The sequence below is a fragment of the Mycobacterium haemophilum DSM 44634 genome (assembly GCF_000340435.2).
GTDB classification, from domain to species: Bacteria; Actinomycetota; Actinomycetes; order Mycobacteriales; family Mycobacteriaceae; genus Mycobacterium; species Mycobacterium haemophilum.
Genome location: NZ_CP011883.2, coordinates 1785863 through 1843533, shown reverse-complemented (window position 1 = coordinate 1843533; position 57671 = coordinate 1785863). Strand labels below are relative to the sequence as shown.

Annotated in this window: 54 protein-coding genes and 6 pseudogenes (2 of these 60 running past the window's edge); 20 read left to right on the top strand and 40 right to left on the bottom strand. The window is 65.2% G+C overall.

Going from position 1 to position 57671, the window contains the following annotated elements:
* The 4 genes in view from ribD to fmt are tightly spaced (at most 43 nt apart) and all read right to left on the bottom strand, a layout consistent with a single transcriptional unit that may run on beyond the window.
* On the bottom strand, nt 1–730 hold the 5' portion of the coding sequence (gene ribD / locus B586_RS08850; RefSeq protein WP_276012167.1) for a bifunctional diaminohydroxyphosphoribosylaminopyrimidine deaminase/5-amino-6-(5-phosphoribosylamino)uracil reductase RibD. The gene continues 254 nt to the left of window position 1, outside the view; the window shows 730 of its 984 coding nt (coding positions 1–730); its start codon is at nt 728–730; its stop codon lies off the left edge, out of view.
* A gap of 32 nt (nt 731–762) precedes the next feature.
* Nucleotides 763–1452, bottom strand: a complete 690-nt coding sequence (gene rpe, locus B586_RS08845) for a ribulose-phosphate 3-epimerase (protein WP_054880160.1) — start codon at nt 1450–1452, stop codon at nt 763–765.
* Nucleotides 1453–1495: 43 nt separating this feature from the next.
* Nucleotides 1496–2926, bottom strand: coding sequence for an RsmB/NOP family class I SAM-dependent RNA methyltransferase (locus tag B586_RS08840; RefSeq protein WP_054880161.1), 1431 nt, complete (start codon nt 2924–2926; stop codon nt 1496–1498).
* Nucleotides 2923–3873, bottom strand: a complete 951-nt coding sequence (gene fmt, locus B586_RS08835; protein ID WP_054880162.1) for a methionyl-tRNA formyltransferase — start codon at nt 3871–3873, stop codon at nt 2923–2925. The genes B586_RS08840 and fmt overlap by 4 nt, the downstream gene beginning before the upstream one ends.
* A gap of 226 nt (nt 3874–4099) precedes the next feature.
* Between fmt and B586_RS08830 the strand changes: the two genes are divergently transcribed.
* Entirely contained in the window at nt 4100–4867 is a 768-nt protein-coding gene (locus B586_RS08830) for a class I SAM-dependent methyltransferase (RefSeq protein WP_276012166.1), read from the top strand.
* A gap of 104 nt (nt 4868–4971) precedes the next feature.
* Here the strand turns inward: B586_RS08830 and B586_RS08825 are convergent, their stop codons facing one another.
* Complete coding sequence (locus B586_RS08825) at nt 4972–5457, bottom strand: MarR family winged helix-turn-helix transcriptional regulator (protein ID WP_168162524.1); 486 nt, start codon at nt 5455–5457, stop codon at nt 4972–4974.
* A gap of 174 nt (nt 5458–5631) precedes the next feature.
* On the opposite strand from B586_RS08825, the pseudogene B586_RS20880 reads away from it, so the two are divergent.
* Nucleotides 5632–5721: pseudogene (locus tag B586_RS20880) on the top strand (SAM-dependent methyltransferase); the annotation flags it as partial.
* A gap of 144 nt (nt 5722–5865) precedes the next feature.
* Here B586_RS20880 and B586_RS08820 read toward each other — a convergent pair.
* Both B586_RS08820 and B586_RS08815 read right to left on the bottom strand, forming a co-directional pair.
* On the bottom strand, nt 5866–7833 hold the full coding sequence (locus B586_RS08820; protein ID WP_054880998.1) for a primosomal protein N': 1968 nt from the start codon (nt 7831–7833) through the stop codon (nt 5866–5868).
* A gap of 228 nt (nt 7834–8061) precedes the next feature.
* On the bottom strand, nt 8062–8784 hold the full coding sequence (locus tag B586_RS08815; protein WP_054880999.1) for a lysoplasmalogenase: 723 nt from the start codon (nt 8782–8784) through the stop codon (nt 8062–8064).
* Between B586_RS08815 and B586_RS08810 the strand changes: the two genes are divergently transcribed.
* The 3 genes from B586_RS08810 to B586_RS08800 all read left to right on the top strand — a co-directional run bounded on the left by B586_RS08810 (nt 8783) and on the right by B586_RS08800 (nt 11450).
* Nucleotides 8783–9775, top strand: coding sequence for an alpha/beta hydrolase (locus tag B586_RS08810; RefSeq protein WP_054880164.1), 993 nt, complete (start codon nt 8783–8785; stop codon nt 9773–9775). The two genes, B586_RS08815 and B586_RS08810, sit on opposite strands and share 2 nt — an antisense overlap.
* An 81-nt stretch (nt 9776–9856) precedes the next feature.
* Nucleotides 9857–10840 (top strand): alpha/beta hydrolase, encoded by a 984-nt coding sequence (locus tag B586_RS08805; protein ID WP_047316277.1) that lies wholly within the window; start codon nt 9857–9859, stop codon nt 10838–10840.
* A gap of 46 nt (nt 10841–10886) precedes the next feature.
* Complete coding sequence (locus B586_RS08800; protein WP_054880165.1) at nt 10887–11450, top strand: pyridoxamine 5'-phosphate oxidase family protein; 564 nt, start codon at nt 10887–10889, stop codon at nt 11448–11450.
* Here B586_RS08800 and metK read toward each other — a convergent pair.
* The 5 genes from metK to mihF all read right to left on the bottom strand — a co-directional run bounded on the left by metK (nt 11447) and on the right by mihF (nt 15581).
* Nucleotides 11447–12658 (bottom strand): methionine adenosyltransferase, encoded by a 1212-nt coding sequence (gene metK / locus B586_RS08795; protein ID WP_047316279.1) that lies wholly within the window; start codon nt 12656–12658, stop codon nt 11447–11449. The genes B586_RS08800 and metK overlap by 4 nt on opposite strands.
* Nucleotides 12659–12778: 120 nt before the next feature.
* Nucleotides 12779–14038 (bottom strand): bifunctional phosphopantothenoylcysteine decarboxylase/phosphopantothenate--cysteine ligase CoaBC, encoded by a 1260-nt coding sequence (gene coaBC, locus B586_RS08790; protein WP_047316280.1) that lies wholly within the window; start codon nt 14036–14038, stop codon nt 12779–12781.
* Nucleotides 14039–14057: 19 nt separating this feature from the next.
* On the bottom strand, nt 14058–14390 hold the full coding sequence (rpoZ, locus tag B586_RS08785; protein WP_047316281.1) for a DNA-directed RNA polymerase subunit omega: 333 nt from the start codon (nt 14388–14390) through the stop codon (nt 14058–14060).
* An 80-nt stretch (nt 14391–14470) separates the two neighbouring features.
* Nucleotides 14471–15097: a guanylate kinase gene (gmk, locus tag B586_RS08780; RefSeq protein WP_082129614.1), complete on the bottom strand. Its 627-nt coding sequence runs from the start codon at nt 15095–15097 to the stop codon at nt 14471–14473.
* Nucleotides 15098–15263: 166 nt separating this feature from the next.
* Complete coding sequence (gene mihF, locus B586_RS08775) at nt 15264–15581, bottom strand: integration host factor, actinobacterial type (RefSeq protein ID WP_047316283.1); 318 nt, start codon at nt 15579–15581, stop codon at nt 15264–15266.
* A gap of 1821 nt (nt 15582–17402) precedes the next feature.
* Here mihF and B586_RS20875 point away from each other — a divergent pair.
* The gene (locus B586_RS20875) at nt 17403–17555 is read left to right on the top strand and encodes a hypothetical protein (protein ID WP_156406740.1); all 153 of its coding nucleotides are present in this window, start codon (nt 17403–17405) and stop codon (nt 17553–17555) included.
* A 59-nt stretch (nt 17556–17614) separates the two neighbouring features.
* Here B586_RS20875 and B586_RS22745 read toward each other — a convergent pair.
* From B586_RS22745 to B586_RS08760, 3 genes and pseudogenes are all read right to left on the bottom strand, one after another.
* Nucleotides 17615–18020, bottom strand: a pseudogene (locus tag B586_RS22745) (transposase); the annotation flags it as partial.
* 566 nt (nt 18021–18586) lie between these two features.
* Complete coding sequence (locus tag B586_RS08765; RefSeq protein WP_054880166.1) at nt 18587–19525, bottom strand: PPE family protein; 939 nt, start codon at nt 19523–19525, stop codon at nt 18587–18589.
* Nucleotides 19522–19830: a PE family protein gene (locus B586_RS08760; protein ID WP_054880167.1), complete on the bottom strand. Its 309-nt coding sequence runs from the start codon at nt 19828–19830 to the stop codon at nt 19522–19524. The genes B586_RS08765 and B586_RS08760 overlap by 4 nt, the downstream gene beginning before the upstream one ends.
* 120 nt (nt 19831–19950) lie before the next feature.
* On the opposite strand from B586_RS08760, the pseudogene B586_RS20030 reads away from it, so the two are divergent.
* A pseudogene (locus B586_RS20030) lies at nt 19951–20140 on the top strand (transposase); the annotation flags it as partial.
* 223 nt (nt 20141–20363) lie between these two features.
* Here B586_RS20030 and B586_RS08755 read toward each other — a convergent pair.
* The 11 genes and pseudogenes from B586_RS08755 to pyrR form a co-directional block, all read right to left on the bottom strand.
* Nucleotides 20364–21284: a PPE family protein gene (locus tag B586_RS08755; protein ID WP_054880168.1), complete on the bottom strand. Its 921-nt coding sequence runs from the start codon at nt 21282–21284 to the stop codon at nt 20364–20366.
* Complete coding sequence (locus B586_RS08750; RefSeq protein WP_054880169.1) at nt 21281–21523, bottom strand: hypothetical protein; 243 nt, start codon at nt 21521–21523, stop codon at nt 21281–21283. The genes B586_RS08755 and B586_RS08750 overlap by 4 nt, the downstream gene beginning before the upstream one ends.
* Before the next feature lie 302 nt (nt 21524–21825).
* A pseudogene (locus B586_RS08740) lies at nt 21826–23452 on the bottom strand (PPE domain-containing protein).
* Nucleotides 23449–23757 (bottom strand): PE family protein, encoded by a 309-nt coding sequence (locus B586_RS08735; RefSeq protein WP_047316303.1) that lies wholly within the window; start codon nt 23755–23757, stop codon nt 23449–23451. The pseudogene B586_RS08740 and the gene B586_RS08735 overlap by 4 nt, the downstream one beginning before the upstream one ends.
* A 187-nt stretch (nt 23758–23944) precedes the next feature.
* Nucleotides 23945–24793, bottom strand: coding sequence for an orotidine-5'-phosphate decarboxylase (pyrF, locus tag B586_RS08730; RefSeq protein WP_054880172.1), 849 nt, complete (start codon nt 24791–24793; stop codon nt 23945–23947).
* 52 nt (nt 24794–24845) lie between these two features.
* Complete coding sequence (gene carB / locus B586_RS08725; protein ID WP_054880173.1) at nt 24846–28217, bottom strand: carbamoyl-phosphate synthase large subunit; 3372 nt, start codon at nt 28215–28217, stop codon at nt 24846–24848.
* A 100-nt stretch (nt 28218–28317) separates the two neighbouring features.
* Nucleotides 28318–29445 (bottom strand): glutamine-hydrolyzing carbamoyl-phosphate synthase small subunit, encoded by a 1128-nt coding sequence (gene carA, locus B586_RS08720; protein WP_054880174.1) that lies wholly within the window; start codon nt 29443–29445, stop codon nt 28318–28320.
* 129 nt (nt 29446–29574) lie between these two features.
* Nucleotides 29575–30072 (bottom strand): PH-like domain-containing protein, encoded by a 498-nt coding sequence (locus tag B586_RS08715; RefSeq protein ID WP_054880175.1) that lies wholly within the window; start codon nt 30070–30072, stop codon nt 29575–29577.
* Nucleotides 30069–31361: a dihydroorotase gene (locus B586_RS08710; RefSeq protein ID WP_047316292.1), complete on the bottom strand. Its 1293-nt coding sequence runs from the start codon at nt 31359–31361 to the stop codon at nt 30069–30071. The genes B586_RS08715 and B586_RS08710 overlap by 4 nt, the downstream gene beginning before the upstream one ends.
* Nucleotides 31358–32323: an aspartate carbamoyltransferase catalytic subunit gene (locus tag B586_RS08705; protein ID WP_156166558.1), complete on the bottom strand. Its 966-nt coding sequence runs from the start codon at nt 32321–32323 to the stop codon at nt 31358–31360. Before B586_RS08705 ends, B586_RS08710 begins: the two co-directional genes overlap by 4 nt.
* Nucleotides 32320–32910 carry a bifunctional pyr operon transcriptional regulator/uracil phosphoribosyltransferase PyrR gene (gene pyrR, locus B586_RS08700; RefSeq protein WP_054880176.1) on the bottom strand — a complete coding sequence of 197 codons (591 nt, stop codon included), beginning with the start codon at nt 32908–32910 and terminating at the stop codon, nt 32320–32322. The genes B586_RS08705 and pyrR overlap by 4 nt, the downstream gene beginning before the upstream one ends.
* A gap of 224 nt (nt 32911–33134) precedes the next feature.
* Between pyrR and B586_RS08695 the strand changes: the two genes are divergently transcribed.
* From B586_RS08695 to B586_RS08645, 12 genes and pseudogenes are all read left to right on the top strand, one after another.
* Nucleotides 33135–34799: a PE family protein gene (locus B586_RS08695; protein WP_054880177.1), complete on the top strand. Its 1665-nt coding sequence runs from the start codon at nt 33135–33137 to the stop codon at nt 34797–34799.
* Nucleotides 34800–34986: 187 nt separating this feature from the next.
* Nucleotides 34987–35646, top strand: a complete 660-nt coding sequence (locus B586_RS08690; RefSeq protein ID WP_054880178.1) for a class I SAM-dependent methyltransferase — start codon at nt 34987–34989, stop codon at nt 35644–35646.
* Between the two features lie 10 nt (nt 35647–35656).
* Entirely contained in the window at nt 35657–36871 is a 1215-nt protein-coding gene (locus tag B586_RS08685; RefSeq protein ID WP_054880179.1) for a serine hydrolase domain-containing protein, read from the top strand.
* 5 nt (nt 36872–36876) lie between these two features.
* Nucleotides 36877–37416: a GNAT family N-acetyltransferase gene (locus tag B586_RS08680; protein ID WP_054880180.1), complete on the top strand. Its 540-nt coding sequence runs from the start codon at nt 36877–36879 to the stop codon at nt 37414–37416.
* 153 nt (nt 37417–37569) lie between these two features.
* Nucleotides 37570–37766: pseudogene (locus B586_RS22740) on the top strand (acyl-CoA synthetase); the annotation flags it as partial.
* A 62-nt stretch (nt 37767–37828) separates the two neighbouring features.
* Nucleotides 37829–38027: pseudogene (locus tag B586_RS21595) on the top strand (hypothetical protein); the annotation flags it as partial.
* Nucleotides 38028–38172: 145 nt separating this feature from the next.
* Nucleotides 38173–38757: a PPE family protein gene (locus tag B586_RS08670; protein WP_054880182.1), complete on the top strand. Its 585-nt coding sequence runs from the start codon at nt 38173–38175 to the stop codon at nt 38755–38757.
* A 187-nt stretch (nt 38758–38944) separates the two neighbouring features.
* Nucleotides 38945–39547 (top strand): PPE family protein, encoded by a 603-nt coding sequence (locus tag B586_RS08665; RefSeq protein WP_168162522.1) that lies wholly within the window; start codon nt 38945–38947, stop codon nt 39545–39547.
* Between the two features lie 209 nt (nt 39548–39756).
* Nucleotides 39757–40056, top strand: a complete 300-nt coding sequence (locus B586_RS08660; RefSeq protein WP_054880184.1) for a WXG100 family type VII secretion target — start codon at nt 39757–39759, stop codon at nt 40054–40056.
* A 67-nt stretch (nt 40057–40123) separates the two neighbouring features.
* Entirely contained in the window at nt 40124–40411 is a 288-nt protein-coding gene (locus tag B586_RS08655; RefSeq protein ID WP_047314358.1) for a WXG100 family type VII secretion target, read from the top strand.
* A 290-nt stretch (nt 40412–40701) separates the two neighbouring features.
* Nucleotides 40702–40911, top strand: coding sequence for a hypothetical protein (locus B586_RS08650; protein WP_231584693.1), 210 nt, complete (start codon nt 40702–40704; stop codon nt 40909–40911).
* A 63-nt stretch (nt 40912–40974) separates the two neighbouring features.
* Complete coding sequence (locus B586_RS08645) at nt 40975–42225, top strand: FAD-dependent monooxygenase (RefSeq protein ID WP_054880185.1); 1251 nt, start codon at nt 40975–40977, stop codon at nt 42223–42225.
* On the opposite strand, the gene B586_RS22405 is transcribed toward B586_RS08645, so the two are convergent.
* The 5 genes from B586_RS22405 to B586_RS08625 form a co-directional block, all read right to left on the bottom strand.
* Nucleotides 42206–42340, bottom strand: a complete 135-nt coding sequence (locus B586_RS22405) for a hypothetical protein (protein WP_257720475.1) — start codon at nt 42338–42340, stop codon at nt 42206–42208. The genes B586_RS08645 and B586_RS22405 overlap by 20 nt on opposite strands.
* 54 nt (nt 42341–42394) lie before the next feature.
* Complete coding sequence (locus B586_RS08640; RefSeq protein WP_047316550.1) at nt 42395–45247, bottom strand: aminotransferase class I/II-fold pyridoxal phosphate-dependent enzyme; 2853 nt, start codon at nt 45245–45247, stop codon at nt 42395–42397.
* 321 nt (nt 45248–45568) lie between these two features.
* Nucleotides 45569–46075, bottom strand: coding sequence for a transcription antitermination factor NusB (gene nusB / locus B586_RS08635; protein WP_054880186.1), 507 nt, complete (start codon nt 46073–46075; stop codon nt 45569–45571).
* A gap of 2 nt (nt 46076–46077) precedes the next feature.
* Complete coding sequence (efp, locus tag B586_RS08630) at nt 46078–46641, bottom strand: elongation factor P (RefSeq protein ID WP_047316552.1); 564 nt, start codon at nt 46639–46641, stop codon at nt 46078–46080.
* Between the two features lie 14 nt (nt 46642–46655).
* A complete protein-coding gene (locus B586_RS08625; RefSeq protein ID WP_047316553.1) occupies nt 46656–47786 on the bottom strand; it encodes an aminopeptidase P family protein in 1131 nt (376 codons plus the stop codon).
* A gap of 87 nt (nt 47787–47873) precedes the next feature.
* Here B586_RS08625 and B586_RS08620 point away from each other — a divergent pair, with 87 nt between their 5' ends.
* Nucleotides 47874–48551: a B-4DMT family transporter gene (locus B586_RS08620; protein ID WP_054880187.1), complete on the top strand. Its 678-nt coding sequence runs from the start codon at nt 47874–47876 to the stop codon at nt 48549–48551.
* Here the strand turns inward: B586_RS08620 and aroQ are convergent.
* The 9 genes from aroQ to alaS form a co-directional block, all read right to left on the bottom strand.
* A complete protein-coding gene (aroQ, locus tag B586_RS08615) occupies nt 48548–48985 on the bottom strand; it encodes a type II 3-dehydroquinate dehydratase (protein WP_047316555.1) in 438 nt (145 codons plus the stop codon). The two genes, B586_RS08620 and aroQ, sit on opposite strands and share 4 nt — an antisense overlap.
* A complete protein-coding gene (gene aroB / locus B586_RS08610; protein WP_047316556.1) occupies nt 48985–50070 on the bottom strand; it encodes a 3-dehydroquinate synthase in 1086 nt (361 codons plus the stop codon). The genes aroQ and aroB overlap by 1 nt, the downstream gene beginning before the upstream one ends.
* Nucleotides 50067–50690, bottom strand: a complete 624-nt coding sequence (locus B586_RS08605) for a shikimate kinase (protein ID WP_054881000.1) — start codon at nt 50688–50690, stop codon at nt 50067–50069. Before B586_RS08605 ends, aroB begins: the two co-directional genes overlap by 4 nt.
* 15 nt (nt 50691–50705) lie before the next feature.
* A complete protein-coding gene (gene aroC, locus B586_RS08600; protein ID WP_054881001.1) occupies nt 50706–51929 on the bottom strand; it encodes a chorismate synthase in 1224 nt (407 codons plus the stop codon).
* A gap of 67 nt (nt 51930–51996) precedes the next feature.
* A complete protein-coding gene (locus B586_RS08595; RefSeq protein WP_047316581.1) occupies nt 51997–52425 on the bottom strand; it encodes a prepilin peptidase in 429 nt (142 codons plus the stop codon).
* 10 nt (nt 52426–52435) lie between these two features.
* On the bottom strand, nt 52436–53314 hold the full coding sequence (locus B586_RS08590; RefSeq protein ID WP_414738747.1) for a shikimate dehydrogenase: 879 nt from the start codon (nt 53312–53314) through the stop codon (nt 52436–52438).
* Nucleotides 53250–54440 carry an endolytic transglycosylase MltG gene (locus tag B586_RS08585; protein WP_236971395.1) on the bottom strand — a complete coding sequence of 397 codons (1191 nt, stop codon included), beginning with the start codon at nt 54438–54440 and terminating at the stop codon, nt 53250–53252. The genes B586_RS08590 and B586_RS08585 overlap by 65 nt, the downstream gene beginning before the upstream one ends.
* Nucleotides 54441–54495: 55 nt before the next feature.
* On the bottom strand, nt 54496–55005 hold the full coding sequence (gene ruvX / locus B586_RS08580; RefSeq protein WP_047316559.1) for a Holliday junction resolvase RuvX: 510 nt from the start codon (nt 55003–55005) through the stop codon (nt 54496–54498).
* Nucleotides 55006–57671, bottom strand: the 3' portion of a protein-coding gene (gene alaS, locus B586_RS08575; RefSeq protein WP_054880189.1) for an alanine--tRNA ligase. It continues 58 nt past the right edge of the window; 2666 of the gene's 2724 nt are visible here — the last part of the coding sequence; its start codon lies beyond the right edge, outside the window; its stop codon occupies nt 55006–55008.

The window sequence follows — 57671 nt, the reverse complement described above, 5'->3', positions numbered from 1 at the left end:
GATCGTGGGTACGAATCACCATGGTGCGCGAATCGTCGTTGAGAACGTTGGCTTCTGGCGGTATGTCCCGCATGCCCACCACCACTCGCAGCGGTTGCCGGTCGGCCAGCGCACCGTTGGCCAGGCGGGCCGTGAGGGTCGGATTATCAGCCAGGACGGTGCCGGTGCCGACCACGATCGCATCGGCGGTGGCGCGGCGACGATGCACATCGGCGCGCGCGGCTTCGCTGGAGATCCACTGGCTGGAGCCGTCGGCGGCAGCGCTGCGACCGTCGATGCTGCTGGCGTACTTCCACGTCACGTGCGGCAGCCCGGTCCGCTGCTTGTGCAGCCACTCCCGCAGCGGTCCGGCGGTCACCAAATCAGCCAACACCCCGGACCGCACATGCACGCCGGCTGCCGTCAACCGGGCCGCGCCGCCACCGGCGATCGCGTTAGGGTCGGCGACGCCATAGACCACCGTTCCTACTCTGGCTTCCAGCAGCGCGTTCACACATGGCGGCGTCTTGCCGTAGTGGTTGCAAGGCTCGAGGGTGACCACCGCAATGGCGCCGGCGGCCGTACCGCCGGCCTTACGCAGCGCCACCACCTCAGCATGGTCACCGCCGGCCGGCTCGGTGGCGCCAACGCCGACAACCCGCCCGTCGGGGTCCACAATGACCGCCCCGACCGGTGGATTCGGATAGGTGGTGCCCTTAACCAGGTAGGACTGTTCGACAGCCAGCCGCATGGCGGCGTCGAGGCTGTCGACCGTTTGAACGCTCACCGGCGTAGATGCGACGACACGGCACCAGCCTGTCGCCGTAAGGCGGCTACCGCGGCGCTGGGGTCGGCCACGCCGTAAACGGCCGATCCGGCGACGAAACAGTCCACGCCAGCTTCGGCTGCCTGCTCAATGGTGTCCGCATTGATGCCGCCATCGATCTCGACCAGGATCGTCAACTCGCCCGAATCGACCATCTTGCGTACTGTACGCACCTTGCTCAGCACTTCGGGGATGAATTCCTGGCCCCCGAAACCGGGCTCCACCGACATGATGAGCAGGGTGTCGAAGTGCGGCAAGATATCCAGGTAGGGATCCAGCGGTGTCCCAGGCTTCACGCTGATCCCCGCTTTTGCGCCAGCGGCCCGGATATCGCGGGCTACCCCGACCGGATTGTCGGTGGCCTCGGCGTGGAAGGTGACGTTATAGGCACCCGCTTCGGCGTACGGCGGTGCCCACCGGTCTGGGTTGTCGATCATCAGATGACAATCCATCGGGATGTCGCTGGCGGCCAGCAGGCTCTGCACCACCGGCAGTCCGATCGTCAGGTTCGGCACGAAGTGACCGTCCATCACATCGACATGCAACCAGTCGGCGCCCGCCACGACGGCCGCTTCATCGGCGAGCCGGGCGAAATCAGCGGCCAGGATCGACGGCGCGATCAAGGGTCGCGCATGGTGGCCAGGCATGAGCGACAGATTAGTCCGGCGACGATGCGTGCCGCGGCGCGGCTCACGCCAGGCGGCGCAAGGCGGCCGCGAACATGGCGTCGGTGCCGTGCCGGTGCGGCCAAAGCTGCACATACGGACCATCGCCCAGCCCCTCGGTGATCGGCTCAAACAACGACCGGGTGTCCAACGCGCACACCGGATGACGACGCAACGCGTCGGCTATCACTCCTACCGTCTCGGCCAGGTGCGGTGAACACGTCGAATAAAGCAGCACGCCACCGGGTCGGGTCAGCGCGATCGCGGCACTCAGCAGCTCGCGTTGCAGCTTGGCTAGCGCTGGCACGTCACTAGGCTGACGCCGCCAGCGGGCCTCGGGCCGACGGCGCAGTGCGCCTAACCCGGTGCAGGGCACGTCGATGAGCACCCGGTCGAAACCCGGGTCGAGGCCGGACTGGCGCCCGTCGACACGCAGCACGTCTACCGGCAACCCGCGGGTATTGTCCACCACCAGATCGGCACGGCGCGGCGCCGGCTCGACTGCGGTGACCCGAGCGCCGCAGCCGGCACCCAGCGCAGCCAGCAGCGCGGTCTTGCCGCCCGGCCCGGCGCACAGATCCAGCCATCGGCCAGTGTCACCGTCGACCGGTGCCAGGGTGAGTGCGCGGGCCACCAACTGACTGCCCTCATCCTGGACCAGGGCTGCGCCGTCGCGCACCGGTGCCAGCTGTCCGGGGTCGCCACCAGAGAGGTACACCGCATACGGCGAGTACCGACCAACGGTGCCGTGCACCGTGTCGGCTAGTTCTGCAGCGCTCAGCACTGAAGGGCGGGCCGCCAAGTGCACCCGGGGCCGTTCGTCGTCGCTGGCCAGTACCGCGTCGAGCTCTGTCGCCGCCGAACCCAGCGCGTCAACGAAGGCCTGGGCAATCCAGCGTGGATGGGCATGGACGAACGCCGCGTACCCGATCGGATCGCCTGACGGGTCGGGGGCCAGCTCGTCCACCCAGGATCGCTCGTCTCGCTCGGCGATAGTACGCAACACGCCATTGACGAAACCCGCTCGCGCCGAGTCAAATTCGATTCCGGCCTGTTCAACGGTGGTGGACACCGCGGCGTGCGCCTCGACGCGGGTACGCAGCAGCTGATAGGTGCCCAGCCGGAGCAGGTCGAGTAACACCGGATTGATCGCTTGCGGCGAGCGTCCCGCCGCCGCACCGATGACCGCGTCGAGCAAACCCCGGGTTCGGCACGCGCCGTAAGCCAGCTCGGTGGCGAACGCCGCGTCTCGTCCGCTGATACCACGTTGCTGCAGCAGTGCGGGCAGCGCAAGGTTCGCATACGCGTCGCGTTCACTGACCGCTCGAAGCACTTCAAACGCAGCGTGACGCGCCGGGTCCAGCGGCCGGCGACGCGGCCCGCGTGCTCGATTCTGCGGTCGGACTGGTTTGCGGTCTGGCTGGTTTCGGCGTGGCTTAGCCTGGCCTGAGGTCATAATGCCCGCACTGCGGGGTCCAGCCGGGCGCCCCGCGCCCAGTCGACAGCGTTCATGAGTTTCTTTCCTGGCGGCTGAATCTGGCCCAGCCGCACCGGATCTGATCCAGTACCGATCCACACGCTTTTGCGGTCTACGTGAATACCACCGGGCGGCAAGGGCTTCAACGGCCTCGGCAGATCAGCAGCGCCAGCGTCGAGGTGCACAGGTCCGAGTTTGACCCGTAACTCACCGATAAATGTCCAGGCCCCCGGGTTGGGCGTGACGGCCCGAATGCGACGCTCAACAACTGGAGCCGGCAGATCCCAGCGCACCCGGGCCTGCTCAACGGTGATTTTCGGCGCGACGCTAACCCCTTCGGCCGGTTGCGGTCGCGGTGTCAGCGTCGCGTCGGCGATGCCGTCCAGTGTGCTCGACAGCAGCGTCGCCCCGGAAACCGCCAGTCGCTCAAGCAGATCGCCAGCGGTGTCAGTCGGCTGGATCGTCTCGGTGACGACTCCATAAACCGGTCCAGAATCCAGGCTCGGCTCGATCTGGAACGTCGTCGCTCCGGTGATCGTGTCGCCAGCGGCGATCGCAGCTTGCACCGGCGCCGCGCCGCGCCAGGCCGGCAGCAGCGAGAAGTGCAAGTTAACCCAGCCGCGCGGTGGCACCGCGAGCAGCGGATTGGCCAGCAGCGCGCCGTAGGCCACCACCGCGCAACACTGCGGTGCCAACTCCGATAGTTCGCTGACAAACTCGGGCGAGTTCGGCCGAGCTGGCCGCAGCAATGGAATGCCGCGGTCGAGCGCCTCGCGGGCCACCGGCGACGGTTCCGGCTTGCCCCTCCTGCCGGATGCGGCGTCGGGCCGGGTCAACACGGCAACCACGTCATGACGAGGCGAGTCGATGAGACGACGCAGCGCGGGCAGCGCGGGTTCGGGGGTGCCGGCAAAGACGAGACGCACCGGAACAGTCTAAGAACGGTCCCCGTCCTTGCTATTCCGCAGGCCGTGTACATGTGTCGTAGGCCACATCGGTGACATGCACAAATCACCCACAGATGTTATAGACATTTACTATTGCAAGTGCATACTATTTCTAGCGGGCATTATCGCCACCTGGGAGGAGATCAGAGTGAACCTCGACATACCCATCCATGAGGACCAGTCACTTGCGGCTACGCATCGAGCGATGTGGGCACTGGGCGACTACGCTCTGATGGCCGAGGAGGTGATGGCCCCATTGGGGCCAATCCTGGTCGCCGCCACGGGCATTCGACCTGGCGTTCGAGTACTCGACGTCGCCGCCGGCTCCGGCAACATCTCGCTTCCTGCCGCCAAGACCGGCGCCACCATTGTCTCCACCGACCTGACGCCGGAGCTGTTGCAGCGCTCCCAGGCCAGGGCTGCAGAGCTCGGGTTGACGCTCGAATACCGGGAAGCCAATGCACAAGCCCTGCCGTTTGGCGACGGGGAGTTCGATGTCGTGATGTCGGCCATCGGCGTGATGTTTGCGCCAGACCATCGACGCGCTGCCAGCGAGCTGGTTCGAGTTTGCCGGCCCGGCGGGACGATCGGTGTGATGAGCTGGACGCAAGAGGGCTTCTTCGGCCGAATGTTAGCCACCATCAGGCCATACCGGCCAAGCCTCTCGGCGGCCTTACCCCCGGCGGCGCTATGGGGACGCGAGGCCTACATCCGCGGGCTGCTGGGCGATGGCGTCAGCAACGTCAAAACGGAGCGCAGACAGCTCGAGGTGAAGCGGTTCGCCACCGCCCAGGGCGTCCATGACTACTTCAAGAGCCATTACGGTCCAACGATCGAGGCCTACGCAAACATCGGCGACAATGCAGTGCTAGCCGCCGAACTCGACGCCCAACTCACCGAGCTCGCACAGGAATACCTGACGAACGGCGCGATGGATTGGGAATACCTGCTGCTCACCGCTCAAAAGCACTGAGACCGGCCGCCCTGAGCTCGGCACCCTCCGGCCCCCAACGCCGAGCTCGGGGCGCTGCCACAAAGACTTGACCATCGGCCCTTTGCAGCGAGCCGTGGCCACGCCTACATGTCTATATCGAGGTGCGCGTCTGGCTCACCGCCAGCGGCGCTGAATGCCGTCAAAGCCCGTACCAGCCCGTGACGTTCGGGAGGTGGCATTTTTTCGACGATTCGCGCGATTTCGGCACGCCGCTGCGAGGTGACCCGCCCGACGATCTCCCGTCCACGCTTGGTCAACGCGGCGAGCAGTTCCCGCCGCGAGGTCGGGTGCGGCAGGCGATCGATCAGCCCGGCGGCGACCAGCCGATCGACCATCCGGCCAGTGGCCGACGGTTGCACACCCAACAAACCAGCCAAGGTGGCCAGGTTGACCGGCCCCCGATTGGACAAGATCACCAGCGTTCGGAACTGCGGAATGGTGATCGTCTCGTCGACCTCGCCGATCGAGTGAGCCGAGACAGCGACCAGCAACCGGGACGCCGTCAGCAAGGCATCGGTGATGCCATCCAACGACTCGTCAACTGCCGCCGCATTTTCCGTTGCCATCATGCCCCCATGTCCAGAGCCCTTCTCGGGCCGCCAACGTCGTTGTCGTACTACCCAGGCTAAAGCATAGAAAGTGTAACAGCCCTATAGTGTGGCAATTATAGACTATTGCACTCACACACTATTGCCACAGACCGCGATCGAAGGTACCGGTCGAAAATTCCTGCCCGCAACGGCGAGGTTCTGGCGGTACTTGGCCCAACCCTGTGCGCTACCACCGGTATTCGTTCCGGCGATCTTGTCCTTGACGTAGCCGCCGGCTCGGGACCCCGCTGCTATGGCCGGTACCCATTCGCCCCGCGTCATCAACCGCGTAGCCGCGCTCGATGCGGAACTCGCCGAGCTCAGCCGGCAAGAGGACGGCGTAATGGAGTGGAATACTTGATTTTTCGTCGCCCGCAAGCTGTGCGGTTATCCAATGTGCAGCGGGTCAATCTGCACCCGGACCGGCTGGTGGGTTTGCCGGACGCTGAGCACGCCGATGCCACGTCGCAGACTCGCTGCCAGTTGCAGGCCCTGCTCGCGAGGCACCCGTACCAACATCCTGCTGACCGGTGCGCCGGCGGGGGTGCCGGCTGGGCGGCGCACGCCCGGCGGCAGGTCCACCGGGCCGAGCAGGTCGGCTTGGATAGTTTCGTGGTCGGACAACCCGGCCTCCTGCAGCAGCGCGTTGATTGCGCCGGCGGTACCGTCGACGGCCGCGATGTGCACGTTAGGCGGCAGGCCGACTTCGGTTCGAGCCGCCAGTTCAGCCTCTGCGTGACCGACCGGATCCCACCGGATCAGCGACTGCACTGTCGGAATGGAGGCTTCGGCGACTACCGTCACCACGCCCCCCTCGCCGCGCGCACGCACTAATGCGGCCGCGGTCATCCAACGCCACAGTGCGTCCTCGGCCGCGCGCAGATCTTGCCGGCCCAGCAGTGCCCAGGTGTCCAGCAGCAGCGCTGCCCCGTACCCACCTGACGCGCGCGGTTCAGCCCCCGGAGTGGCGACCACCAGGGCCGGTCGGGCGCCGACTTCCGGCACAATGGTGTCACCAGCCGAGGTGATGACCGGCGTACCGGCGAACGCCCGGCCGAGCTCTTCGGCCGTGCGACGAGCCCCAACTACCACCGCACGCACCGCCTCCGACCCGCAGCGTGCGCAACGCAGCGTCGGGTCGACCCGGCCACACCAGCGGCACACGGTACCGGGGGTGGTGCGGTCTAGCAGCGAGAGCGGACCCGTGCAATGTCGACAACGGGCGACCGTCCGGCAGCGCCCGCAGGCCAGCGACGGCACATACCCACGCCGCGGCACCTGCACGAGCACCGGTGCTCCATTCGCAAGCGCCGAGCGGGCCGCGCGCAGCGCAATCGACGGAAGTCGCGCGGTACGGGCGGCCGGGTCGCGTTCCTCGGCATATCCGCTGTCGTCGAGAGCCACTACCCGCGGAGCGTGGGCACGAACCACCGAGCGCGCCGCAACCACATCGTGGGCCCATCCGCTGCGCACCAATGCGTGGGCTTCTGCCGTCCGGGTGTAGCCGCCGATCAATGCTGCACAGCGGGCCTGATGCGCGCGCAGCATCGCCACCTCCCGGGCATGCGGATAGGGTGCCCGTGGCTCGGCCAACGTGTCGTCGGCGTCAGACCAGACCATGACCAAACCAAGGTCGCTGACCGGCGCGAACACCGCGCTGCGGGTGCCGATCACCAGCCGCGCACTGCCGCGCAGCGCCGCCAGCCAACGCCGATACCGCGCGGCCGGCCCCAGGCCCGCCGAGAGAGCCACCACGCTGCGTTCGTCGACACGAGCCGTCACAGCCCGCCACAGCGCATCCAGATCCCGCTGATCAGGCACGATCGCCAACGCGGCACGTCCGGCGCGGATGGTTTGTGTGGCGGCCTCGGCGAATCGGTCTGCCCACTGCTCGCCGGGTAGTGCTTGCCAGACGGCGCGGGCGGCGCGTGACTCGGCCAGCGCGGCCAGGAACTGTCCGCCACAGCCGTAAACCTCCCAGCCGGACAGGTCGACCGGCGCTGGAATCAACGGGAGCGGCGACGCGGGGGCCGCCGTGGTTTCCCGCTCCACTCTGGCATGCCGAGCCGGCACCGCCAGCCGCAACACGTCCGGTCTGGTCCCGGCATAGCGGGCTGCCACCGCGTCGACCAGCCGGCGCACTTCTGCGGTGAGTACCGGTTCAGCGGACACGACGCGATCCAGCCAGCCCAGTTTGCCGGGGTGATCTGTGTCGTTGCGGCGCTCCAGCACAAACCCGTCGACCAGCCGACCGTGGAACCGCACCCGCACCCGCACCCCCGGTTGGGCGTCGTCGGACTGCTCGGCGGATACCAGGTAATCGAACTCTCGATCCAGATGCGGCACCGACAGCATCGGCAGCACCCTCGCGATGGGCTCCACCTCGACGGGCGTGCGGGCACCACTGGCCCGGGTCACGTCGAGCCAACTGACCGGCCGCAACGGTTGGCACGGCATCCAGTTATACGCTGAAATATGTTGCTATCCAACATATTTCACGCCAGTTCGCAAACCCGCGATGCTGCAGCCAACGTTTCGCCAGGCGGCCTTGCACCCGGTAGCCGCGACCACTGCCCCCTAGCCTTAGGCGGACGCAGACGCGTTCTTCGGCCGCTCTCGACCGAAGAAGAACCCGGCTGTGATCAGAACCTCGGCCGCGGCATACGACCACCAGATAGGCACCGCCAGCGCCTCGTTGCCCAGGATGAACCGGCCGATGGCGATCATCGCGTCCGACACCGCGAAACACACCGCCCCCACCGCGGTCCAGATCGTCGGCAGCTGCGCCAGTAGCGCAGCGCAGACCATGGCGCACAGCACGACGATGTAGACCGTCACCGGAATCGTCAGTTTGTCAGCGCCCAGGTGAGGCCAGAACCAGATCAGCAGCACCACCGAGGCCAGGCACACCAAGATCACGCCGGCTACGCGAGTCCGGGACGGCGCCAGCAGCGGCACTAATGCGGCCAGGAAGCACAGGTGCGCCAACAGGAATGCCGCCAGGCCCAAAACGAAGGACTCCGTCCACCACGGGATCGCCAACAACCAGTCGCCGGCTGCTGACAACAGCAGCGCGGCAATCAGCCACAGCCGCTCGCGGACGATCGGGTGTGCCCCCGCAGCGACCGCCAACAGCACCGCCATCAATGCCTTGAACGGCGGCTGCAGAATCCAGTGCCCGGTCAGCGCGGTCCCGGGCGGGGAGCGTAACGCGATCACTGTCAAATACACGCCGTAGGCGAGACCCGCCCAGCTGGCCACCACCCAACCGCCGGCCACCAGCCGGGGTGCGTACGGTACCTCCATGCCCAGCTTGGACAGCACAGCCGACGAGAAACCTGGTATCGACCCCATCCTGCTGAAGGTACTGGATGCGGTTCCGTTCCGGCTATCCGCCGGCGATGGGATCGAGGCGGTCCGACAGCGGTTGCGTGACCTGCCGCGCCGCATGGTGCACCCCGAACTGCGCGTCGAGGACCGGGCCATTCCCGGTCCAGCAGGCCCGGTCGGCATCCGGATTTATTGGCCACCAACCAATCCCGGTCGCAGCACAGGAAGCTACCGACCACCCGTCGTGCTGTATTTCCACGGCGGCGGCTTCGTCATGGGCGACCTCGACACCCACGACGGGTCCTCCCGCTTGCACGCCGTGGGCGCCGACGCGATCGTGGTGTCCGTCGAGTACCGGTTGGCACCCGAGCACCCCTACCCGGCTGCCATCGAAGACGCCTGGGCTGCAACATTATGGGTCGCCGAACACGGCCCCGAGATCGGTGGCGACACAGCCCGGATGGCCGTCGCCGGGGACTCAGCGGGTGGAACCATCGCCGCGGTGATCGCGCAATGCGCCCGCGACAATGCCTATCGTGGCGCCTATCGTGGCGGGCCTCCGCTGGCGTTCCAGCTGTTGTGGTATCCCTCCACGCTGTGGGACCAGTCACTGCCGTCGTTCCAGGAGAACGCCACCGCGCCGATTCTCGACGTCGAGGCGATCGCCGCGTTCTCCCGTTGGTACGCAGGCGAAATCGACTTGTCCAACCCGCCAGCTGACATGGCGCCGGGGCGGGCCGAGAACCTCGCCGATCTGCCAGCTGCCTACATCGGCGTCGCCGGTTACGACCCGCTGCGCGACGACGGGATACGGTACGGCGAATTGCTGGCAGCCGCCGGAGTTCCCGTCGAGGTGCACAACGCCGAGACGATGGTGCACGGCTACCTCGGCTACGCCGGTGTGGTGCCCGCGGCCACCGCCGCGCTAGATCGTGGGCTAGCCGCGTTGCGGGCAGCGTTGCACTAGTGGCGATCGCAAGCGCGGCGCAGCCGGGCGCAGCGGGTCGCCACCAAAGAAACTAGCGCCGGCGGTGCGTAGGGTAGGCCGATGACGGAGCCCACGACCGCCCGGCCAGATATCGATCCGACGCTCAAGGCGCTGCTCGACGTATTCCCGCTGACCTTCAGCGTCGCCGACGGCATCGAGGTCGCACGCGGAAAACTCGAGCAGCTCAAGGCACCCCCGGAGATGCTTCCCGACCTGCGGATCGAGGATCGGACCGTCGGATATGGCGAACGGACCGACATCCCGGTTCGGATCTACTGGCCGCCCACTAGCACCAATGACGGCTGGCCCATCGTCGTTTTCTACCACGGCGGCGGCTGGTCTATCGGGAGCCTGGATACCCACGACGCGATCGCCCGCGCGCACGCCGTCGGCGCGGACGCAATTGTGGTGTCCGTCGGCTACCGACTGGCCCCGGAGCATCCGTTCCCGGCCGGAATTGAGGACAGCTGGGCGGCATTGCGGTGGGTAGCCGAGCATAGCGCCGAGCTAGGCGGTGACCCACGCCGGATCGCCGTCGCTGGGGATTCCGCGGGCGGCAACATCGCAGCGGTCATGACACAGCTGGCCCGCGACAATCGTGATAGTGGCGGACCGAACGTGGTTTTCCAATTGTTGTGGTACCCGTCGACCACCGCCGACCTGTCGCTGCCGTCTTTCACCCAGAATGCCGATGCACCAATCCTGGACCGCAACGTCATTGAAGCGTTTCTGACCTGGTACATTCCCGGCCTCGACATCAGCGACCACACGACGCTGCCTGCCACCCTCGCCCCAGCCAATGCCGCTGACCTATCCGGTCTGCCTCCTGCCTTCATCGGCGTCGCCGAACATGACCCAGTGCGAGACGACGGAGCTCGGTACGCCGACCTCCTCAACTCGGCCGGGGTGCCAGCAGAGTTGCGCCACGAGCCGACCATGGTGCACGGCTACATCAGCTTCGCACTGGTAGTGCCCGCCGCCGCCAAGGCGATGAACCGGGGGCTGGCAGCGCTGCGGAAGGCGCTGCACTCCTCGCCCCAGTAGGCTGACGTCACTGGTTCGCTGATGATGTGCTGGAAGGAGATTCTCCGTGGGGAAGGAGTTTTCGCGCCTTGACCCGTCGCTACGAGAGTTCATCGGCAAACAGGCCATGTTTTTCGTAGCGACTGCGCCCTCCCAAGGAGGCCGAGTCAACCTCTCCCCCAAAGGATACCGTGACACGTTCGCGGTGCTAGACGACCACACCGTCGGCTATCTCGATCTGTTCGGAAGCGGTGCTGAAACCATCGCCCACTTACGTGACAATGGCCGGATCACCATCATGTTCTGCTCGTTCACCCGCAACTCGCGGATCTTGCGGCTATTCGGCACCGGCCGCGTCGTGCGACCAGACGACGTCGAATTCGACAATCTGCGAACACATTTCGGTCCTCTGCATCCGGGCGTGCGGTGCGCCATCATCATTGATGTGGAACGCATCGCCGACGCCTGCGGATACGCGGTGCCATATTACGAACTCATCGATGAACGGCCAGTGCTAGATGCGGCACACCGCACTGCCACCGACGAGAAGTTCGCTCACATCATCGATCGCAATCGACACAGCATCGATGGCCTGCCCGCGCTCGAGCCCGACCATCCGCTACCCGGCTAGATAGCGCGCTTGAGGTCGTCAACCTTGTTGAGCTGCTCCCACGGCAGTTCGACGTCGGTGCGGCCGAAATGCCCATAGGCGGCGGTCTGCGCGTAGATCGGGCGCAGCAGGTGCAGGTCGCGGATGATCGCGCCGGGGCGCAGATCGAACACCTCGCCGATGGCTTTCTCGATCTTGACCGGGTCGACCGTCTCGGTGCCAAAGGTCTCGACGAACAAGCCGACCGGGGCGGCTTTGCCGATGGCGTAGGCCACCTGCACCTCGACCCGCTGCGCCAGCCCGGCAGCGACGATGTTCTTAGCCACCCAGCGCATGGCGTAGGCCGCCGACCGGTCCACCTTGGACGGATCCTTGCCGGAGAAGGCGCCGCCGCCGTGGCGCGCCCAGCCACCGTAGGTGTCGACGATGATCTTGCGACCGGTCAGCCCCGCATCGCCCATCGGCCCACCGAGCACGAACTTGCCGGTTGGGTTCACCAGCACACGCACCGACGATGCATCCAACGTGTCATGGGACAGGTCGTCGAGAACGGTGTTGAGCACCTTCTCCCGGATATCGGGAGACAGCGTGGCGTCCAGGTCGATATCGGCGGCATGCTGCGTGGAGATGACCACCGTGTCCAAGCGGACTGGGACATTGTCCTCGTAGGCGATGGTGACCTGAGTCTTGCCGTCGGGACGCAGGTAGGGCAGCACGCCGTTCTTGCGTACCTCGGTCAGCCGTCGGGACAGCCGGTGGGCCAGCGCGATGGGTAGCGGCATCAGTTCCGGGGTGTCGTTGATCGCGTAGCCGAACATCAGGCCCTGGTCGCCGGCGCCCTGGGCATCCAGCGGATCCGCCGCGCCCTCGACGCGTGCCTCATGGGCGGTGTCGACGCCTTGGGCAATGTCAGGCGACTGAGCGCCGATGCCGATGTTGACCCCGCACGACGCCCCATCGAAGCCCTTGTCCGACGAGTCGTAGCCGATCTCGAGGATGCGCTCGCGGACCGTATTACTGATATCAGCGAACGCCGTCTTGGCCGACGTCGTCACTTCACCCACCACGTGCACCTGCCCGGTGGTGACCAACGTCTCGACCGCGACACGTGAGCGGGGATCCTCCGCCAAAAGTGCGTCCAGGATCGAGTCGCTGATCGCGTCACAGATCTTGTCGGGATGTCCCTCGGTCACCGACTCACTGGTGAACAGCCGACCCTTCTCACTCACTATCTGCTTCCTTTCAATAATTAGCTAGCCGAATTATATCCTCTGGCATCAGTCTCAGTACGTCCACCCGAACAAGGGATCGTCCAGCATTTGTCCAGGAGCCCTACAGAACCCGAGCCGTCACCCGTCTCGCAGATCGGGAAGGCCGTGCAGGAAGGTGACGATCCCATCAACGATACGACTGGCCATCAGCGTCTTGGAGCCGTGCTGTAGCGCCAACTCGGTACCGTCGGACGCCAGCAGCCAGCCGTCGTTATTGTCCACCTCAAAGGCCCTGCCGTCGCCCACAGCGTTCACGACCAAAAGGTCACAGCCCTTGCGCCGCAGCTTAGCTCGAGCATGAAACAGCACGTCGCCGTTGGCGTCGCCGGTCTCGGCGGCGAATCCCACAATGGCCCGCATGTTGGGCAGCTGCCCGTGCGCACGGGCCCGCACCGCGCCGGCCAACACGTCCTCGTTGCGCACCAGCTCGATCAGCGGCTCGTCCTGGTCATCGGGGCCTTTTTTGATCTTGGCGGTGGCGACTTGGGCGGGCCGGAAGTCAGCCACGGCCGCCGCCATCACCAACACATCCGCGTCGGGAGCGTGCTTGGAAACGGCGTCCCCGAGCTGCTGCGCCGAGCTGACATGCACCACGTCGACCCCAGCAGGGTCGATCAACCCCGCGGTGTGCCCGGCGATCAACGTGACTTCGGCGCCGCGCTGAGCGGCGACCCGTGCGACGGCATAGCCCTGCTTACCGGAGCTGCGGTTCCCAATGAAGCGCACCGGATCGATCGGCTCGCGGGTGCCACCGGCGGTCACCAGCAGTTTGCGGCCCGCGAGGTCATAGGGCAAAGCGTCGTGCCGCTCCAGCAGCAACTGGGCAAGGGTGGTGATCTCTTCCGCCTCGGGCAGGCGTCCCGCCCCGCTATCGGCACCGGTGAGGCGCCCGGACGCGGGTTCCAGCACAACCGCGCCGCGGCGACGCAGCGTGGCCACGTTGTCGACGGTGGCCGGATGCAACCACATCTCGGTGTGCATCGCCGGCGCGAACAGGATCGGACACCGCGCGGTGAGCAGGGTCGCGGTCAACAGATCGTCGGCGCGGCCGTGAACTGCGCGGGCCAACAGGTCGGCGGTGGCCGGCGCCACCACCACCAGGTCGGCCTGCTTGCCGAGGTGCACGTGCGGCACCGCCGGAACGTCGTCGAATACGCCGGTGTGCACCGGTTGGCCGGAGAGCGCCTCGAAGGTGGCAGCCCCGACGAAGCGCAACGCCGACTCGGTCGGGATGACCCGCACCTCGTGACCGGCCTCAGCGAGCTGACGAACCACCGTGCACGCCTTATACGCGGCGATGCCCCCGGAGACGCCGACAACGACCCGCTTGCGGTCCATCACCTCCGGCCCTGCCCTGTTACTCGCCCTCGGTGTGTTCGAGCAGATCGGCGTGGATCTCGCGCATCGCGATGGACAACGGCTTCTCCTGCAGCCCAGGCTCCACCAGCGGGCCCACGTATTCGAGGATGCCCTCGCCGAGCTGGTTGTAGTAGTCGTTGATCTGGCGCGCCCGCTTGGCCGCGTAGATCACCAGGGCGTATTTGCTCGAAACACGATCCAGCAACTCGTCAATGGGCGGGTTGGTGATGCCCAGCGGGGTGTCGTAGGCGCCTTGCCCACCTGACGCTGGATCGAACTGATCCACGGCGGTGACGGCGCCCAGAGACGCGCCGGACTGCGAAATACTCACGTAAGACAATCTCCTGGCGGGATAGAGCGGTGCTGAATGCGGTTAAGAAATTCGGTGCTAGGTCCGGTTGGGTGGGTGGCTCATGCCGAGCCCGACGCGGTTCCCACCAGCAAGGATACCAATTCGGCGCACGCAGACTCCAATCGACGGTTGACCACGACCTCGTCGAAGTCGTCTTGTGCCGCCAATTCGATACGCGCGGTCTCGAGCCGACGCCGAATGACCTCGGGTGTTTCGGTGCCGCGGCCAGCCAGCCTGGCTTCCAGATCCTCCCAGCTAGGCGGTGCTAGAAACACGGCGATGGCCTCAGGCATCGCCTTCTTGACCGCCCTGGCACCAGCCAGGTCGACCTCGATAAGCACCGGAAGACCGGCCGCAGCGGCGGCCCGCACCGGCTCGGCCAGTGTGCCCGAGCGGTGCAGCCCCCCGTGGATCTCGGCCCATTCCAGCAATGCGCCCTGGTCGATCAGCTGCTGGAATCGGGCGGGGCTGACGAAGTGGTAGTCGACACCGTCAACCTCACCCGGCCTCGGCTCTCGCGTCGTGGCCGACACACTGAAATGCAGGTCCGGGATCCGCTCGCGCAAACACCTGACCACCGTTGACTTGCCGACCGCCGAGGGACCGGACAGCACGACCACACGTCCCTTATCCGTTCGCTCGCTACATGCCCCGTGCTCAGCGTCCGGTCCCCCGCGCGCGCTCACTGGCGCTCCTGCGTCGGCGCCCCCACAGGCCTTCCGGCCTGCATCGTCGGCCGGCGCGGCTGGATTGCCCGCCTTCTCCTCAGGCCTTCCGGCCTGCATCGTCGGCCGGGCTGAGCCGGATTGCCCGCCTTCTCCTCAGGCCTTCCGGCCTGCATCGTCGGCCGGGCTAGGCAGAGCCGAACTTTTCCAGCAGTGCCTTGCGCTGACGCTCGCCGAGGCCGCGTAGCCGGCGGGTCGGCGCGATTTCCAGCTCGGTCATGATCTCCTGCGCTTTGACCTTGCCCACCTTCGGCAATGCCTCCAGTAGCGCAGACACCTTCATCTTGCCCAAGACTTCATCACTCTCAGCATCCTTCAGCACCTGCGTGAGGTTGGTGCCGCCGCGCTTGAGCCGATCCTTGAGCTCTGCTCGTGCTCGACGTGCGGCAGCAGCCTTCTCCAACGCGGCCGCGCGCTGCTCGTCGGTCAACTGGGGAAGGGCCACGATTCCTCCGTCTCTCATCAATGGCAATCGATCGTTGTTTGTCTCAGCCGGGGTACTCCAGCCAGCGGAGACGACCGTACTCACGCCTCCTGACGAAATCTAACCCGACCCCCTGGTTTCGCTAACATTTGTCCAGCATGAGCCCAGCTCGGTCCGGTCGCCTGACACCGCTTTAGCGGTCCGCCGAGCATCGTTGAGAGCGACCGAAAACGTCGGTGTGTCGGGGTCAAGATGTTCGTTCCCGCACCCCTGATCATGCCGCCTACCAGCGGTTTTCTGTTGTGAGCCAGCGCCACGCCGGACGGCGCGGTGCCGCCTGTGGATGGCGAGGACCGTCGGCCTGCGCCACGTGCGACGGATCACGCATTTTCGTGTGACGTGTCGCGCGTGTCGCCCGGCTTGTCGGCGCGGCCGCTCGACGTCTTCGTTTCGGGATTTGCGGCACTGAACAAATCCAGCAGCCTGCATAGCGGTTTCCGTGCGCGCAACTGCCTGGCTGCCGCTTGGCGGGCAAACGCTGAAGGATCTCAAGTACCGCCGGGCGCTGATGCGCCCCGAGGTTGGGGGCGAGGCTGATTCGGTTGCTCCGGCGCAGCTGCCAACGGCATGGGTGCGGCGGGCGTGAGAACAGCAATGCCGCAGGGCCACCTACTGCAGTGTTGCATATGTCGACCTGTGGCTAACCGATGAAATCCGGTTGAACTCAGCGCGCCGATTGTGCACGTTGGGCGACCCGGTGAGCTCACTTGCAGTCATAGCATTGATTCTTAGCTCATCCCGGAATACGTTGAGCCAGGCCAAATTTAGATTACTGGCGAGGCGTGTCAACGTTCGGATTCGACGCGGAAGCTTTCGGTTGCCGCGACCGGGCGAAATCGCTGCGCCTGCCCACCGAAGGCATCAACTTCCTCACCCTCGCGGTTCAGCAAAGTGGATAATCCCGAAAATACGCTAGGAGTCCTCACTTTGGGGCATTCATTGCCATCCGCCGGAAGGGCAATTGGGACCGTCGGCGTGCGCGGGCGTGGGGCCGCTGCCAAATGGGTATTGCGCTTTCCCGCAAGGGCATTGGATGATCGCACCGCCAGCTCCAGCTGCCCCACTCGCTCACAGGGAGCAATTTGGTCGGTGTTAACCGAACTCGGCTGTCGACGCCCGCCCCGCTGGGTCGACCATCATTGAAACCGAGGCCGCCTGCGCCGCCAACACCGGCGATGCCGCCCTCGCCGTCTTGTTGGCAGAAATTTTGGTCCTGAGCTGCACGTTCCCCTTGCCATCTCACCGCGATCGCGGACCCAGGTGAAGTCCCAAAACCCCGGCGGGTGACCGTAGCGTATTTCGCATTATGGACCGCGGCAGCTCGGGTGTGTCACCCTTCGACCTATTATACTCGTGTACAACTGTACACAGCGGCAATCTTTGCATCATCAGCGTCGCCGATGCCGACAGCGCAAGCAGTCGATCGTTGAACATCCCAGTGTTATTGGAGGAGAAGGGGGAAGAAACGAAGGACAGAGCAATGCATTACGCGCATTACGCCTCGAATACTGCAAGCTAAAACCGGAGATTAACTCCAAAACCTACGTGACGGCGTTGGGTACGGAGTCGCTAGACCTCGCCGGCAGGCAGTGGGAGATCTTTGCCACGCATATAGACGCCGGCGATGCGACCGAGCGCATCTCGCGTGCCTATGCCATGCGTATGACGCGATGGTGCCCGTGACCCAGATCGAAGAGAACCGCCGGGAGTGGGCTCAGGCGGCTAAGACGGCGGCGGTCGATTCGGCGGCTGCGCACCGGATACAACAACTCGACGAGCAATATGAAGAAGTTCTGCGCCACAGACGTCACCGCGATGACGTCCTACGACAACGTCGTGTATGAAGCGTTGGCTTCGCTGCCATCGTGGGAACCGCCGCCGGCGGCCGGCGATATGGCGTTGCCTGTCAGCCGGCGGCTGCCGACCGCCAGGTAGCAATGAGCCGGTCATGAATTTCTATGTAAGTCCGAAGTGACTTGACTACAAATTAGACTCTAGTACAAGGGAAGTCGTCCCGGGAGCAGTCTGGTGAACGTGTTGAGCGCCACAACCCAGTCGCGGGTTCTCGTACCGAATCCTCCTCTCTTATTCGAAATATTGCGCAATCCAAGCTATATCAGTTTCATCGCCGTGCCCTTACCCGGAAATGGCCACGGTCCTTAGCGATCTTACGCAGCCGAAAGTTGATCGATTCAATCGCGTTGGTGGTGTGGACAATTTGGGCAGTTCCACGGGATAGTCCAGGAACCACACGAATTCGGGCCAGGAGTTACGCCATACGTCAATCGCGCCCGGATACTGCTGACCGTAGGAAGCATCAAAATCCTTGAGCGCGAGCTCGGCGTCCTCAACGATCGGTGCGCTATAAATCGCGCGCATCGATGAAGCGACCTTCTCACGATGACCCTCATCGCCGGTCCTCAACTCACGGCCCGACTTATACGCCACTCTGGTGGACGCAACCCTCACCGCCGCAGACACATTGGAGCTGCCGCAACGGGCCCCCGACCCGGCGCGGGCAGCGCGGATAAGCACCACATAGACGGCACCGCCGCCGCGATAGCTGCCCGAAAACCTCAGGCGCAGCATCACATAAGACGACATCGCGGAGCTCTGAACTCACGGCGATCCAACATCCATGTCTGCCCAAAAACGCTATGCGCACCTTTAGCGAGCTCCGGGATTTTTACCCACCGTCCAGCTTGTTCAGCACACCACAGCGATCATCACCGAGCACCGTACCGGATGCTCAGGTCGACCCGGCTCACCACGGAGACCGCCACCACAAACCCGGGTATGGCGGCGGCCTGAAACGCTATCGCGGCATCTCCGACAAAAGCGCTTGTGCCGACAGTGCGGATTACCCGGCTTGACCGATCGCGCTGCAGATCTACGCCGCCTTGGCGGCAAACTCCAACTTATGAACTCAGCTTTGGGTCGCCCACTCGACATCGTTCACTGTCGTGTCACCGTGCCTTGCCGAGCCCCGCCCGATCGGGAGCCCAGATGCTCGGCACCATCGGTACCCTTGGACCGCCACCGAAATCATCACCAGCCAGCGTGGTCAACCCAGCCACCTCAACGACCGCCTCGTTGCGTACCGTGCCAGCAAACCCCAACGGTCCCGCGCCAAAATCGGACGTCCGAGCACCCCAGGTAGCCGTCAACGCAACCGGCGCGGCCGCCACAGGCGCCAGCGCTGGCGCTACATCGGGAATCGCAGACGACTGACCGGCATCCAGGCCAGATAGCCCCGCCAACCCGGATAGCCCCGCCAAGCCGGTAACCGCCCCGAGGTTGGCGACAACACCACCGAGGGCAGCCGTCTTCACCTGCGGGGAGTTGGCCATCCTGGTAGGCGCGTCGGATTTCAGGATCAGCGGCGGGGAGCTGGTCTGTGGCGTCGAGGCCAACACCACCCTGGAAGTTGCTTCATAGGCCGCCATCGTGGTAGCGGCCTGGACCCACATCCGCACATAATCTGCCTCGTTGATCGCAATGGGGATGGTGTTGACGCCAAAGAAATTGGTCGCCTTCAACACACCACGCATGACCTGGTTGGCGGCCAACTCGACCTCGGTCGGCATGGCGTCTACTGCGGCCTCGTAGGCCGCGGCCACAACCTCTTGTTGATCGGCCACTTCCATGGAGTCGGCGGCGGCTTTTATCAGCCATGCCAGAAACGGCAGATACGCGGCCACAAACGCCTCAGCGGCTTGCCCCTGCCATCCCCCGGACCGAACCTCCCCCAACAACGCCTCGACCTGTGATGCCGCCTCTGCGTATTGGATGGCGAGCTGTGAGTTGTGCGAGGCAGAGTTCAACATGGGCCCGACACCTGCGCCGAAGTTCAGCATCGCCGATTGCATCTCGGGAGGGAAGGCCATCCACTCCGTGCTCGTCATAGGCCACCGCCGAGGTACGACGCTGCCGCCAGCGTGTCCCCTATCGCATAACTAGCGCCTGATTCAGCCACCCCGACCCCGGAACGGCCGAGCTCCTCAACCCCCTGAGCAGCCACCGCCGCATGCTGAATACCGTGAACGCTAAACCCAACCGCGTTCTGCACCGACACCGGATCCGACCCAGGCGGGACCACCGCCGCGATAAACGGGGCCGCCTCGGCATGCACGGCAGCCAGGTGGACGGTCAATGCCTCGATCGCGGCACTGGCGGCTTCCAGCCCTTCAGGAACGACTCGCAACGTCATGACACAGACTCCGTGCGCTAGGGGTCAACCAAGCGCCCAAGTCACTATTGGACATGAATCTTATTGCTAATAAAGGACTTTGGGTACAGCGTAGCGCAACACGGGAAGTAGCGCAGCATGGAGACCGTGGCGGTGTGCCGCGAGCTGGGTGTTTTCGAAGCGACGTATCACCGCTGGTGTGACCAGTTCGGCGGGCTCAAGGCTGAGGACGCTAAACGGCTCAAGGGTCTCGAACGTGAAAACGCTACCCTTAAAACGGTTGTTGGCCGATGCCGAGTCGGAGAAGGTCGCGCTCAAGGAGATCGCCGAACTGGGCCGACTCGCCACCGAACGGGGCGCCTATCCGGCGGTGCTGCGTTGCGACAACAGACCGAATTGGATTGTGCGGCAATAGCCAACTGGGCGCATGATCACGTCGATCTGCACTTCATCCCGCCCGGCGAGCCGTGGCACTGGCCCAGGCCCGCGTGGTCATCAGCGACTGGACGACTCAGCTTTCAGGGTCGTTGGCCTCGACACCATTTACTGTCGCGTCACGTTGCCTCGCCGAGCCCCGCCCGATCGGGGACCCAGGTGCTCGGCACCATCGGCATCGTTGGACCGCCGCCGAAATCATCACCAGCCAGCGTGGTCAACCCAGCCACCTCAACGACCGCCTCGTTGCGTACCGTGCCAGCAAACCCCAACGATTCCGCGCCAAAATCGGACGTCCGAGCACCCCAGGCAGCCGTCAACGCAACCGGCGCAGCCGCCACGGGCACTAGCGCCGGCACTACGTCGGGAATCGCAGACGACTCACCGTCAGCCAGGCCGGATAGCCCCGCCAGGCCGGTGGCCGCCCCGAGGTTGGCGACAACACCACCGAGGGCCACCGTCGCCACCTGCGGCGAGTTGGCCAACCAGGTAGACGCGTCGGATTTCAGGATCGGCGGCGGGGGGTCGAGCTCCGGCATCGAGGACAACACCACCCTGGAAGTTGCTTCATAGGCCGCCATCGTGGCGGCGGCCCGGATCCACATCGCCGCATACTCTGCCTCGTTGGCCGCGATGGGAATGGTGTTGATACCAAAGAAATTGGTCGCCATCAACACCGCCCACATGGCACGGTTAGCGGCCAGCTCAAGCTGGGTCGGCATGGACGCTACCGCGACGGTGTAGGCCGTGGCCGCGAGCTCTTGTTGGGCGGCCACTTCCTCGCTGTCCGCGGCGGCTCGGATCAGCCACTGCAAAAGCGTCATGTACGCGCCCACAAACGCCTCGGCGGTTTCTCCGTCCCACCCGTGGTGCGCCACCACCTCTAGCACTATTGAGATTTGTAACGCCGCCTTGCGGTATTCGACGCTGAGCCCTGAATGGTGCAAGGCGGAAGCCAACAGTGGCCCGATCCCAACGCCGCCGTTCAGCTCCGTCGAGAGCTCCTCAGGCGGCCAGGCCAGCCACAGCGGCTCTGTCATTGGCCACCGCCGAGATACGACGCTGTCGCCAGCGCGTCCCCAAGCGTGTAATTGGCACCCGATTCGGCCGCCCCGACCCCCGAACGGCCCAGCTCCTCAACTATCAGCCACTGTGAGCCCGTCCACGCGCGTTGGGCACCCAGGGCCGCCTCGGCATGCACGGCGGCAAGCTGGGCGGCCGATGCTTCGATAGCAACACTGGCGCATACTAGGCATTCGGGAACGACTCGCAACGTCATGACAAACGCTCCGTGCGTTAGGGGTTCAACCAAGCACCCAGCCGCTATTGAACATGAATCTCATTGCTAATGAGATCGGGTACAGCGTAGCGCAGTACAGGAGACCGTGAAGGAGGCCATACTCACCCTCACCGCTGGGCTCGAGACCCTCGCACCGGGGGTCGCTGAGACCACCACCTGTGCCGACAGTGCGGATTACCCGGCGTGACCGATCGCACTGCAGATCAACGCCGCCTCGACGGCAAACTCCGATTTATGAACTCGGCTTCGGGTCACTGACTTCGACGTCATCGACTGTCGGGTCACCGTGCCTCGTCGATCGCCCCCTGGTCGGGGGCCCAGGTGCCCGGGACCATCGGCATCGTTGGGCCGCTGCCGAAGTCATCACCGGCCAACGTGGTCAACCCGGCCACCTCAACGACGGCCTCCTTGCGTACCGTTCCAGCAAACCCGAAGGGTCCCGCGCCACGATCGGACGTCCGGGCACCCAGCTGATCCTCAAGGGGCGGAGCTGCCGCGTCGAAACCCGTGTCCATCGTCACGAACTCGTCGCGATGGCCATGTTCCTTCGCCGCCGAGCGGCGCAGCCGACGAGCCCGCGCCTGCTCACGTGCCGAGGCCTGGGCAGCCGCCTCGGCCGCAGCGGAATCGGAGGCCGACGCCGAGGCCTTGGCGTAGGCCGACTGTCCGGAGCCAAACCCAATGCCTGGACCGCCGCCGCCGACGAGGTAGGGCGGGAAACCTCCGAAACCAGTAGCCGGCGGCGCCGGGGCGGCCGCGGTGGCGCTGGCCGCTGACGCCGGGCGGGGCTGAGGCGGGCGGCGCACCTGGCGCGGCGACTGCCGGGGCCCCGGCGACCGCCACCATTGCGGGCACCGCGGCGACGGGTGCTAGCGCCGGTACCACCGCAGGCGGAATGGCACTCGAGCCGGGTAGCCCCGCCAAGCCGGCTAGCGCTCCGAGGCCGGCGCTGGTGCCACCGAGAGTAACCGCCAGCAACTGCGGGGTCTCGGCCAGCCAGGGCGCAAGCTGGGCGATGTGCGTCGGCAAATCAAACACAAGGATGTAAAGGAGGAACCGAAAAGCCGCCGTCGGATCGGTGAACAACAGTTCCCAAAACTGTTCACCAACCTGAAAAAACTCGAGGCCTCGAGCGAGCCACCACATCGGGTTGCCAGAAAAGACATAATCGTCGTAGTCCAGTCCGTTGAGGGTGCCGTGGAGGGGGTCCCAAACTATGCGGCCTGCGCTGACGCGATTCAGGATTTCCGCAAAGGCGTTATCTATCGCGCTGGCGTGACCACCATGACAGTGACCGTCGTGATCGTGACCGCCATGGTTGTGACCGTCCTCGTGGGAGTCCTCCTCGCCACCATGGATTAGCCCATTGGATTTCAGGATCAGCGGCGGGGGGCTGGTCTGTGGCGTCGAGGCCAACGCCACCCTGGAAGTTGCTTCATAGGCCGCCATCGTGGTAGCGGCCTGGACCCACATCCGCACATAATCTGCCTCGTTGATCGCAATGGGGATGGTGTTGACGCCAAAGAAATTGGTCGCCTTCAACACACCACGCATGACCTGGTTGGCGGCCAACTCGACCTCGGTCGGCATGGCGTCTACTGCGGCCTCGTAGGCCGCGGCCACAACCTCTTGTTGATCGGCCACTTCCATGGAGTCGGCGGCGGCTTTTATCAGCCATGCCAGAAACGGCAGATACGCGGCCACAAACGCCTCAGCGGCTTGCCCCTGCCATCCCCCGGACCGAACCTCCCCCAACAACGCCTCGACCTGTGATGCCGCCTCTGCGTATTGGATGGCGAGCTGTGAGTTGTGCGAGGCAGAGTTCAACATGGGCCCGACACCTGCGCCGAAGTTCAGCATCGCCGATTGCATCTCGGGAGGGAAGGCCATCCACTCCGTGCTCGTCATAGGCCACCGCCGAGGTACGACGCTGCCGCCAGCGTGTCCCCTATCGCATAACTAGCGCCTGATTCAGCCACCCCGACCCCGGAACGGCCGAGCTCCTCAACCCCCTGAGCAGCCACCGCCGCATGCTGAATACCGTGAACGCTAAACCCAACCGCGTTCTGCACCGACACCGGATCCGACCCAGGCGGGACCACCGCCGCGATAAACGGGGCCGCCTCGGCATGCACGGCAGCCAGGTGGACGGTCAATGCCTCGATCGCGGCACTGGCGGCTTCCAGCCCTTCAGGAACGACTCGCAGGGGCAAGGTCATGACAGAGGCTCCATCTGTTAGGGATGCAACGGGGATTCAACAGGTACTCCGCAGCCACTATTGAACATGAATATCGTTGCTAACGAGAGGTAAGAGTACAGCGTGGCGCAGGACTAAAGGCGGTGAGTGTAGTCACACTACCGCTGACCCCGAGACCCGCGTCGGAGGGCTGCGGCACTTCCTAAACAGCACCGAGATAGGCGACGGCGTCGCGCATCCGTTCGCCCGCCGCTCGCAACTCCGAGACCCCGGGGCCAGCGCGCAGCACCGCACGTGACACCGCGGGCAACAGCTGCCCCGGCGCCGCCCCGCCTAGGCCGCCGAGCGCCTCGGGGCGCCCGCCCTGCGCCCCCACCCCGGGCACCAGCACCGGTCCGCCCAGCGCGCTAACATCGGGTGCCTCGAAAACCGTTGCCCCTACGACTACGCCAACGTTTCCCGAGTATCCCGGCTCGGACAGATCGGCGGACCGGTTCACGTCCCCGTTGACCAGGGCGGCCTGGTCGACGATCAGCTGAGCCACTGCGCGACCGTCAAACGTGGCGCGCTGCACGGTGGCACCCTCGGGGTTGGAGGTTGATGCCAGCACGAACACGCCCCGGTCGTGCGCCGCGGCGGTTTCCAGTAGCGGCCGCAACGAGCCGAACCCGAGATACGGCGAGGCCGTCACCGCGTCGGCGGCCAGCGGCGAATCGCCCGCCCAGGCAGCGGCGTAAGCCGCCATCGTCGACCCGATATCCCCTCGCTTGGCGTCGGCCAACACCAGCACGCCGACAGACCGCAACGCGGCGATGGTGCGCTCTAGCACCGTGAACCCGGCGGCACCGTAGGCTTCGAAAAACGCCACCTGCGGTTTGACGATGGCGAAACCGGAAAACGCCTCCACACAGATGTCGCAGAACGCGGCCAGCCCATCCGCGGTGGCCGGCAGGTCCCATGCGCGCAGCAACTCGGGATGTGGGTCTATGCCCAGACACAGCTGCCCGCGGCGTGACGTCGCCTCGACCAACCGGGCGCCGAAACCGGTCATTAGCGCCGCTCCTCCTCATCGCTTCGCTCTGCATCGTCGCCAGCGCGGGTCATTAGGCCTCCTTACCGGCCTTATCAGCCGCGCTGCCCGCACCAATGGCACTGTGCAGCTCTTGCAGCGACCGCACTCCGATGTCGCCGCGGATCCCCGCTTCGATGCCCTGCACCGCGGCGGAAGCGCCCTGCACCGTCGTGACGCACGGAATGTTGACCGAGACTGCGGCCGAGCGGATCTCGTAGCCGTCGATACGCGGGCCGGAGTTGCCGTAGGGCGTGTTGATCACCATGTCGACGTCACCGGCCCGGATCGCGTCGACCGCGGACAACGCGGGGCGGCCCACTTGCGGCGGCTCGAAATGCTTGCGAACCTCGTCGCAGGGAATTCCGTTGCGGCGCAACATCTCCGCGGTTCCCTCGGTGGCTATAACATGAAATCCAAGGTCAGCCAGCCGCTTGACGGGGAACACCAATGACCGCTTGTCCCGATTGGCCACCGACACGAACACCGTGCCTTGGGTCGGCAGCGAGCCATACGCAGCGGTCTGGCTCTTGGCGAATGCGCTGCCGAAGTCGTGGTCGATCCCCATGACCTCGCCGGTCGATTTCATCTCCGGACCGAGCAAGGAGTCGATAGCGGCTCCGTCGGCGCGCCGGAACCGGTGAAACGGCAACACGGCTTCCTTGACCGCGATCGGGGCGTGCGGCGCCGCGTTACCGCCGTCCCCGGAAGCCGCCAGCATCCCTTCGGAACGAAGCTGGGAAATACTGGCGCCCAACATGATCCGGGCGCAGGCCTTGGCGAGCGGGATTGCGGTGGCTTTGGAAACAAATGGCACCGTGCGGCTGGCGCGTGGGTTGGCTTCCAGGACGTAAAGCACGTCGTCCTTGAGGGCATACTGCACATTGAGCAGCCCCACCACGCCGATCCCGCGTGCGATGGCTTCGGTCGCCTGACGCACCTTCTCGAGGTCGCTGCGGCCCAGCGTTACTGGCGGCAGCGCACAGGCCGAATCACCGGAGTGGATACCGGCTTCCTCGATGTGCTCCATGACTCCGCCGATGTAAACTTCGGTGCCGTCGCACAGTGCGTCGACGTCGATCTCGACTGCATCCTCGAGAAAGCGGTCCACCAGCACCGGATGCTCGGGTGACAGCGCGGTGGCACGCGTGATGTAGCCCTTTAGTGTCTCCTCGTCGTAGACGATCTCCATGCCGCGACCGCCCAACACATACGAGGGCCTCACTAACACCGGATAGCCGATCTCAGCGGCGATGCGGCGTGCTTGCGCGAAAGTCGTTGCCGTGCCGTACTTTGGCGCCGGCAGGCCCGCGGCGCTCAGCACGTCGCCGAACGCGCCGCGATCCTCGGCGAGGTCGATGGCCTCCGGCGGGGTGCCCACGATAGGCACCCCGGCATCGGCGAGCCGTTGCGCAAGCCCGAGCGGGGTCTGGCCGCCGAGTTGCACAATGACGCCGGCGACGCCGGCGCCGCCTTCCGCGGATTGCTCTTCGGCGTGAAACACCTCAAGGACGTCTTCGAACGTCAACGGCTCGAAGTACAGCCGGTCTGCGGTGTCATAGTCGGTGGACACGGTCTCCGGGTTGCAGTTGACCATTACGGTCTCAAAACCGGCCTGGCTCAACGTGGTTGCCGCATGCACACAGCTGTAGTCGAATTCGATGCCCTGACCGATGCGGTTGGGGCCGGACCCTAGGATCAGCACCTTGGGCTTCTCGGCTTGCGGGGCCACCTCCGTTTCGGCGGCAGGGTCTAGTTCGTAGCTACTGTAGTGGTAGGGGGTCTTAGCCTCGAACTCCGCGGCGCAGGTGTCCACCGTCTTGTATACCGGATGAATGCCCAGCCGTTTACGCAGCGACCGCACGCCATCTTCCCCGGCCAATTCCGGTCGCAGCGCGGCGATCTGGCGGTCCGAGAGCCCATTGTGCTTAGCGCGCCGCAGCAGCTCGGCGTCCAACACCGGGGCAGCGACCAGCTCGCTGCGCAGTCTCACCAGCTCGTCGATCTGCGCGACGAACCACGGGTCGATGCCAGAGACCTGTGCCACCTTTTCAATCGAAGCGTCCAGCCGCAACGCCAGTTCGACGTCATAGAGCCGGCCCTCGGTCGGGGTCTGCAGCCGGATAAGCACCTGCTCGACACCACCGTCTGGGTCCGGGGCCGTCCAGAAGCCGGCACGGCTGGTCTCCAGAGACCGCATCACCTTGCCGAGCGCCTCGACAAAGTTGCGGCCCAACGACATTGCCTCGCCGACGGATTTCATCGTGGTGGTCAAGGTGGGATCGGCGCCGGGGAACTTCTCGAACGCGAACCGCGGCGCCTTAACCACGACGTAGTCCAGGGTGGGTTCGAAGCAGGCCGGTGTTTCCTTGGTGATGTCGTTGACGATCTCATCGAGGGTGTAGCCGATGGCCAGTTTCGCCGCGATCTTGGCGATCGGGAAACCAGTGGCCTTGGACGCCAACGCGCTGGATCGCGACACCCGTGGATTCATCTCGATGACGATCAACCGGCCGTTGCGCGGATCGACCGCGAACTGGATGTTGCAGCCGCCAGTGTCCACACCGACCTCACGCAGAATCGCGATGCCCAGGTCGCGCATCCGCTGGTATTCCCGGTCGGTCAGCGTCATGGCCGGTGCGACGGTGACCGAGTCGCCGGTGTGCACACCCATCGGGTCGACGTTCTCGATCGAGCACACCACCACCACGTTGTCGTGGCTGTCGCGCATCAGCTCGAGCTCGAATTCCTTCCAGCCGTAAATCGATTCCTCGATCAGCACATTGGCGCTGGGGCTGGCGGCCAGCCCGGCGCCGGCCATCCGCTCGACCTCCTCGGAGGAGTACGCCATGCCCGAACCCAGCCCGCCCATCGTGAAGCTTGGCCGCACCACAACCGGCAAGCCCACTTCTTCGACCGTCTCACGGACCTCATCCATGGTGAAACAGACCCGGCTGCGGGCGGATTCACCGCCGACCTTGGCGACGATGTCTTTGAACCGCTGCCGGTCCTCGCCGCGCTGGATCGCGTCGAAATCGGCGCCGATCAACTCGACGCCGTAGCGCTCCAGCACCCCGTTCTCATACAACGCGACCGCGGTGTTGAGCGCGGTCTGCCCGCCCAGGGTGGCCAATAGGGCGTCGATCTTGTTGCCGCACTCGGCCTGCTGGGCGATAACCCGCTCGATGAAGGCAGGGGTAATCGGCTCGACGTAGGTGAAGTCGGCGTACTCCGGGTCGGTCATGATGGTGGCCGGGTTGGAGTTAACCAGACTGACTTGCAGCCCCTCGGTACGCAGCACCCGGCACGCTTGGGTACCGGAGTAGTCGAACTCGCAGGCTTGCCCGATGACGATCGGCCCCGAGCCGATCACCAACACGTGGTTGAGATCAGTCCGCCGCGGCATCAATCCTCCTTAGCGCGAACGTGCGCAGTTGTACACCGATTGCGGCGTGTCGTTGTACAGACACGCTCCCCCGCACGCGGGAGGTGCCCCCAGCTCGCGGTCATCGCTGAGCCGCCATGAGTTCGACAAAGCTGTCGAACAGGTACTCCGCATCGTGCGGGCCAGCGGCGGCCTCCGGGTGATACTGCACCGAAAACGCGCGCCCGTCAGCAAGTTTGACACCTTCCACCACACCGTCGTTGGCACAGGTGTGACTGACCACCGCTGGGCCAAACGGTGTGTCGAAGGACTGACCTGCCTCCCCCTCCAGCGCGAAGCCGTGGTTTTGCGCGGTCACCGCGACCCGTCCAGTGGCGTGGTCGATGACCGGGATATTGATACCGCGGTGGCCGAACACCATCTTGTAGGTCAACAGGCCCAGCGCCCGGCCCAGGATCTGGTTGCCGAAACAGATGCCGAACAACGGGATTCCGGCGCCCAGCACCTCCCTAGTGAGCGCGACGACGTGGTCGGCGGTAGCCGGGTCGCCGGGTCCATTGGACAAAAACAGGCCATGCGGTTTGATTTCGGCAATGTGGTCGAACGTCGCCGACGCCGGCAACACATGGCTTCGGATCCCGCGCCGGGCGAAGTTGCGCGGCGTGTTGGTCTTGATCCCGAGGTCGAGCGCAGCCACCGTAAACCGGTGCGGCCCTTCGGGTTCAACAATATATGCATCCGGTGTGCTGACTTCACCGGCGAGATCGGAACCTAGCATCGACTGCTGGGTCCGCACCCGCTCCACCAGCGCCTCGCTATTTAGCGGATCGGTCGCTGCCGCGCCAGAGAACACGCCCGCTTTCATCGAGCCGTGGCTGCGCAGATGACGCACTACCGCCCTGGTGTCGATGCCGGCGATCCCAACGATGTTCTGGCGGACCAGCTCGTCTTCCAGCGTGCCGGTGGCGCGCCAGTTTGAGGCGCACGGCGACGGGTCGCGCACCGCGTAACCGGCGACCCAGATTTTGTCGTCCCGACTCTCGCCGTCTTGGTCGTTCCAGCCGGTATTGCCGATCTGCGGGGCGGTGGCCACCACGATCTGACGGTGATAACTGGGATCGGTCAGCGTCTCTTGGTAGCCGGACATGCCGGTACTGAACACGGCTTCACCCAGCGTTTGACCGATCGCGCCAAACGGCCTGCCGGTGAAGACGCGGCCGTCCTCAAGCACCAGTAGAGCTCTATTCACGAGCGCCGCTCCTCCTCATCGCTTCGCTCTGCATCGTCGTCGGCGCGGTTCACGAGCGCCGCTCCTCTCCCCCGCAAGCGGGAGGTGCCCCCACATCGCTGTTTTGCTCTGCATCGTCGTCGGCGCGGTTCACGAGGCCTCCTCGAGCCAACCGTCGTATTGGTCACGGTTGTCTGCCCGAAACCCAGTATCGATTTCAACGCCCGACGGTAGCCGCCACCGGATCGCCAGTATCCCATTGCGAGCGGCGACCTTTCCGGCGATGCCGCGCTCGGTACGGATGGCAGTAATCGACTCCTGTGGAATCCAAATCGGGCGGGCACCGCTGCGCTGCAACATGATTCCTTCGGGATAGCGGGTCAGCACCGCTTTGCTGCGATACCCAAGATCGCCGACCGCGATCCGGTCGTTCCAAGATGGCGCCATCGTGCACCCGACGTACATGCCGCGGGTAGTAATAGTTACCGAACCCACCTCGTCGGGCATGTCGGGCAGGGTGCCGATCAGCTCCGCCTGCCGCCGCCCACGACGCCGCCATCCGCGCATCATCAGTTGGATCATCACTGCGACCAACACCACCAGCACCGTCGCGAAAACCAGTGACCCCACCAGGGTGCCGGAGTTCATGCCGGGCTCTTCTGATCCCGGGCGGTGACCTTCCCGCGCAGCAGGGTCGCAGTCACTGTGACGGGCAGGGTCATCGACTCGTACGGCGTGTTGGCTGACCGGCTGGCCAAGCCGGCGCCGGTGACCGTCCAGGTAGCGTCCGGGTCCACCACCGTCAGGTTAGCCGGTTCACCCACCTCCAGCGGCCGGCCATGATCGGGCAACCCGGCGATGCGCGCCGGGTTCTCACTCATCACCCGCGCGACATCGCGCCAGGTTAATAAGCCGGGCACCACCATTGTGTGCGCCACCACCGACAGCGCCGTCTGCAAGCCCAGCATGCCGGGGCGCGCCGCGCAGAACTCGACGCATTTCTCATGCTCGGCATGCGGGGCGTGGTCAGTAGCCACACAATCGATGATCCCGTCGGCCAACGCCTGCCGCAGTGCGATTGCATCCGCGGCTTCACGCAGCGGCGGGTTGACCCGATTCACCCCGTCGTAGCTGGCTAGCCTGCTGTCGTCGAGCAGTAGGTGATGCGGGGTGACTTCGGCGGTGATCGAAATACCTTGCGCTTTAGCCCATTTCAGAATATCCACGGTGCCGGCGGTGGAGGCGTGGCAGATGTGTACCCGAGCGCCGGCGTCGCGGGCCAGCAGGGCGTCGCGGGCGACGATCGATTCCTCGGCTGCCCTGGGCCATCCGGACAATCCCAGCCTGGCGGCCATAGGCCCCTCGTGCGCAACAGCGCCAACAGTCAGCCTCGGCTCCTCGGCGTGCTGGGCGATCAGCACCCCCAGACCGGTGGCGTACTCCAGGGCACGACGCATCACCAACGGGTTATGCACGCAGTTGCCGTCGTCGGAGAAGAGCCGCACCTGCGCGGCGCCGGCAGCCATCATGCCCATCTCGGTGAGCTCGGCTCCGGCCAGGCCAACCGTGACCGCACCGACGGGGTGCACATCAACCAGGCCGACCTGCTGGCCGCGGTGCCAGACATGGTCGGTAACCACCGGACTGTCCGCCACCGGGGTGGTATTGGGCATCGCAAAAACCGCGGTGTAACCACCGAGAGCCGCTGCTGCCGAACCAGTTTCGATGTCCTCGGCATATTCGCGTCCCGGCTCACGCAGGTGGGTGTGCAGGTCTACCAGGCCGGGCAGCAGCACCTGGCCGGTGGCGTCGATCACGTCAGCAGTATCGGGAATGGCAAGGCCCGGACCAATGTTGGCGATTTGGCCGTCCTCAACCATGACATCGACCCGTTCACCTTCGCCATACAACCGGACACCGCGAAGTAAGACGCTCATGCCGCACCCTCTTTTTCGGCTGACTCGGTCCCGACCAGCACATGGAAAAGCACTGCCATCCGCACATGCACACCGTTGGAAACCTGTTGCAACACAGCTGACTGCGACGAGTCAGCCACTGACGAGGCGATCTCCATGCCACGCAGCATGGGCCCCGGGTGCAGCACCACGGCATGGCCGGGCAGCATCGCCTGACGCCGCTCGGTTAGCCCGTAGAGACAGGAATACTCGCGGACAGACGGGAAGAAGCCGCCATTCATCCGTTCGGCCTGTACCCGCAGCATCAGCACCGCGTCGGCGGCGGGCAGTTCGGCGTCGAAGTCGCCTGAGATAGTGGCCGGCCAGCCGTCAACCCCGACCGGCAACAAGGTCGGCGGCGCCACCAGCACCACCTCGGCGCCCAGGGTGTCCAGCAGCACGACGTTGGACCGCGCGACCCGGCTGTGGACGATGTCGCCGACGATCACGATGCGCCGGCCTTCAATGCCGCCGAGCCGCTGACGGATGGTGAGCGCGTCCAGCAGCGCCTGGGTCGGGTGCTCATGAGTGCCGTCGCCGGCATTGATCACCGCCGGGCCACCCTCATCGGTCTCAGCAGCAGTCCACTCGGCGAGCAGATGCGCGGCACCGGAGGCCGGGTGCCGGATGATCAACGCGTCAGCGCCGGCCGCACGCAGCGTCAGCGCGGTGTCGCGCAACGATTCGCCCTTACTCGCCGACGATCCGGCCGCGCTGACGTTGATCACATCGGCGCTCATCCACTTGCCGGCCACCTCGAACGACACTCGGGTGCGAGTCGAGTTCTCATAGAACATCGTGATTACCGTGCGACCGCGCAGCGTCGGCAGCTTCTTGATCTCGCGACCCACCAGAGCCTGCGCGAACCGATCGGCATCGTCGAGGATTGCGGTGGCGTCGTCGCGGCTCAAGTCACCGGCGGTCAGCAGATGTCTGCTCATCACGCACCGTCCCTGGATATCACCACGCCGTCGCGGCCGTCGTGCTCACGCAGCAACACATGCACGCTCTCCCGGCGCGAGGTAGGCACGTTCTTGCCTACGTAGTCGGCGCGGAGCGGCAGTTCCCGGTGGCCACGATCGACCAGCACGGCCAACTGGACGACCCGCGGCCGGCCCGCGTCGCGCAGCGCATCGAGGGCGGCGCGCACCGAGCGACCGGAATACAGTACGTCGTCGACCAGGATCACCAGCGCGTCGTCGACGCCGCCGGCCGGGATCGACGTGGCCTCCAGCGGCCGCGGCGGCTGCATCATCAGGTCGTCGCGGTACAGGGTGATGTCCAGCCCGCCGCAGCCCACCTCAATTCCGCTGTACTCGCCGATGTTGCTGGCCAGGCGCGTGGCCAAGATGACGCCGCGGGTCGGAATTCCCAGCAGCACTACCCGCGGCGCATCGGGGCCATCTAATGCGGTCTTCTCGATGATCTGGTGAGCAATGCGGGAAATGGTGCGACCGACGTCGGCCGCGGACATAAGTTCTTGGGATCCTCTGGATCCCAAGCCAAAAGCGGGGTCATCCGCGGCACCCATGCGAGACATGGTGGTACGCAGACCTCCTTCTCCGCCTCTCCGGACGGATCGTTAAAGGATGTCGACTGCCCGGCAGCGTAGCACCGCGCGCCACGGACGACGACGCGGGGCGCGCGGGTCTGAGCAGCGGGCGTATCGGCGGGAAGACTTTCCCAGATAACGGTCTCTGGTATGCGGGAACGGCGATAACATCGATCTGCTGCTCCGCTCTGTGAGGGTATCGAATGTCGTTTGTGATGGTGGCGCCAGAGTCGTTGATATCGGTGGCTTCGGATGTGGCGCGTGTGGGTTCTGCGCTCGACGCGGCCAACGCCGCCGCCTTGGCCCCGATCACGGCGTTGCTGGCGGCGGGTGAGGATGAGGTGTCGGCGGCGATCGCGGCGCTGTTCAGTTCGCACGGCCAGACCTATCAGATAATCAGCGCCCGGGCAGCGGAGTTCCAAACCCGGTTTGTGCAGGCTTTGACGTCTGGGGCCGGGGGGTATGCCAGCGCCGAAGCCGCCAACGCCTCGCCACTGCAAATGCTGGAGCAGCAGGTGCTCGGCGCGATCAACGCGCCCAGCCAGGCGCTGTGGGGACGCCTGTTGATCGGCGACGGCACCAACGGTGGGCCGGGGCAGCCCGGCGGGCCCGGCGGGCTGTTGTACGGCAACGGCGGCAACGGCGGCGCCAGCAACACCGCTGGTGTGCCCGGCGGCTCAGGTGGACCGGCGGGGTTGTGGGGCAATGGTGGGGCTGGCGGTGCCGGTTTCAATGCCGGCGCCGGTGTCGCAGGCACCAATGGCGGGGCCGGCGGGGCCGGCGGGTGGCTGGTCGGCAACGGCGGGCCCGGTGGTGCCGGTGGCGCGAGCGGAGGCAATGCCGCGGCACCGCTTTCCGGTGGGGCCGGCGGCGCCGGCGGCAATGCCATCGGGTTATTCGGTAACGGCGGCGCCGGCGGCGTCGGCGGGGCCGGCAGCACCGGCAGCACCGGCCTCGTCGACCACGGCGCACCCGGTGGCGACGGCGGGCTGGGCGCACCCGGCGGGCACGCCGGAGTGCTGTACGGCATCGGCGGGGCCGGCGGGGCCGGAGGGGCCGGAGGGGCTGGTGGCGCAGGCGCCTACTACCAAAACGGCTTCGCCGGCGGCGTCGGCGGCAACGGTGCCATGGGCGGAGCGGGTGGAGCTGGTGGCGGGCTGGTGGGCGTCGGCGGCGCCGGAGGGGCCGGAGGGGCCGGCGGGCTCGGCGGGGCTGGCGGCCCCGGCAACGAAGCCGGCGGCGCGGGCGGCGCGGGCGGCGCCGCCGCCATGGGCGGAGCGGGCGGAGCCGGCGGCGGACTGCTGGGCTTCGGCGGGGCCGGTGGTAACGGTGGCGGTGGCGGCGCAGGCGGCGACGGCGGCGACGGCGGCCTCGGCGGCAAAGGCGGCCCCGAATTTGGCGATGGCGGCAAGGGCGGCGCGGGCGGCGCCGCCGCCATGGGCGGAGCGGGCGGCGCCGGCGGCGGACTGCTGGGCTTCGGCGGCGACGGCGGTAACGGTGGTGCCGGAGGTGATGGCGGCGACGGCGGCGGCGGTGACGTGAGCGGCGCCGGCGGCGGCGGTGGCGCCGGAGGTGATGGCGGCGACGCCGCCATCGGCGGCGGCGGTGGTATCGCTGGGTTGGTGTATGGCAACGGCGGCGCGGGCGGCGCGGGTGCAGCCGGGGGTAGCGCCGGTTCCGGCGGCACCGGCAGTCCCGCCGGCGCATCCGGCTTGGCAGGTGCCGCCTCCGGCGGCGGCGCTGGCGGCAGCGCCCAACTCGTCGGCAACGGCGGTGCCGGCGGGGCCGGCGTCAACGGTGCGCCCGGCGGGGCCGGCGGTGCCGGCGGGAGGCTCTTCGGCAATGCTGGCGCGACGGGACCGCCGTAGCCGCGACTGCCGACCTGGCGGTATCCAACGCTGGCACCGCACCACCCCAGCGGGTTGAGGCCGCCGCAGCGCCGGTCCGGCCCGCTAATTCTCTTGCTAAGACAATGATTTCGGCCTACTCTTCGCCAAGTTCTGCTCACATCTCCACCACGCCACCAATCCAGGAAGTCGGACTACGCTGGCGAAAATGACAGGAACTAATTCCTCCCAACGCCTAGATTTCGATGCTCTCTATCGCGGTGAGAGCCCGGGCGACGGCCTCCCGCCGATGTCCACACCACCATGGGATACCAAGGCGCCCAAGGAGAATGTCATCGAGTGGCAGAGCGGCGGCTGGGTGCACGGCGATGTTCTCGACATCGGCTGCGGGCTTGGCGACAACGCCATCTACCTGGCCAAAAACGGATTTAGGGTGACCGGGTTGGACATCTCGTCGACCGCGCTGATCACCGCCGAGCAGCGGGCCAAGGACGCCGGAGTCGCGGTAAAGTTCGCGGTTGCCGACTCCACCAAGCTCGACGGCTACACCAATGCATTCGACACCGTCATCGACAGCGGCATGTTCCACTGCCTAGACGACGACGGCAAACGCAGCTACGCCGTCGCAGTTCATCGTGCGACCAGACCCGGCGCCACCCTGTTGATCAGCTGCTTCTCCGACGCCAACCCGTCAGACGTGGAGCGGCCGCTGCCCGGGGTCACCAAGCAGACGTTGCACGACGTCCTGGGCGACGCGGGCTGGGATATTGCGTCGTTGGAACCCACCACGGTTCGTCGCGAACAGGACGGCACCGAAATCGAGATGGCGTTCTGGTACGTCCGCGCGCAGCGGCACGACGGCAGCTAACCTAAACCGGGTGAATCGCCGCAGCCTCGTGGGCAATCAGACCTCCATCCGCGAGGTTTGCGATGCCGGCCTCCTCGCCGGCGCGCTGACGATGGTCTGGCATCGCGGAGAAACGTTGCAGGTCAATGAGATCGGTTACCGAGACATCGATGCGGGCCTGCCGATGCAAAGAGACACGCTGTTTCGTATCGCGTCGATGACCAAGCCGGTCACGGTGGCCGCGGTGATGAGTCTGGTCGACGACGGCAAGCTGGCACTGCACGACCCGATCACGCGCTGGGCGCCGGAATTGGCCGAGCTGCGGGTGCTCGACCAACCGGACGGTCCGCTAGACCGGACGCACCCGGCGCGGCGCCCCATTCTGCTCGAGGATCTACTCACCCATACCAGCGGCCTGGCCTACGGCTTCTCGGTACCCGGGCCGATCTCGCGGGCATACCTGCGACTGCCATTCGGTCGGGGCTCCGACGCTTGGCTGACCGAGCTGGCCGCGCTCCCGCTAGTGCATCAACCCGGCGACCGGGTCACTTACAGCCACTCGATAGACGTGCTGGGCGTCATCGTGTCCCGCATCGAGGGCAAACCGTTTAACCAGGTTCTCGACGAACGAATCCTGGGCCCGGCGGGCATGACCGACACCGGGTTCTTCATCCCCGCCGACATGCGGCCACGCGCAGCGACCATGTACCGACTCGACGAGAAGAACCAGCTACGACACGACGTGATGGGGCCACCACATGTCAAGCCACCGTCATTCTGTAACGCCGGCGGCGGATTATGGTCGACCGCCGACGACTACCTGCGGTTCGTGCGGATGCTGCTCGGTGACGGAACAGTCGACGGCGTGCGAGTGCTATCCGCTGAGTCGGCGCACCTGATGCGCACGGACCGGCTCACCGACAAACACAAGCGGCACGCCTTCCTTGGGGCGCCGTTCTGGGTTGGCCGTGGGTTCGGGTTGAATTTGTCGGTGGTGACCGACCCGGCGAAGTGCGCGCCGCTATTCGGGCCGGGCGGGCTCGGGACATTTAGTTGGCCTGGCGCCTATGGGACGTGGTGGCAGGCCGACCCGGCCGCCAACCTGATCTTGCTGTACTTGGTCCAGAATTTGCCTATGCTGTCCTCCGACGCCGCGGCCGCCGTCGCGGGTAACACTTCGCAGGCGAAGCTGCGAACGGCACAACCCAAGTTCGTCCGCCACACCTATCGTGCGCTAGGGCTTTAGCGGAGATGGTCAATTACCCCCCTGACCGGATTACCGGGCCCCGACTGCTGCTGCGCCTACCCGAGCTCGACGACGCCGGCCCGATTTTCCAACGGGTCGCCCGCGATCCCGAGGTCACGCGATACCTGCTGTGGACGCCACACCCAGACGTCGCGGCAACGCGACGGGTCATCGCCGAGCGCACCAATGTCAGCGACAACGAGCGGACCTGGGCCATCACGCTGCGAAACAGCGGCGATGTCATCGGGCTGACCAGCTGCCGACGCCCGGTGCAGCACTCCGTCGAAGTTGGGTACTGCCTCGGTCGGCGGTGGTGGGGCAAAGGCTTGATGTCGGAGGCGCTCACCCTATTGCTCACCGCGCTGAACACCGACCCAGACGTGTACCGGGTCTGGGCCACCTGCAGTGTCGACAACACACGCTCGGCGCAACTGATGGAACGAGCCGGCTTCGCGTTGGAGGGCCGGCTCGTCCGCCACGCCGTCTACCCGTCCATGGGCCCTGAACCGCGCGACAGCTTGCTTTACGCAAAAATCTTGCGCTGACTCAGCTGGCGGTCGAGACGTCGATGGTGACACGTTGTGATTGTGACCGGAATAACCTTGCGGTGAACTGAAACAGGTTCTAGTTTTGTCACCGTGGCCTTGACTATCGCCGATCCCGCTGCCGACATCAGTGACGCTGCGTTTGACTAACGCCGGCCGTCGCTGCGCCAGCTGGACAATATTTCGTGCACTGCGAGATCGCGGAATACCAAGTGCCGTACAGTCTTTTGCTGGTCGACGAGGTGAAGCATTCACCTGCAGGCAAGCAGGTCTAACGCTGGACCGAGGAACTAACCGAGGCGCGACCCGCCAATAACGTGCAGACAAGCCGCGTGCCAAACGGGGCTTGATGACGCTGCACAGCCAATTTGATCAAACGCCGCTTATATTCAATAATGAGGAAGGTTTGGCGTTGTGTCGTTTTCGGGCTCTCCGCAGATGCGGGTGTACCGGTGGTGCGGGTTTCGGTTGCGCTGACTTGACCACTTTCTGCCGGCTCGATGAACTCGAGCTTGAGGTGACCGGGCAAACGTCTGGACTCAGATCGGGCGGTGCTGGCGCACCGGATCACCGATGATCGATGGTGCCGGCGCCGTGGCGAGGAAGGCGTTTCAGGCGGCTACCGCATCTGCTTATGCGCACACTGACCAGGATAACGACGAGGATCGTGTCACAGCTTAGCGACTCAGGTTTGCTACCGGCGAATAGATCTACCGGCGATATGTTGATTGTAGAGTTGAAGAGAAAGTAACCGAGGTGCCAAATTTCAACGCATTACCACCCGAGGTCAACGTTAGCAATATCCAGGGTCCGGGTTCTAAGCCGATACGGACCGCTCAAACAGCATGGGAAAGTCTGGCGAAAGAGTTGGCTTCTGCGGCGGACGGGTGGGGAACTCAAGTTAGCGCGACGCAAGACTCGTTTAAAGGTCCGGCAGCGGGCTATTTTTTACAAGCGGCAAAGCAATACCACGCCTGGCTGTATAACCACGCCTACACGGCCAATTGTACCGCCTTGCATCTCGGTGAAGCGGCGCAGGCCTACGACACGGCGGTCCGCTTGATGACGCCGCATACTGCGATAGTGGCGAACCGCGCGACTGCCTTAACTCTGAAAACAACCAATTTTTTGGGGCAATTCACCACCAAAATCGCGGAGTTGGACCGCAAATACGAAAAGATGTGGGCACGGAATGCAGAAGCGATGAATGAGTATCAGTTTGTTACCTTCGATATTATGAAGCGGGCTGAAGAAACAGCAATTACACCGGCGCCGCTGGTAGTCCACGGCTTTTACAGGCCCTTCGGCAGCTCTCAAACCACCACCGAAGAAGACGGATGATAAATCTAAATCCTCTTGTTGGATTGGTGCCGGCGCTGTGGCAAGGAAAGCGTTTCAGGGTGCTCCCGCATCTGCTTACACGCACACTGACGAGGATCGTGTTACAGCTTAGCGACTCAGGTTTGCTACCGGCGAATAGATCTACCGGCGATATGTTGATTGTAGAGTTGAAGAGAAAGTAACCGAGGTGCCAAATTTCAACGCATTACCACCCGAGGTCAACGTTAGCAATATCCAGGGTCCGGGTTCTATGCCGATACGGACCGCTGTAAAAGCATGGGGAGATCTGACGGTAGAGTTGTATTCTCAGATGAAACGGTGGAAAGATCAAGTTAGCGCGACGCAAGACTCGTTTAAAGGTCCGGCAGCGCGCCATTTTATAGACGCGGCAAATCAGTACACTTCCTGGCTAAATGGACACGCCGGAACGGCCAGTGCGACCGCCGTGTATCTCGGTCTAGCGGCGCAGGCCTACGACAGGGCGGTCAAGGCGATGGTGCCGACATCTACGATAGTGGCAAACCGCGCGGCTACCTTAACTATGAAGACAACCAACCTTTTGGGGCAATTCACCACCAAAATCATGGAGCTGGATGACGAATACCAAAAGATGTGGGCCCAGAATGCGGAAGCGATGAATCAGTATCAGTTTGCTGCCTTCGAGATTACGAGGCAGGTTGAAGAAGCAGGAATTACACCGGCGCCGCAAGCGGTCCACGGCAGCTCTTCCAGGTCCAGCGGCTATCATCCCATCAGCAGCGCCACCTTCGACGAAGAGAAATTCTCCTGACCGCTGGCGGCATTTGAAAATTGGTGTCGTAGATGGATGGGCGGTCGGTGGTGGGATCACCCTACCCAGAGGTATCGGACTCTGGCCCGGTAGTGGGCCGCCGTAGCTTCTGTTCATGATGGCCCGCCACCTGGCCGGCGGATAACCACTGCGGCTTTGGACTGTGTCACCCATAACGTAACGAAATTAACTGTAAGGAGATAAAAAGTATGACCGCACGTTTTATGACCGATCCGCACGCGATGCGGGATATGGCGCGCCGTTTTGAGATGCACGGCCAGACGGTGGAGGACGAGTCGCACAAGATGTGGGCCTCGACGCTGAACATCGCGGGTGCGGGCTGGAGCGGGGCCGCGCAGGCGACGTCCTTTGACACCATGGGGCAGATGAATCAGGCGTTTCGCAACATCGTGAACATGCTGCACGAGGTGCGTGACCAGCTAGGTGCCGCCGCCACCCGCTACGAGCAGCAAGAGCAGGCCTCCCAGCAGATCCTGCAAAGCAGCTAGCCTCGAAAACTACTGCTGTCCACGACCTTTTCTCATTCACTTTCTCAATTGAGGAGCACAAAAACTCATGTCCAGCATTAACTACCAGTTCGGGGATATCGACGCCCACGGCGCCACCATCCGCGCGCAAGCCGCGTCGTTGGAAGCCACCCACCAGGCCATCCTGGCCAGTGTGCGCGACGCCGCTGACTTTTGGGGCGGCCAGGGCTCGGCGGCATGCGAGCAGTTCATCACAGATTTGGGCCGCAACTTCCAGATGATCTATGAGCAGGCCAACGCCCACGGCCAAAAAGTGCAAGCCGCCGGTAACAACATGGCCGACACCGACCGCTCCGTCGGTTCCGCATGGGCCTAACCCCCACACCGGCCAGTTAGGTGAAGTGACAATCCCCGGGAATCACCAAGACGTTGGTTGTCGGGGATTGATCCTAAGATGAGCCGAGCACCGCGCAGCGGCACGATCGCGGTAACGACCTTTACGCCAGCAGAGGCGGCCACTCGCCCATGGTCGGGCTAGGTGTGGAGGTATCACGTTCTTCGGCTACGCGCAGATGTGTTCGTAGTCAATGGAACCGAGCATGCCGTTGATGGAATGCCTACGTCGCCTCTGGCGACAAGTTCCTCGCGGACATGGTGCCCAAGATCGTGAACTCTCCCGCATTCCAGACGCAGCGCTCTGCCATTTTCATCACGTGGGACGAGGACTATTCCGGGATGCGTCAAGGCCACTTCGCTGCCGTCGAATACAACAATCATCACAGCCTGGCGCGCACCATCGAAGACGCTCTCCAACTGCCCCGGCTCACCAACAATGACCGATTCGCCTACCCGATGAACGAATACTGGCCCCAGTGAACGAATACTCGTTATCGCGAAGCATTTCTGAACAAGCAGCGGCCGTGCCATAAGCTGAGCCCCATGTCGAAGCCGACGGTTCTGATCAGCGGCGCAGGCATCGCCGGTCCTGCCCTTGCGTTTTGGCTCAACCGGGCCGGCCACCGCGTGGTGGTGCTGGAGATCGCCGACGGCATCCGCCCGGGCGGCCAGACTGTCGACTTGCGCGGCGCGGGGCGGGCGGTCGTCGAGCGGATGGGGCTGATGGACCGCATGCGCGAGCGCAGCCTCGACCAGCGGGGCGTCGCCTGGGTAACCGCCGACGGGCGGCGCCGCAGCGAAATGCCGGTCGAGGCATTCCACGGCAACGGCATGGTCAGCAAACTTGAGATCCTTCGCGGCGACCTGGCCGACGTGCTATACCAGGCCACCGCAGCCGACGTCGAGTACCGATTCGGCACCCGCATCATGGGGTTGGCGACGGCAAACGACGCATCCGAGAACGTGGTGGTGACGTTATCCGACGGCACGGCGGTGCGCGCCGACCTGGTGGTCGGGGCCGACGGGCCGCACTCGGCGGTGCGACGGTTAGCCTTTGGACCCGAGGAAAGTTTCGTCAAGCCGCTGGGCGGCTACAACGCCTGGTTCACCGCTCCCGACACCGTCGGCTTGGACGGCTGGTATCTGATGTATCAGGCACCCGGTGGGCTTAACGTGTCGATGCGGCCGTCGCATGACCCGGCGATCGCCAAGGCGGGGCTCGCGTTTCGCTCCGATCCTATCCACTACGACCGCAGTGACCTTGACGCCCAGCGTGATCTGCTGGCCGCCCGGTTCGCCGGTGCCGGTTGGCAATCCGATGCACTCGTCGCCGCTGCACATGCAGCCGACGACTTCTACTTCGACGCGTTCACCCAGGTCCACATGAACGTCTGGTCGGCTGGACGCGTCACGCTGGTCGGAGACGCCGGCTACTGTGCGTCACCGCTGAGCGGCATGGGCACCAGCCTGGCCTTGGTCGGCGCGTATGTGTTGGCCGGTGAATTGGGCCCCGCCGGTAGCGGGACGGGCATTAATGCGGAACCGCTGGCGGCCGCCCTGGACCGCTATCAGACGGTGATGCGGCCCTACGTGGACAGATGCCAGAAGCTACCGAACGGCATCGACGGTTACCTGCCGAAGTCCGCTGCCGACATCACCATGACCGCGTTGGTGATGAAATACATGCAACGCTGGCCATTCCGGCCGTTCGCCGAGCGGAAATGGTTCACCACGGCCGACGCGATCGAGCTGCCCGACTACGCAGCGTCGAGTTCTAGCGCCCGCCGCGGGTAATCCCCTGCGCCCCGTGGGCAGCGGGGTCACCGCACCGACCGAACGCCCGTCTGAACCCGTCGATGTTGCGCGCACCTTCCAGAACGTCGTCATCAATTTGCAATGTGGTGCGCATAGCATCACGGTACCCGCAGATCTTGCCGCCCTCGCTCTGAGACAGGCGACCGAGTCAGGCGTCTTCGGCGATAGCCTGCACTCTGTCGCCGTTCACGGCCCCGTTCATCGCAGACGGGTCCGGTGGGATCTCGAAGGCCGCGAACGCAGAACCCACCGCAGCCGCCGCCGCGTTGCGCCTGGCGGTCATCCGAGCCAGTGCATTCTCGGTGAACACCGACAATCCCAGGTCGGGGTTGTATCCGTGGATTTCCTTCACGTCGAGCTGGGCCAGGAAGTAGATGATCTCCTTGGACACCACCTGGCCAGGGACCAGAACCGGGAAACCGGGCGGGTAGGGCACCACGAACGTGGTGGACACCAGGGTCCTCCCCTCAGCAAGCTGACGCCCGGCCGTGCCGATCTGTACGTACTCGCGGTCCGACTCTTCATACCCGGCGTAGAAGGCGGACCGCATGTCACCGAACGAGCTGGCATCTTCGGGACGGAAGGCGACGTCGAACTCGCTGAAGTCGGGAAGATGCGGCAGATCCTGGGTGATCTCCTCAACATGGCGCTGATGCAGCGCGAGGTCGGCCCCGCTGGCCGCCTTCTGGATCCGGTCAAAGTCGCTGGCCACCCGGCGCAGCACGTCGAGCAGATAATGCACGCTCGACCAGGTGACACCGATGGTGAAGATCAGCAGCACGCTGTTGATGGATGTCTTGTTGATCTGGATGCCGAATCGCTCCATCAGGATCTTCTCGCGGAAGTCGTATCCGTTCATTCCGGTCTTCCCGACAAACAAGGTGACCCTCGTCGGATCCAGCACGAACTGGTCGGACCGCCACGCCTCATTCCATTCCGCCAGCGCACCCTGCCGAACCTGACGGTACGAGCTGACCGCTGATGCCCGGTACTCGTCGGGCACTAGGTCGGACTCGTCGAGGATACGGAACCATTTGCTGATCAGCCGGTCTTTGCGGACGCGGTGACGGAAGACCAGCGCCATGTCGTACACCAGCCGGACCAATTGAAATCCCTCGATGTCGACCTGGCGGCGCGCCAGGTCCAGCGACGCGAGAAGTTGTTGGTTCGGCGACGTCGAGGTGTGCGTCAAGAATGCCTCACCGAACGCATCCCGGGCCAGCGCGTTGAAGTCTTGATCGCGGACATGGATCATCGACGCCTGCCGAAGCGCCGACAGCGACTTGTGGGTGGAGTGCGTCGCGTACACACGAATCCGCGCGCGATCGGGGTCGGGAAGCAGCCGCTGGTCAACCCACTGCGACCGGGGGATCCCGTCCATCGATGCGCACCAATTGCGGTATTCCTCGGCGTATTCGGCAGACCACAACCGCTGTTCGAGTTGCTCGGCAGACACCATTGCGGTCCGCTGCCGGGCCCACGGCACAGCGGTAGCAAACGCATACCACGCCTCGTCCCACAGGAAGCAGATGTCTGGCTTGATCGCCAGCACCTCCTCCATCACCCGCTGCGGGTTATAGACGACGCCGTCGAAGGTGCAGTTGGTGAGCAGCAACATGCGGACCCGGTTCAGTTGTCCGGCCGCCTCGAGATCCAGCAGCGCCTTCTTGATCGTGCGCAGCGATACCGCGCCATAGATCGCGAACTGCGGCAACGGGTAAGCATCCAGGTACATCGGGTATGCGCCGGCCAGCACCAGGCCATAGTGGTGCGACTTGTGGCAGTTGCGGTCGATCAGCACGATGTCACCCGGCCGGGTCAACGACTGTACGACGATTTTGTTGGCGGTGGAGGTTCCGTTGGTGACGAAGTAGGTGTGGTTGGCGCGCCAGGTAACCGCGGCTTTGTCCATCGCTTTCTTGATGTTGCCGTGCGGGTCCAGCAACGAATCCAGGCCACCGGAGGTGGTCGACGTCTCGGCCATGAAGATGTTCCGACCGTAGAACTCGCCCATGTCCTGCAGCGACCTCGAGTTAAAGATGCTGGCGCCACGGGCGACCGGAAGAGCATGGAATTGACCCACCGGCGCCGCCGCGTAGGCGCGCAACGCGTCGAAAAACGGTGTGGCGAACCGGTTTCGCAAGCCCGCAAGTACGGTGCTGTTCAGGTCGGTGACGTCGTTGAGCCGATAGAACGTCCGGTCGTAGACATCGGGCTCGTCATCACTGCCCGCCGCGATCGACTCGTCAGTGAGCAGATACAGGTCGATATGGGGCCGCAGCTGCCTGATCCACTCACCGCATTCAACCCAGTCATGCGGGCGGTCCATGGTGACCAGCGAGCTTTCCGAGTCGCTGGCCCCCAACAAGGTGTTCATCAACGGCACCCGGTCGCGGGACCGCAGCGGCAAATCATGGCGGATGATCGCGGCCTGAATCTCGCCGTTCAGCGCGACCGCGGTGATGGCGTCCTCAACGCTGGACACCACAAGGAGCTCGAACTGCACATCATCGGATGGATTGCGCAGCTCCCGCAAGCTCTCCGCCAGACAGTCCGGAGCCGTGGACGGGGCATCGTCGGCGAGCAACACGGTGTAGAACTGCTGCTGCTTGGCTTGGGCCACCAACTCCTGGTCGGCCAGCGGCGCTGACGTATCGAAAAGCGCTGTGCGGTCACCATATTCGCTCAACAGGCGCACGGCCAGCGATACCTCTTCGGTAAGCCGAACCGTCGCCATGGTGGCAAGATAGCCGCGGAACGCCGCCAGATTCTCCGCGCCGGGATACAGCCAGTACCGCTCGTAGGCGCCGATGCGGTCGAGCAGGCGCTTGACCCGCGCGACGTCGTGGGCGGTGTCCAGCCCGGCGCGGTCGACCTCAGCCAGGTGACGGCAGGCGTCGTCGAGCACGTTCCACGTGTCGATGCGCGTGTATGACGGGTTGGCTACTGCCGCTAGCGCGGAAACACGAAGTCGTCGCGGATGGCCACTGTCTCGATTCATGTCGTCACCTCTTCTGGTGCGGGTAGCCGCCGTCAGTGCAACTCTTAATTATCGCCGCCGAGAAGGAAATAATGACCGGTACCAGTATCTACGCATGTCACTTCCTCCGCAGGGCCACGCGTGGTCGCGAGGACATTCGAGTTCGTCGACGGCGACGCAAAAGCAGGGTGTCCGCGTCGGATTTCATGCCACTTCCGTCCGAGGCGTGGCCCGATCCATTTTGCCGAGTCCAGCAAGTAGTCCAGCAAGTATTGTGACCCGTCTGCGCTCAGCGCGCGATCATTTCGCGGCGCGATTCGACCGGGTCGGTCAGCAGCCGGCTCATGACTGCGGTGCGTGGTTCTCGGAAGTGCCGGCGGCCGTGCGCACCGCCTGCCGGACTGCTTGAGCGGCCGCACGAATCTGCGGCGTCACCAGCATGACCTGCCCCAGCACTCCGTTGACGAAACCAGGCGAGTCATCGGTAGACAGCTCCTTGGCCAGCTCTACCGCCTCGTCGACGGCGACCGGTTCGGGCACGTCGTCGGCGTACAGCAGCTCCCACACCGAGACCCGCAGAATGGCGCGATCCACTGCTGGCAGCCGATCGAGCGTCCAGCCCTGTAGATGCGAGGTGATCAGTTCGTCGATATGGGCGGTGTGCTCGCTAACTCCTTGGGCGACCACGACCGTATACGGATGCAGCGGCGCCACATCCGGCTTGGATTCCGCCAGTGCACTACGGACCTCGACCACCTCAAGTGGGCTCAGACCGCGGGCCTCGGCTTCGAACAACAGGTCGACGGCACGCTTACGGGCCTGATGGCGTCCCTTGACCGGCTTAGACATGATCAGGCGTTCACACGTCCCAGATAGCTGCCGTCGCGTGAATCCACCTTGAGCTTGTCGCCGGTGTTGATGAACAGCGGCACATTGATCTGGGCGCCGGTCTCCAAAGTGGCCGGCTTGGTGCCCGCACTGGACCGGTCGCCCTGCAAGCCCGGCTCGGTGTGGGTGACCTCTAGTTCGACGGTCACCGGCAGCTCGATGTATAGCGGCGCACCGTTGTGGAAGGCCACCTGTACCGGCATGCCCTCCAGCAGAAACCGCGCGGCGTCGCCAACCAGCGACTCCGGCAGCGGATGCTGCTCGTAGTCCTGGCTGTCCATGAACACAAAGTCGGCACCGTCGCGGTACAGGTAGGTCGTGTCGCGCCGGTCTACGGTGGCCGTATCCACCTTCACCCCAGCGTTATATGTCTTGTCGACGACCTTGCCGGACAGGACGTTTTTGAGCTTGGTGCGCACGAAAGCCGGGCCTTTGCCGGGTTTGACGTGCTGGAACTCGATGATTGTCCAAAGCTGTCCTTCGATTGCCAGCACAAGCCCGTTCTTGAAATCGGCAGTGGTCGCCACGGTCGATGAGTCTCCTACAGGATTGCCAGTTCTTTGGGGAACCGGGTCAACAATTCCGGGGTAAGCCCGGTGGGTCTAGACGTTGTCGACGTCTCTGGCGTTGCCTTAGCCGCCACCACCAGTGTGTCTTCGATGCGGACACCGCCGCGGCCGGACAAGTAGACGCCGGGCTCCACGGTCACGACGGAGCCCGCAAGTAGTGTACCGGCGGAGGTCGCGCCGATACCCGGCGCTTCGTGGATTTCCAGGCCCACGCCGTGGCCCAAACCGTGGCTGAACTGTTGGCCGTAACCCGCGTCGACAATCAGCTGGCGTGCCGCGGCGTCCACGTCGCGCAGGTTGGCACCCGGTCGCAACGCCTCCCGACCGGCACGCTGCGCCTCGGCGACCAGCTGATAGATCTCCAGCTGCCAGTCAGCGGCCGGGCCCAGCACGAAGGTGCGGGTCATGTCGGAGTGATACCCGGCGACCAGCGCACCGAAGTCGATCTTGACGAAATCGCCCGCCTCCAGCACCGCGTCAGTCGGCCGGTGGTGCGGGATCGCCGAATTCGGCCCGGCCGCCACGATCGTCTCGAACGACAGCGCGTCAGCGCCATGGTCGAGCATCAACCCCTCCAGCTCGCGGCCCACCTCGCGTTCGGTGCGGCCGGGACGCACACCGCCGCGCGCCACCAGCTCGGCCAGCGCGGCGTCGGCCGCCTCGCAGGCTAGCCGCAGCAACGCAAGCTCGCCAGCGTCCTTGACTTCGCGCAGCGCCTCCACGGTTCCGGAGGCACGCACCAACTCGGTGTGGCGCCCCTCGAGCTCGCCGGTTAACGCGTCCAGGCCGTCGACCGTGACCACATGGCTTTCGAAGCCCAGCTTGTGCACGCCGTCGTCAGCTGCCCGGCCAGCCAAATAGCGTCCGCAGGACCGCTCAATGGCGACCTCGAGCCCGGGTGCTTGCTGCGCGGCCTGAGTCCGGTAGCGGCCGTCGGTGGCCAGCACGGCGTCGCGTTCGTCGGCGAACACCAGCAAAGCGCCGTTCGACCCAGTGAAACCCGACAGGTAGCGCACATTGATCAGGTCCGTCACCAGCATCGCGTTTAGCCCGGTGGCCACGATTTGTGATTTGAGATTGTCTCGACGCTGGGAATGTGTCACAGCTGTTGACGCTACCCGCTGGATTGAATTGCCCGGCTCTCCCTCATCGCTTCGCCCTGAATTGTCGCCGAGCTAGGCTGGGGGCCCATGAGTAACTGGATGCTGCGCGGTGTGGCGTTTGCCGCCCTGATGGTCGTTGTCCGCTTGATTCAGGGGACGATGATTAACGCGTGGCAAGCGCAGTCCGAGTTAATCAGTGTGGTGCTGCTGGCCGTGTTCATCGCCGCAGCGGTGGTGTGGGCGGCGCGCGACGGCCGGGCCGACGCCACCGCGAGCCCGGATCCGGACCGGCGCCAGGATCTGGCGATGACCTGGCTGCTAACCGGCATCCTGGCGGGCGTCCTCGGCGGCGCGGTGGCCTGGCTCATTTCGCTGTTGTACAACGGCATCTACACCGGGGGGCTGATCAACGAGCTGACAACGTTCGCGGCGTTCACCGCTCTCATTGTTTTTCTGCCTGGGGTGATCGGTGTGGCGTTCGGGCGTTGGCGCGTTGACCGCAGTGGCCCCCCAGTCCCTGAGCATGGTGGATCCGAACAGGATCGGGCTGACACCGACGTGTTCGCCGCTGTCCGGGCCGACGACACGCCGACCGGAGAGTTAGCCGCGGCGCAACCTAAGGAGCAGACCGCGCAGGTCGCCACGGCCGAACCCGAGGCACCCACCGAAACGATCACCACCGGCGAGCCTGACGACGCGCCCACCGAGGTGATCGGCACCGACACCGACGCCACCACGCCGCACGATATCCCGAAAAAGGATTAGCTCCCCGCCGTCTCGGCCAGATAGCGCAAGGCAAGCAGATAGCCCTGAACTCCCAGCCCGACGATCACTCCTGTCGCGACCGGGCTGAGGTAGGAATGGCGCCGAAACTCCTCGCGGGCATGCACATTGGAGATGTGCACCTCGATAAGGGGTGCGCTTAGTTCAGCGCACGCGTCGCGCAGCGCCACTGACGTGTGCGTCAAGCCGCCGGCGTTGAGGATCACCGGCTCCCCGGCATCGGCGGCCAGATGGACCCACTTCAGCAGCTGAGACTCACTATCACTTTGCCGCACAACAGCTTTGATCCCTAGCTCAGCGGCCTCGCGCTCGATCAGGACCGCCAGCTGGTCATGGGTGGTGCTACCGTAGACATCAGGTTCACGCCGACCCAGCCGGCCCAGGTTGGGACCGTTGATAACGTTGACAGTCGTCATCAGGCACTCAATCCCGCGTAGGCGGTCACTAACAGCCCGGGGTCCGGCCCCACTAACCGCCCCGGCTTAGCCAGCCCATCGAGGACCACGAATCGAAGCACGCCGGCCCGGGTTTTCTTGTCGCCGGCCATATATTCCAGCAGCTGCGGCAACGCGTCGGCGTCATAGCTGACCGGCAGACCCAGCGAGGTCAGGATGCTGCGATGCCGCTCGGCGGTCGCGTCGTCCAGGCGGCCGGTCAGCCTAGCCAGCTCGGCGGCGAACACTAAGCCCACCGACACGGCCGCGCCGTGACGCCATTCATAGCGCTCCCGACGCTCGATCGCGTGTGCCAAAGTGTGGCCATAGTTCAGAATTTCGCGCAGCTCCGACTCCTTCTCGTCAGCGGAGACGACGTCCGCCTTGACGGTGACGGCCCGGCGGATCAGCTCCGGCAACACGTCGCCGGCCGGGTCCAAGGCCGCCTGCGGATCAGCTTCGATGAGATCGAGGATCACCGGGTCGGCTATGAATCCGGCCTTGACCACTTCGGCCATCCCGGACACGATTTCGTTGCGCGGCAACGTTTCCAGGGTCGCCAGGTCAGCCAACACGGCGAGCGGCTGATGAAATGCGCCGACCAGGTTCTTGCCGGCCTCAGTGTTGATACCGGTCTTGCCCCCGATGGCCGCGTCGACCATGCCGAGCAATGTGGTGGGCACGTGCACGATCGAGACGCCGCGTAACCAGGTAGCCGCCGCAAACCCAGCGACGTCGGTAGCGGCGCCGCCACCAAGGCTGACCAGTGCGTCTTTACGTCCAATTCCGATGCGGCCCAATACTTCCCAGATGAATCCCACGACAGGAAGATCCTTGCCGGCCTCGGCGTCGGGTATTTCGATGCGGTGCGCGTCGACGCCCTTGCCGGCCAAGTGGCTTCGGATCGCTTCCGCGGTTTGGGTCAGTACCGGTTGATGCAGTATCGCGACCCGATGTCGGTTAGCCAGCAGCTCATCCAACTGGTCCGACAGCCCGGTGCCGATCACCACAGGGTAGGGCGGGTCGACGGCCACCTGCACGGTGACCGACGTGTTGATATTTGTCATTTGGTGACCTCACGAGATTTACTGCGTGGCGACCCACTGCGCCCGGCTGCGCCGCGCTTGTGATCGCCACGAGATTTACTGCGTGGCGACCCGCTGGGTTCAGCGCTGGCCGGTTTGGCCTGCAGCCGCGCCACGATGTAGCGGACTACCGCCCCCGGATTGCGGTGGTTGGTATCAACCCGGATGGTCGCAACTCGCCGGTAGAGGGGAGTCCGTTTGACCATTAGTGCCCGGAATTTTTCGGCACGGTCTCCCCCGGCCAGCAACGGCCGCACGGCACTGCCGCCGGTGCGGCGCACCCCCTCTGCGGCGTTGATCTCCAGATAGATGACGGTGTGGCTGGCGAGCGCCGCGCACACCCCGGGGCTAGTGACAGCGCCGCCGCCAAGCGACACCACACCGTCATGCTCGGCTAACGCCGCCCGCACCACGCCCTCCTCGATGCGGCGGAACTCCTCTTCCCCGTCGGTGGCGAAGATGTCGGCGATGCTGCGACCGGTCTGCTGCTCAATGGCCGCGTCGGTATCGAGCAAGCTCACCCCTAGTGCTTTGGACAGCCGCCGCCCGATGGTGGACTTGCCGGATCCCGGCAGACCTACGAGTACTGCCTTGGGTGCCATCGCGCCCATACCCGCCTATCCCCGGCTCGCCGCAGCCTGAGCGGCTGGCGCTTCCCGGTCGGCGACCGCGCGCTGGTACGCCTCGATGTTGCGGCGGGTTTCGGTCAGTGAGTCACCGCCGAACTTTCGCAGCGCTGCGCGGGCCAGCACCAACGCAACCATGGTCTCGACAACAACTGCGGCGGCCGGCACCGCGCACACATCTGAGCGCTGGTGGATTGCGACGGCCTCCTCACCGGTTGCCAGGTCGACGGTGGCCAGCGCCCGCGGCACAGTGGAGATCGGCTTCATCGCCGCGCGGACCCGCAGCGGCTGGCCATTGGTCATGCCGCCTTCGAGTCCACCTGCCCGGTTGGTGGAACGGACGACGCCGTCGGGACCGGGATACATCTCGTCGTGGGCACGGCTGCCGCGGCGACGCGCAGTCTCGAAACCGTCACCGATCTCCACGCCCTTGATCGCCTGGATTCCCATCACGGCTGCGGCCAGCTGGCTGTCGAGCCGGTCATCGCCGCTGGTGAAGGACCCCAACCCGACTGGCAGGCCCAGCACCACGGCCTCCACTACCCCGCCGAGGGTGTCGCCGTCTTTCTTGGCCGCTTCGATCTCGGCGATCATTGATTTCTCAGCCGTTTCATCAAACGCGCGCACCGGGCTGGCGTCGATCGCGTTGAGGTCTTTGGGCCCCGGCGGTGGCCCATCGTAGGGGGCCGACGCGCCGATCGAGATGACGTGCGACAGCACTTCGACCCCCAGCGCTTGACGCAGGAAATGCCGCGCGATCGTCCCCGCCGCGACACGGGCGGCGGTCTCCCGGGCGCTAGCCCGCTCCAGCACCGGACGAGCGTCGTCAAAGCCGTACTTGAGCATGCCCGCATAATCCGCATGGCCCGGGCGCGGCCGGGTGAGCGGGGCGTTGCGCGCGGAGTCTTCCATTTCTTGAGTTTTTGAGGGGTCGACCGGATCGGCGGCCATCACGGATTCCCACTTCGGCCACTCGGTGTTGCCGATCTCGATGGCTATGGGGCCGCCTAGGGTGATGCCGTGGCGCACCCCGGACAAGACCGTCACCGCGTCGCGCTCGAATGCCATCCGAGCACCGCGGCCGTAGCCAAGCCGGCGGCGCGCCAACTGATCGGCGATGGCGGTGGAGGTGACTTCGACACCGGCGACCATGCCCTCGACAACGGCCACCAGGGCCCGGCCATGCGACTCCCCGGCGGTGATCCAGCGCAACACCTGACTATCCTCCCATGCCGTTTCGGGCTCACCCAAAATGCGCGCATGCGTCGAAATCGACGCCAGGTCACCCGAGAGCCAGGCTCACGGCCCCCACGGTGGCCAGGCACATCGAGGGACCATGCGGCACGGCCCCGGCGCCGCCGAAAAATCGAGCGGCCACACCCAGCAGCGCAGTGAGCATCGGCGCGCCCAGCGCCGCCAGAAACCACACCTCGACGCCGAAATAGCCGGCCAGCCCGCCCAGCCCGATCGCCAGCTTGACATCACCGGCCCCCATCGCCGCCGGCGCCACCAAGTGCACCAGCAGATACACCCCGGTCAATGCCACCGACCCGGCCAGCGTGGGCCCGCCGCGGCCGGCGACGGCGGCGGTCAGCAGAATCACCCCCGCCCCGGGCAGCGTCAACGCGTTCGGCAACCGGCGTTCGGCGATGTCATAACAACTCAGCGCCGCCAGCCAGACCAGCACCACACACGCGGCCCCAACCCGCATGCGCGGCACGCTAATGCAAAGCTGCCAAAGCGCAAGCCATCGCCTCACGCGGTGCAGGCATCCCGGTGAATTGTTCCACCTGCGCGAACGCCTGATGCAGCAACATTTGCAAGCCGCTGATCACGTGGCCGCCCGCCGCGGCCACCGCAGCGGCCAGTGGCGTGGGCCACGGGTCGTAGATGGCATCGAGCAGCACCGGAATCGTCGCGAAGGTCCCGGCATACCGCGCAGCCACGTCTGCCGGGACCGTGCTAACCAGCACGTCGGCGGCCGCCACCTCATCGGCCAAGGCATCGCTGTCCAGACCGCAGAATCGGGTCGCCACACTGACCTGCGCCCCGAGATCGACCAACCGGGCCGCCTTGTCCGGATTGCGTGCCACGACGGTGATATCGGTGACGCCGAGTTCGGCCAACCCCACCACCGCCGCCGGGGCGGTGCCACCCGACCCACACACCAGCGCGCGCCCTGCTAACGGCCCGATCGCTGCCAGCGCCCCCGCCACGCCGTCGATGTCGGTGTTGTCGGCCCTCCAGCCGCGCGGGGTCCGCAGCAGTGTGTTAGCCGATCCAACCAGGCCGGCACGTGCGGTGTGCTCGTCGGCGAACCGCAGCGCGGCGAATTTGCCCGGCATGGTCACCGAGACACCGACCCACTGCGGCCCGAACCCGCCGACGACAACCGGGAGCTCGTCGGCGCCGCATTCGATCCGCTCATACGTCCAGTCCTGCAGGCCCAGTGCATGGTAAGCGGCCAGGTGCAGGTGCGGGGAACGGGAATGCGCGATAGGCGAACCGAGAACGCCAGCTTTTCGGGGCACCGAGTTAGCGCGCGCTGTCGAGGACACCGTTGTGCTTCGCGAGTTCGATATTGGCCAAATGCTGCTGATAATCCCTGGTGAACAGCGTCGTCCCCTGGGCATCAATGGTGACGAAGTACAGCCAGTCACCTGGCTCGGGATGCTCGGCGGCGTGCAGCGCGTCGATACCGGGAGAACAGATCGCGGTGGCCGGCAGCCCTTGCGACACGTAGGTGTTCCACGGCGTCCGCAGGCCACGGTCAGCGTCGCTGGTAGCCACCTCGCGGCGGTCCAGCGGATAGTTCACGGTCGAGTCAAACTCCAGCGTGCGGTGTTCATACAGGCGGTTGTAGATGACGCGCGCCACCTTCGGGAAGTCCTGCGGGCTGGCCTCCTGTTGCACCAGCGACGCCACCACGAGGATGTCGTAGGGCGACAAGCCCAGGGAGCGCGCGGTGTCCACCAACCCGGATTCCGTGTACCCCACGGCGCTGGCGCTGATCAAATTGGCCATGATGGCATCGGCTGAGGCCGACGGATCGACATTGAAGGTCCCCGGTGCGATGAGCCCCTCGATCCGGCGATGGTCGTTGCCCAACTCAAGCACCGGCTCCAGCGCCCAGGCCGGCACCGACAGCTTGGCCGGCAAGGTTTTACTGGTCGCCGCGCGGAGGTCGTTCAGCGAGACACAATGCCGGTTGCCGTCGAGATCCACGCAGGTGGCACGGGAGATCAGCGAGAATATGCCAGGATTCACTTTGCCGGTCTTCATGTCGGTGGTGTCGTCAAGTTGACGGCCTTCCGGGATGACCAGCTTGCCCACCCGGTTCTCCGGATCAGCAAGCCGCGCGGCCGCCGCCGCCGCCGGGATTTCGGTGCGCATCCGGTAAAAACCCGGCTGGATCGACGAAATCGCGGCGTTGCCGTGCGAGGCGTCGACGAATGCCCGGACCGAGGCGACCACCCCCTGGTTGTGCAGCGTCTCACCGATCATGGTGGTCGAGTCACCGGCATGGATCTGAATCATGATGTCGTGCTTGCCGGTGCCCGTGTAGTCCTCAGCAGACCCGAACAGCGTGTGCCACAGCCGCAAGCCGACGAAGGCGGCCGCCACCACGACCACGACCAGCAGGCCAAGGGCTACTTTGCCGGCGAAGCGCCGACTGGGATGTCCGCGCTTTGCCAGACGGCGCCCATCCCGGTCCGCGCTGCTCATCTCGTGACGGCCCAACCCGACCGCTTCGGGCGCGATGCGGTGGCGCGCTAGGTAATCAGACATCGATGACTTCTCCGGCCACCGATCCAGTCGTAGGCCCATCCGCACACGCAGGGATAGCAGCGCGGCGTTGATCGAGCCAACCTTGCAGGATCGCCACCGCCGCCGCCTGGTCGATCACCGCCCGCTGGTCCTTGGCCCGTACACCTGCGGCGCGCAGCGAACGCTGCGCGCTGACGGTGGTCAGCCGCTCATCAGCGAATCGGACCGGTATCGGAGCAACCCGTCGTGCCAGCGACTCGGCGGTTTCGATTGCGTCTTTCGCCGACGGGCCGGTCCGGTCGGCCAGCGTCCGTGGCAATCCGACGATCACCTCGACCACCTGAAGTTCGGCGACGAGCTCAGCCAGCCGGCGCAGGTGCTTGGCAGAACGGTCACGACGCACCGTCTCTACCGGGGTGGCCAGGATGCCGTCCGGGTCGCTGGAAGCCACACCGATGCGCACACTGCCCACATCGATGCCGAGCCGCCGTCCCCGCCCAGGGTCTTGCTGTGACGAATCCACTCAACCGACCCGCGCTATCTGTGCGCGTACCGCGTCGAGCGCGGCGTCGATGCCGGTCGGGTCCTTGCCCGAACCTTGCGCCAGGTCGGCCTTACCACCGCCGCGCCCGTCGACGGCGATGGCGAGCTGTGTGACCAGATCGTTGGCGCGAATTCCCAGATCCTGGGCACCCGAATTGGCAGCAACCGCGTACGGCACCGTTGCGGTCGAGCCGTCCGAAGTCACCGCGATCAGCGCGACCACCGCCGGATCACTGCCCAGTTTGCCGCGGATATCGCCAACCAGGGAGCGCAGGTCGGCTGGTGTCATCGCGCCGGACATCCGTTGCGCCACGACACGCACATTACCGATCCGCTCCGCACCCGCCGCGGCGTTGGTCGCCGCCGCCTGCGCGGTTGCCTGCCGAGCGCGCTCGAGTTCCTTCTCGGCGGCCTTCAGCCGCTCCACCAGCGTGGCTACCCGAGCGGGTACCTCCTCGGAAGGCACCTTCAGCGAGGCGGCCAGCCCGGCCATCAGCGCACGCTCCTTAGCCAGGTGGCGAAACGAATCCAGCCCGACGTAGGCCTCCACCCGGCGCACCCCGGAGCCGATCGACGATTCACCCAGGATCGTGACCGGGCCGATCTGCGCCGTGTTGGGCACGTGAGTTCCTCCGCACAGCTCCAGCGAGAACGGTCCGCCCATCTCCACCACCCGCACCTCGTCGGGATAGGCCTCGCCAAACAGGGCCATCGCGCCCATCGCCTTGGCTTTGTCAAGCTGTTCGGTGAAGGTGTGCACTTCGAAGTCGGCTTGCACGGCCTCGTTGGTGACTTCTTCGATTTGGGTGCGCTGCTCGTCGGTCAGCGGACCCTGCCAGTTGAAGTCGAAGCGCAAGTAGCCTGGCCGGTTCAGCGATCCCGCCTGAACAGCGTTGGGCCCCAACACTTGGCGCAGCGCGGCGTGCACCATGTGGGTACCCGAGTGCCCCTGCGTGGCGCCCCGGCGCCAGCCCGCGTCCACTGCCGCAACAACGGTGTCGCCCTCGACGAATTCCCCGGACTCCACGTTAACCCGGTGCACGTGAAGGGTTCTGGCGATCTTTTGCACGTCGGTAACCGCCGCCCGGGCGCTCTCGCCAGCACCGGTGCCACTGATGGTGCCGACGTCAGCGATCTGGCCGCCCGACTCGGCATAAAGCGGAGTGCGGTCCAACACCAGTTCCACCCGATCGGCGATGCCGGCTTCGCCGCGGGCGGCGTGTGCGACCACCGGGACCCGCTTGCCGTCGACGAAGATGCCGAGAATTTTTGCCTCGGTAGTCAATTCGTCGAAGCCAGTGAAATCGGTCGGACCTGCGTCGACCAGCTCACGGTACGCGGTCAGGTCGGCGTGCGCGTGCTTGCGGGCGGCGGCGTCGGCCTTGGCGCGCTGACGCTGTCGCAGCATCAACTCGTGAAATCCCGTCTCATCCACGGTCAGGCCGGCTTCGGCCGCCATCTCCAAGGTGAGCTCGATCGGAAAGCCGTAGGTGTCGTGCAGGGTGAAGGCGTCCGAACCGGCAACCACGGTGGAGCCCGACGCTACGGTGGCGCCGGCGACGTCGTCGAACAGCTTCGAGCCCGAGGCCAGGGTGCGGTTGAACGCGGTTTCCTCGGCGACGGCGATGCGGTTGATCCGGTCGAAGTCGGAGACCAGCTCTGGATACGCTCGCCCCATCGCGTCGCGCACGGTGGCCATCAGGTCGCCAACGATCGGGCTATCCGGGGAATCCAAGCCCAGCAGCTTGGCCGAACGGATCACCCGGCGCAGCAGCCGGCGCAACACATAACCACGACCATCGTTGCCGGGACTGACACCATCGCCGATCAGAATGGCGGCGGTGCGACTGTGGTCCGCGATAATGCGGTAGCGGACGTCGTCTTCATGGTTACCGACGTCGTAGGGGCGAGGTGCGCGCGCGGCGACCAGGTCGATCACCGGCCGCAGCAGGTCGGTCTCGTAGACGTTGTGCACGTCCTGCAGGACCAGCGCGATCCGCTCGACACCCATGCCGGTGTCGATGTTCTTGCGGGGCAACGGCCCGAGGATTTCGTAGTCCTCCTTGGTGGTTCCCTCGCCGCGCTCGTTCTGCATGAACACCAGGTTCCAGACTTCGAGGTAGCGGTCCTCGTTGACGATGGGACCGCCCTGCGGGCCGAACTCGGGCCCGCGGTCGTAGTAAATCTCCGAGGAGGGACCGCATGGCCCGGGAATACCCATCGACCAGTAGTTGTCGGCCATGCCGCGGCGCTGGATTCGTTCGGGTGGCAGCCCGGCGATCTCCTGCCATAGGCCGGCGGCTTCGTCGTCATCGAGATACACCGTGGCCCAGAGTCTTTCCGGGTCCAGCCCGTATCCCCCGTCAGCAAGGCTGTTGGTCAGCAACGCCCAGGCCAGTTCGATGGCCCCGCGTTTGAAGTATTCTCCGAACGAGAAATTGCCGGCCATCTGAAAGAAGGTGTTGTGCCGGGTGGTGATGCCCACCTCGTCGATGTCGGGAGTGCGGATGCACTTCTGGATGCTGGTGGCCGTCGCGTACGGCGGCGTGCGCTGCCCCAGAAAGAACGGCACGAACTGGACCATGCCAGCGTTGACGAACAACAAGTTGGGGTCGTCGAGGATCACCGACGCGCTGGGCACCTCGG

Excerpts from the sequence above, each read along its gene's own strand:
- rpe (WP_054880160.1), bottom strand. The coding sequence starts at position 1,452 with ATGCCTGGCCACCATGCGCGACCCTTGATCGCGCCGTCGATCCTGGCC.
- B586_RS08840 (WP_054880161.1), bottom strand. The coding sequence starts at position 2,926 with ATGACCTCAGGCCAGGCTAAGCCACGCCGAAACCAGCCAGACCGCAAA.
- B586_RS08830 (WP_276012166.1), top strand. The coding sequence starts at position 4,100 with ATGTGGGCACTGGGCGACTACGCTCTGATGGCCGAGGAGGTGATGGCC.
- B586_RS08825 (WP_168162524.1), bottom strand. The coding sequence starts at position 5,457 with ATGATGGCAACGGAAAATGCGGCGGCAGTTGACGAGTCGTTGGATGGC.
- B586_RS08820 (WP_054880998.1), bottom strand. The coding sequence starts at position 7,833 with ATGCTGTCGGTGCCGCATCTGGATCGAGAGTTCGATTACCTGGTATCC.
- B586_RS08810 (WP_054880164.1), top strand. The coding sequence starts at position 8,783 with ATGCCCAGCTTGGACAGCACAGCCGACGAGAAACCTGGTATCGACCCC.
- B586_RS08815 (WP_054880999.1), bottom strand. The coding sequence starts at position 8,784 with ATGGAGGTACCGTACGCACCCCGGCTGGTGGCCGGCGGTTGGGTGGTG.
- B586_RS08805 (WP_047316277.1), top strand. The coding sequence starts at position 9,857 with ATGACGGAGCCCACGACCGCCCGGCCAGATATCGATCCGACGCTCAAG.
- coaBC (WP_047316280.1), bottom strand. The coding sequence starts at position 14,038 with ATGGACCGCAAGCGGGTCGTTGTCGGCGTCTCCGGGGGCATCGCCGCG.
- B586_RS20875 (WP_156406740.1), top strand. The coding sequence starts at position 17,403 with ATGAAGAAGTTCTGCGCCACAGACGTCACCGCGATGACGTCCTACGAC.
- B586_RS08765 (WP_054880166.1), bottom strand. The coding sequence starts at position 19,525 with ATGACGAGCACGGAGTGGATGGCCTTCCCTCCCGAGATGCAATCGGCG.
- B586_RS08760 (WP_054880167.1), bottom strand. The coding sequence starts at position 19,830 with ATGACGTTGCGAGTCGTTCCTGAAGGGCTGGAAGCCGCCAGTGCCGCG.
- B586_RS08755 (WP_054880168.1), bottom strand. The coding sequence starts at position 21,284 with ATGACAGAGCCGCTGTGGCTGGCCTGGCCGCCTGAGGAGCTCTCGACG.
- B586_RS08750 (WP_054880169.1), bottom strand. The coding sequence starts at position 21,523 with ATGACGTTGCGAGTCGTTCCCGAATGCCTAGTATGCGCCAGTGTTGCT.
- pyrF (WP_054880172.1), bottom strand. The coding sequence starts at position 24,793 with ATGACCGGTTTCGGCGCCCGGTTGGTCGAGGCGACGTCACGCCGCGGG.
- carB (WP_054880173.1), bottom strand. The coding sequence starts at position 28,217 with ATGCCGCGGCGGACTGATCTCAACCACGTGTTGGTGATCGGCTCGGGG.
- B586_RS08715 (WP_054880175.1), bottom strand. The coding sequence starts at position 30,072 with ATGAACTCCGGCACCCTGGTGGGGTCACTGGTTTTCGCGACGGTGCTG.
- B586_RS08710 (WP_047316292.1), bottom strand. The coding sequence starts at position 31,361 with ATGAGCGTCTTACTTCGCGGTGTCCGGTTGTATGGCGAAGGTGAACGG.
- pyrR (WP_054880176.1), bottom strand. The coding sequence starts at position 32,910 with ATGGGTGCCGCGGATGACCCCGCTTTTGGCTTGGGATCCAGAGGATCC.
- B586_RS08695 (WP_054880177.1), top strand. The coding sequence starts at position 33,135 with ATGTCGTTTGTGATGGTGGCGCCAGAGTCGTTGATATCGGTGGCTTCG.
- B586_RS08690 (WP_054880178.1), top strand. The coding sequence starts at position 34,987 with ATGACAGGAACTAATTCCTCCCAACGCCTAGATTTCGATGCTCTCTAT.
- B586_RS08680 (WP_054880180.1), top strand. The coding sequence starts at position 36,877 with ATGGTCAATTACCCCCCTGACCGGATTACCGGGCCCCGACTGCTGCTG.
- B586_RS08660 (WP_054880184.1), top strand. The coding sequence starts at position 39,757 with ATGACCGCACGTTTTATGACCGATCCGCACGCGATGCGGGATATGGCG.
- B586_RS08655 (WP_047314358.1), top strand. The coding sequence starts at position 40,124 with ATGTCCAGCATTAACTACCAGTTCGGGGATATCGACGCCCACGGCGCC.
- B586_RS08645 (WP_054880185.1), top strand. The coding sequence starts at position 40,975 with ATGTCGAAGCCGACGGTTCTGATCAGCGGCGCAGGCATCGCCGGTCCT.
- B586_RS22405 (WP_257720475.1), bottom strand. The coding sequence starts at position 42,340 with ATGCGCACCACATTGCAAATTGATGACGACGTTCTGGAAGGTGCGCGC.
- B586_RS08640 (WP_047316550.1), bottom strand. The coding sequence starts at position 45,247 with ATGAATCGAGACAGTGGCCATCCGCGACGACTTCGTGTTTCCGCGCTA.
- nusB (WP_054880186.1), bottom strand. The coding sequence starts at position 46,075 with ATGTCTAAGCCGGTCAAGGGACGCCATCAGGCCCGTAAGCGTGCCGTC.
- B586_RS08620 (WP_054880187.1), top strand. The coding sequence starts at position 47,874 with ATGAGTAACTGGATGCTGCGCGGTGTGGCGTTTGCCGCCCTGATGGTC.
- aroQ (WP_047316555.1), bottom strand. The coding sequence starts at position 48,985 with ATGACGACTGTCAACGTTATCAACGGTCCCAACCTGGGCCGGCTGGGT.
- aroB (WP_047316556.1), bottom strand. The coding sequence starts at position 50,070 with ATGACAAATATCAACACGTCGGTCACCGTGCAGGTGGCCGTCGACCCG.
- B586_RS08605 (WP_054881000.1), bottom strand. The coding sequence starts at position 50,690 with ATGGCACCCAAGGCAGTACTCGTAGGTCTGCCGGGATCCGGCAAGTCC.
- B586_RS08595 (WP_047316581.1), bottom strand. The coding sequence starts at position 52,425 with ATGCGGGTTGGGGCCGCGTGTGTGGTGCTGGTCTGGCTGGCGGCGCTG.
- B586_RS08585 (WP_236971395.1), bottom strand. The coding sequence starts at position 54,440 with ATGAGCAGCGCGGACCGGGATGGGCGCCGTCTGGCAAAGCGCGGACAT.